47 protein-coding genes and 2 riboswitches (1 of these 49 running past the window's edge) are annotated in these 57671 nt (G+C 57.7%); of the genes, 4 read left to right on the forward strand and 43 right to left on the reverse strand.

Going from position 1 to position 57671, the window contains the following annotated elements; translation table 11 throughout:
• The 11 genes from GJT30_14895 to GJT30_14945 form a co-directional block, all read right to left on the reverse strand.
• The coding region (locus tag GJT30_14895; protein ID MSM40900.1) for a methyl-accepting chemotaxis protein at positions 1-1790 on the reverse strand (1790 nt) is incomplete at its 3' end.
• A 614-nt stretch (positions 1791-2404) separates the two neighbouring features.
• Complete coding sequence (locus tag GJT30_14900) at positions 2405-2890, reverse strand: chemotaxis protein CheW (protein ID MSM40901.1); 486 nt, start codon at positions 2888-2890, stop codon at positions 2405-2407.
• A gap of 91 nt (positions 2891-2981) precedes the next feature.
• Positions 2982-4670: a HAMP domain-containing protein gene (locus GJT30_14905; protein MSM40902.1), complete on the reverse strand. Its 1689-nt coding sequence runs from the start codon at positions 4668-4670 to the stop codon at positions 2982-2984.
• A gap of 183 nt (positions 4671-4853) precedes the next feature.
• Positions 4854-6959, reverse strand: a complete 2106-nt coding sequence (locus GJT30_14910; GenBank protein ID MSM40903.1) for a chemotaxis protein CheA — start codon at positions 6957-6959, stop codon at positions 4854-4856.
• Positions 6956-7321 carry a response regulator gene (locus tag GJT30_14915; GenBank protein ID MSM40904.1) on the reverse strand — a complete coding sequence of 122 codons (366 nt, stop codon included), beginning with the start codon at positions 7319-7321 and terminating at the stop codon, positions 6956-6958. The genes GJT30_14910 and GJT30_14915 overlap by 4 nt, the downstream gene beginning before the upstream one ends.
• The gene (locus GJT30_14920) at positions 7321-7674 is read right to left on the reverse strand and encodes an STAS domain-containing protein (protein ID MSM40905.1); all 354 of its coding nucleotides are present in this window, start codon (positions 7672-7674) and stop codon (positions 7321-7323) included. The genes GJT30_14915 and GJT30_14920 overlap by 1 nt, the downstream gene beginning before the upstream one ends.
• Positions 7675-7729: 55 nt before the next feature.
• Positions 7730-9592 (reverse strand): methyl-accepting chemotaxis protein, encoded by a 1863-nt coding sequence (locus GJT30_14925; GenBank protein MSM40906.1) that lies wholly within the window; start codon positions 9590-9592, stop codon positions 7730-7732.
• Positions 9593-9853: 261 nt separating this feature from the next.
• Positions 9854-10138 (reverse strand): hypothetical protein, encoded by a 285-nt coding sequence (locus GJT30_14930; GenBank protein MSM40907.1) that lies wholly within the window; start codon positions 10136-10138, stop codon positions 9854-9856.
• Between the two features lie 237 nt (positions 10139-10375).
• On the reverse strand, positions 10376-10852 hold the full coding sequence (locus GJT30_14935) for a cytochrome C (GenBank protein ID MSM40908.1): 477 nt from the start codon (positions 10850-10852) through the stop codon (positions 10376-10378).
• 110 nt (positions 10853-10962) lie between these two features.
• On the reverse strand, positions 10963-11319 hold the full coding sequence (locus tag GJT30_14940; protein MSM40909.1) for a hypothetical protein: 357 nt from the start codon (positions 11317-11319) through the stop codon (positions 10963-10965).
• Positions 11320-11346: 27 nt separating this feature from the next.
• Positions 11347-11784 carry a hypothetical protein gene (locus GJT30_14945; GenBank protein MSM40910.1) on the reverse strand — a complete coding sequence of 146 codons (438 nt, stop codon included), beginning with the start codon at positions 11782-11784 and terminating at the stop codon, positions 11347-11349.
• A gap of 417 nt (positions 11785-12201) precedes the next feature.
• Here GJT30_14945 and GJT30_14950 point away from each other — a divergent pair, with 417 nt between their 5' ends.
• Entirely contained in the window at positions 12202-12456 is a 255-nt protein-coding gene (locus tag GJT30_14950) for a hypothetical protein (protein ID MSM40911.1), read from the forward strand.
• Positions 12457-12486: 30 nt separating this feature from the next.
• On the opposite strand, the gene GJT30_14955 is transcribed toward GJT30_14950, so the two are convergent.
• The 16 genes from GJT30_14955 to GJT30_15030 all read right to left on the reverse strand — a co-directional run bounded on the left by GJT30_14955 (position 12487) and on the right by GJT30_15030 (position 36590).
• Entirely contained in the window at positions 12487-13821 is a 1335-nt protein-coding gene (locus GJT30_14955; protein MSM40912.1) for a cytochrome C, read from the reverse strand.
• A gap of 247 nt (positions 13822-14068) precedes the next feature.
• Positions 14069-15373 (reverse strand): cytochrome C, encoded by a 1305-nt coding sequence (locus tag GJT30_14960; protein ID MSM40913.1) that lies wholly within the window; start codon positions 15371-15373, stop codon positions 14069-14071.
• Between the two features lie 32 nt (positions 15374-15405).
• Positions 15406-16308, reverse strand: coding sequence for a hypothetical protein (locus tag GJT30_14965; protein ID MSM40914.1), 903 nt, complete (start codon positions 16306-16308; stop codon positions 15406-15408).
• A gap of 4 nt (positions 16309-16312) precedes the next feature.
• Complete coding sequence (locus GJT30_14970) at positions 16313-17590, reverse strand: cytochrome C (protein MSM40915.1); 1278 nt, start codon at positions 17588-17590, stop codon at positions 16313-16315.
• Between the two features lie 13 nt (positions 17591-17603).
• Positions 17604-19502: a cytochrome C gene (locus tag GJT30_14975; GenBank protein ID MSM40916.1), complete on the reverse strand. Its 1899-nt coding sequence runs from the start codon at positions 19500-19502 to the stop codon at positions 17604-17606.
• 87 nt (positions 19503-19589) lie between these two features.
• Entirely contained in the window at positions 19590-21341 is a 1752-nt protein-coding gene (locus tag GJT30_14980; GenBank protein ID MSM40917.1) for a hypothetical protein, read from the reverse strand.
• 50 nt (positions 21342-21391) lie between these two features.
• Positions 21392-22492 (reverse strand): hypothetical protein, encoded by a 1101-nt coding sequence (locus GJT30_14985; protein MSM40918.1) that lies wholly within the window; start codon positions 22490-22492, stop codon positions 21392-21394.
• The gene (locus tag GJT30_14990) at positions 22485-23087 is read right to left on the reverse strand and encodes a penicillin-binding protein activator LpoB (protein MSM40919.1); all 603 of its coding nucleotides are present in this window, start codon (positions 23085-23087) and stop codon (positions 22485-22487) included. The genes GJT30_14985 and GJT30_14990 overlap by 8 nt, the downstream gene beginning before the upstream one ends.
• Before the next feature lie 121 nt (positions 23088-23208).
• Positions 23209-25470 carry a hypothetical protein gene (locus GJT30_14995; protein ID MSM40920.1) on the reverse strand — a complete coding sequence of 754 codons (2262 nt, stop codon included), beginning with the start codon at positions 25468-25470 and terminating at the stop codon, positions 23209-23211.
• An 8-nt stretch (positions 25471-25478) separates the two neighbouring features.
• Positions 25479-26882, reverse strand: coding sequence for a hypothetical protein (locus GJT30_15000; protein MSM40921.1), 1404 nt, complete (start codon positions 26880-26882; stop codon positions 25479-25481).
• Positions 26883-26945: 63 nt separating this feature from the next.
• Positions 26946-28235, reverse strand: coding sequence for a cytochrome C (locus tag GJT30_15005; GenBank protein ID MSM40922.1), 1290 nt, complete (start codon positions 28233-28235; stop codon positions 26946-26948).
• Positions 28236-28332: 97 nt separating this feature from the next.
• Positions 28333-31419: a spermidine synthase gene (locus tag GJT30_15010; protein MSM40923.1), complete on the reverse strand. Its 3087-nt coding sequence runs from the start codon at positions 31417-31419 to the stop codon at positions 28333-28335.
• Between the two features lie 286 nt (positions 31420-31705).
• Positions 31706-33004, reverse strand: a complete 1299-nt coding sequence (locus GJT30_15015) for a cytochrome C (protein ID MSM40924.1) — start codon at positions 33002-33004, stop codon at positions 31706-31708.
• Between the two features lie 22 nt (positions 33005-33026).
• A riboswitch (cyclic di-GMP riboswitch) is annotated at positions 33027-33114 on the reverse strand.
• Between the two features lie 145 nt (positions 33115-33259).
• Entirely contained in the window at positions 33260-34168 is a 909-nt protein-coding gene (locus GJT30_15020) for a hypothetical protein (GenBank protein ID MSM40925.1), read from the reverse strand.
• Positions 34169-34500: 332 nt separating this feature from the next.
• A complete protein-coding gene (locus GJT30_15025; GenBank protein ID MSM40926.1) occupies positions 34501-35913 on the reverse strand; it encodes a heavy metal sensor histidine kinase in 1413 nt (470 codons plus the stop codon).
• Complete coding sequence (locus GJT30_15030; GenBank protein MSM40927.1) at positions 35913-36590, reverse strand: heavy metal response regulator transcription factor; 678 nt, start codon at positions 36588-36590, stop codon at positions 35913-35915. Before GJT30_15030 ends, GJT30_15025 begins: the two co-directional genes overlap by 1 nt.
• A gap of 244 nt (positions 36591-36834) precedes the next feature.
• Here GJT30_15030 and GJT30_15035 point away from each other — a divergent pair, with 244 nt between their 5' ends.
• Both GJT30_15035 and GJT30_15040 read left to right on the forward strand, forming a co-directional pair.
• On the forward strand, positions 36835-38673 hold the full coding sequence (locus GJT30_15035; GenBank protein MSM40928.1) for a hypothetical protein: 1839 nt from the start codon (positions 36835-36837) through the stop codon (positions 38671-38673).
• 41 nt (positions 38674-38714) lie between these two features.
• Positions 38715-39239 (forward strand): sel1 repeat family protein, encoded by a 525-nt coding sequence (locus GJT30_15040; protein MSM40929.1) that lies wholly within the window; start codon positions 38715-38717, stop codon positions 39237-39239.
• Positions 39240-39390: 151 nt separating this feature from the next.
• Here the strand turns inward: GJT30_15040 and GJT30_15045 are convergent, their stop codons facing one another.
• The 13 genes from GJT30_15045 to pal form a co-directional block, all read right to left on the reverse strand.
• A complete protein-coding gene (locus GJT30_15045) occupies positions 39391-40788 on the reverse strand; it encodes a HAMP domain-containing protein (protein MSM40930.1) in 1398 nt (465 codons plus the stop codon).
• Positions 40781-41479 (reverse strand): response regulator, encoded by a 699-nt coding sequence (locus GJT30_15050; GenBank protein MSM40931.1) that lies wholly within the window; start codon positions 41477-41479, stop codon positions 40781-40783. Before GJT30_15050 ends, GJT30_15045 begins: the two co-directional genes overlap by 8 nt.
• Before the next feature lie 9 nt (positions 41480-41488).
• A complete protein-coding gene (locus tag GJT30_15055; GenBank protein ID MSM40932.1) occupies positions 41489-42133 on the reverse strand; it encodes a transcriptional regulator in 645 nt (214 codons plus the stop codon).
• Positions 42134-42167: 34 nt separating this feature from the next.
• Entirely contained in the window at positions 42168-42347 is a 180-nt protein-coding gene (locus GJT30_15060) for a hypothetical protein (protein MSM40933.1), read from the reverse strand.
• Positions 42344-44332, reverse strand: a complete 1989-nt coding sequence (gene feoB / locus GJT30_15065) for a ferrous iron transport protein B (protein MSM40934.1) — start codon at positions 44330-44332, stop codon at positions 42344-42346. The genes GJT30_15060 and feoB overlap by 4 nt, the downstream gene beginning before the upstream one ends.
• Positions 44333-44396: 64 nt before the next feature.
• Complete coding sequence (locus tag GJT30_15070) at positions 44397-44828, reverse strand: transcriptional repressor (GenBank protein ID MSM40935.1); 432 nt, start codon at positions 44826-44828, stop codon at positions 44397-44399.
• Positions 44829-44971: 143 nt separating this feature from the next.
• A complete protein-coding gene (locus tag GJT30_15075; GenBank protein ID MSM40936.1) occupies positions 44972-45301 on the reverse strand; it encodes a hypothetical protein in 330 nt (109 codons plus the stop codon).
• A 135-nt stretch (positions 45302-45436) separates the two neighbouring features.
• Positions 45437-46288 (reverse strand): mechanosensitive ion channel, encoded by an 852-nt coding sequence (locus GJT30_15080; protein MSM40937.1) that lies wholly within the window; start codon positions 46286-46288, stop codon positions 45437-45439.
• A 15-nt stretch (positions 46289-46303) separates the two neighbouring features.
• On the reverse strand, positions 46304-48079 hold the full coding sequence (locus GJT30_15085; protein MSM40938.1) for a TRAP transporter large permease subunit: 1776 nt from the start codon (positions 48077-48079) through the stop codon (positions 46304-46306).
• 205 nt (positions 48080-48284) lie between these two features.
• Positions 48285-48650: a TSUP family transporter gene (locus GJT30_15090; protein MSM40939.1), complete on the reverse strand. Its 366-nt coding sequence runs from the start codon at positions 48648-48650 to the stop codon at positions 48285-48287.
• Positions 48651-48668: 18 nt separating this feature from the next.
• On the reverse strand, positions 48669-49148 hold the full coding sequence (locus GJT30_15095) for a tetratricopeptide repeat protein (protein MSM40940.1): 480 nt from the start codon (positions 49146-49148) through the stop codon (positions 48669-48671).
• Between the two features lie 55 nt (positions 49149-49203).
• Positions 49204-49605, reverse strand: coding sequence for a hypothetical protein (locus tag GJT30_15100; protein MSM40941.1), 402 nt, complete (start codon positions 49603-49605; stop codon positions 49204-49206).
• Between the two features lie 87 nt (positions 49606-49692).
• Positions 49693-50268: a peptidoglycan-associated lipoprotein Pal gene (gene pal, locus GJT30_15105; GenBank protein MSM40942.1), complete on the reverse strand. Its 576-nt coding sequence runs from the start codon at positions 50266-50268 to the stop codon at positions 49693-49695.
• Between the two features lie 678 nt (positions 50269-50946).
• Positions 50947-51021: riboswitch (cyclic di-GMP riboswitch) on the forward strand.
• A 101-nt stretch (positions 51022-51122) separates the two neighbouring features.
• Here pal and GJT30_15110 point away from each other — a divergent pair.
• On the forward strand, positions 51123-53318 hold the full coding sequence (locus tag GJT30_15110) for a hypothetical protein (protein ID MSM40943.1): 2196 nt from the start codon (positions 51123-51125) through the stop codon (positions 53316-53318).
• Between the two features lie 42 nt (positions 53319-53360).
• Here the strand turns inward: GJT30_15110 and GJT30_15115 are convergent, their stop codons facing one another.
• The 3 genes from GJT30_15115 to GJT30_15125 form a co-directional block, all read right to left on the reverse strand.
• Positions 53361-53687: a hypothetical protein gene (locus GJT30_15115; protein MSM40944.1), complete on the reverse strand. Its 327-nt coding sequence runs from the start codon at positions 53685-53687 to the stop codon at positions 53361-53363.
• 75 nt (positions 53688-53762) lie between these two features.
• Positions 53763-56426, reverse strand: a complete 2664-nt coding sequence (locus GJT30_15120) for a valine--tRNA ligase (GenBank protein MSM40945.1) — start codon at positions 56424-56426, stop codon at positions 53763-53765.
• An 84-nt stretch (positions 56427-56510) separates the two neighbouring features.
• On the reverse strand, positions 56511-57671 hold the 3' portion of the coding sequence (locus GJT30_15125) for a response regulator (GenBank protein ID MSM40946.1). The gene runs 30 nt beyond the window's last position; the window shows 1161 of its 1191 coding nt (coding positions 31-1191); its start codon lies beyond the right edge, outside the window — the gene reads right to left on this strand; it ends in the stop codon at positions 56511-56513.

A 57671-nucleotide genomic window follows, 5' to 3' on the forward strand; every position in this document is an offset into this window, starting at 1 on the left:
CTCATCTCGTTGCTGCCCTGGCTTACGTTGTCAGCAGCGAACTTGACTTCAGACACCACTGAAACCAGCTTGCCGACCATATCGGACAAGGCATGCATCAGCTCATCTTCCGGGCTGCGCTCCTTGAGTTCGACCATCAGGTTGCCTCCGGCAACCTCGCGCGCAGCCGAAGTGATCTTGTTGGTGGCCTCGATAAGCGTATTGAGGTTCTGCTTGATGAGATTGTACTGACCTTTATACTCAGCCGTAATGAGCGCTGGCATCTGTCCCTTGCTGATCCTGTCCACGTAGTCGGCTGTCACCATCAGCGGATTGACGATATTAGTAATGGTATCGTTGACCCCGGCCACCAGTCTGTTCCAGCCACCAACAAACAGTTCGGCGTTGGCCCGCTTGTCCAGTTCACCATCAGCTGCTGCTCTGATGATCACATCGGTTTCGGCCAGCAGTTCGTTCATCATCTTGACCATGGCATTGAGATTGTTCTTGATGACGTTGTACTGCCCCCGGTATTCCGCAGTTATGGTCGGAGGAATTACCCCTTTGGCGACCTTCTCCACATAGTCGGCGGTAACCATCAACGGATTGACGATATTGGTGACGATCTCGTTGACCCCGACCACCAGCTGCTTCCAGCCGCCAACAAAGAGTTCCGCATTGGCGCGCTTGTCCAGGTCGCCATCTGCCGCAGCCTTGATGACCTGGTTGGCCTCTGCGAGAAGATTGTTCATGATGTCGATACAGTTATTGAGGTTGTTCTTGATGGCATTGAAATCACCATTGTAATTGTCTGTAATCTTTGGCGGGATGTCCCCCTTGCTGATCTTATCCACATATTCGGCAGCCACGTTCAAGGGATCGATGACCGCATCCAGGGTCTCGTTCACCCCGGATACGATCTTCTGGAACTCCCCTTGATGCCGGGATGCATCGGCACGGGTGTCGAGCTTCCCATCGATGGCCGCTTTAGACAGCATGTTGGCATCAGTTACAAGCGCATTGATCGCTGTCACCATCTTGTGCATGGCCACCAGAAGGCTATCCGGCTTCTTACCGGTCAGGTCGATTTCCATGGAGATGTCCCCTGCTGCTACCCGGCCAGCGATTTCCTTCACCTCAGCCGGATCGGCACCAAGCTGCCCTTGGACAATCCGGGTGATGAATATCCCGAGACCGACCGCCAGCAGCACACCGAGGATCAGCAGGATTCCCACGGTTATGAATGCACTTTTGGCCATGGCTGAGTTACTGGTTGAGGTAAGCTTGGCCTGTTGAATCTTGGCTTCAACGAGCTTCTCGATCGCTTCCTGCTCAGCCATGGCCGCTTTTTTCATCTCTCCGTGCATGATTACTGTGGCAGCCTTGTCGTTGTTTGCCATTGCCAAGTCTATGACTTTATCCAAGCTCGCGCCATACACCTTGCGGGCTTCAACAAACTCCGCAAAGAGCTTTCGTCCTTCATCGGTGAGGATGGTTTTCTCAAATGCTGCCGCCTCTTTGTCAATCGTGCCGCGGAGTTCCTTGATATTCTCAATAAATTGCTTTTCCTCGGCAGGAGTGGTCGCTTCAACCAGATCCCGGACATTGATGCGCATCCTCTGGAATGCAACCGAAACGGTCTGCAACTGGGAAATGGGAACAGTGATCTTTTCATAGAGCTTCGTGTCCTCAGCATCCAGTTTCTTGATGTCCACAATGCCGATGCCACCAATAATCCCCGCAATGACTGCCACCAAAACGAACCCCGTCATCAGTTTCTTGCCCAGTTTCAGATCGTAGAACCAACGCATTTGGACCTCCCCTTTTCGATTAGTTGCACCTTGAACTCAACATGCTTAAATTATGGGAATATTCTTCTTTGCCCTGCACCTTCATTACAAAACCTGAGCTCTTTTTCCCGGTAAAGGGGACAGCCCTGGTAACGTTCGGTGCGGCAGAACCTCTCCACCTCATCTCGTTCAAGCTGGTATTCAGGGGAGGATGCCTTGCAAAGTGGCTCGCCGCCCCCATCCAAATAGACACAACGCATTACGCTCCTCTTTTCAGGAAACATCCTCCTGACTGCGCACAGTTATCACCAGATCATTGTTCAGATAATCACATTACTTGTATACACTGCTTGTCGGAAGTAACGTAAGCAGGTGTATCGGGTAATGCCCGATGGCTACAGAAGAAATGCCTTAACAACAACTCATTTTTAAGAGGATGGCGTAGGTAAATTAAGCAGATCTATCAGTCAATCGGGAGAGTTAAAGAGGTTAAAGGTAGTTGCAGAGTAATTGGGCACTGTTTTTACTGATCTCAGATCGGCTTCAGTCAACTGATACAGATCGAATTCAGCTTTAAATAAAAATGCCGCGGTAATCCGCGGCATTATCCCTAAGTTCATAAATGAGCCAGACGTTCAGGCAGCTATCCCTTCCTGCCCCCCCAACTCGTCCAGGGTAAAGACCTTGTCGATGTTCAGAATCATGATGAAGGTTTCGTTCTGCTTCCCCATCCCTACCAGGAAGTCCGTGTTCAGCTTGGTCCCGATCCGCGGCGCTGGTTCGATGTTCTCCGGCTCCAGCTCCAGCACTTCCTGAACCGAATCGGCCAGAGCCCCTACCACGGCTGTCTCGTTATCCAGCGTTATCTCCAGCACGATGATGCAGGTATCCACCGTCTTTTCTGTCTCACTCATGCCGAACTTCAGACGCATGTCAACCACCGGAACCACGCTCCCCCGCAGGTTGATCACCCCGCGCATGAAATCAGGCGTCTGCGGCACCTTTGTCACCGTACTGAAATCCAGGATCTCGCGAACCTTGGCAACGTCAACCGCAAAGGTTTCGTCGTCCAGCTTGAAGGTCAGGTACTGCACCGTCTCCGTTACCCCCGCTACGCTCATAGAACCTCCGTACATCGTGAACCGCGAGCTCTGGATCATGGACATCCGGGAGTGCCCCGCTCCACGATCCACATTTCACAATCAACAGTTCCTAAAATTTCTCGAACTCGCTGTCCAGTTTGTCGCTACCTTCACTCAATTCCAGACCGAATCCATCGGAGCCGACCGCCCGCTTCATCCCCTTGGCGTGCATTGCCGGATGCTTTTCTTTCTTGAGATGGGCTATCTGTGGGACCTTCGATTTACGAGGCGCTTCCGCTTTTGGTTCGATACGGGACCTGCCCCGTTCGTCGAGCCTGAAGAAGCTAATGGAAACCTGCAGTTGCTCTGCCTGGGAGTTCAACTCTTCCGCGGTGGAAGCCATCTCCTCACTGGCAGAGGCATTCTGCTGGATAACCTGGTCGAGCTGCTGGATCGCCTTGTTGATCTGCTCGGCGCCCGTATCCTGTTCCTTGCTGGCAGCTGAAATCTCCTGCACGAGTTCTGCAGTCCGCTGGATATCGGGAACCATCTTCATGAGCAAACCGCCGGCCCGTTCGGCCACTTCCACGCTCGAAGCTGACAGCTCACTGATCTCGGCTGCCGCCTTCTGCGAGCGCTCTGCTAGCTTACGGACTTCGGAAGCCACCACCGCAAATCCCTTGCCGTGTTCCCCGGCCCTTGCCGCCTCGATGGCCGCATTCAAGGCCAACAGATTGGTCTGTCTGGCGATTTCTTCGATGATGGAGATCTTGTCGGCAATCTCTTTCATTGCCTGGACCGTCTCTTCCACAGCCTTGCCACCGGCCTTGGCGTCATCTGCAGACTTGACGGCAATCTTCTCGGTCTGCAGAGCATTATCGGCATTTTGCTTGATGTTTGAAGACATCTCTTCCATGCTGGAGGAGGCCTCTTCTGCAGCGGCAGCCTGTTCGCTCGCCCCTTGGGACATCTCTTCCGACCCGGAAGAAAGCTGCTGGGAACCTGCTGCAACATTATCGGCAGCATTTTTCACGTCAGCAACGATCTCCTTCAGTTTTTCCAGCATATTCCCCATGGCACCGAGAAGTTGGCCGGTCTCATCGGTACTGTTCGCTTCGATCTGCACAGTGAGGTCCCCTTCAGCAAGCGTGTTGGAGACTGTAACGGCACGCTGAATCGGCACGGTTATGGATCGGGTGATAAAAAAGGCAATGAGACCGCCGGAAAGGATAGCGAATACCCCGAGACCGATGAGAACCTGAATCCCTTTCCCTGCACCGGTAACAACCTCGGTCGCATTAATGTTGGCCTCATCGAGCTGCAGTTTCTGCATTTTCTCGACTTTAGCCAAGAGCGGGGTCCGGGCCTTGTCGACCTCCTCCATCTGCCTGTTCCCCTCGACCACGCCTTTGTCGATGTAGACATGGACCATCCGTTCTCCGATTTCATAAAACTTTTTCACATCCGCCTCTATCTCTTCGGTTTCCTTCAAGAGAGCGGTATTGTTCTCCTTCCTGAACATCTCCTTGAATTTACCGAGGTCCTCCTCTACCTCCTTTACTTTTGCTTCGGCAATCTTCAGACTTTCCAGATTATGGGTTGCAGCAGCATCGGTTAACGCCTCTGAGATACCGGTGACATCCACATCGAGTTCATATGCCGTGACCAGGAAGGGCAACGCCTCTTCTTTCACCTGCGTGGATTCCGTGCTGATGCTCTTCAGCTCGAATCCCAGAATGAAGACAGCCACCATGAAGATACCGAGAACTACACCGAACCCCAAACCGAGACGCATGCCAATCTTCATGTTTTTCAGCATTGTTGTACCCCCTTATGAGCGAATCCCTGCTTGCCACTCTTGCGACTATGCTGTGTGATGTTACTCATCGGGATTAATATTATGCTCGCATGAACCTGTAAAACGCCGGCCATGGTCTGTATTCCAGGTATTGTCCTACTCGGCACGGCGTTTTTCCGGAGCATGCCGGCGAAAAGATTTTCCTTATGCAACCTTCTCGGCCAATTCCACCCCCCGCATCAACTGGGGAATGTCGAGAATCAGCGCCACATTGCCATCTCCCAGGATGGTGGCACCGGAAACAGCATCGACGTTTTTGTAGGCCCGCCCCAGAGATTTGATGACCGTCTGGTGTTCGCCGATAACATGATCCACCACAAAGCCGACCCGGTAACCATCCATATCGGTTATCACGATCTGCTGGATGGCAGGAGGCTCGCCGGATATGGCAAAACGCTCCCGCAACGGGACATACGGGACCAAGTGCCCCCGGACATTGGCCAGATTGCGGCCATGGGACTCTACAACCTGTTCGCGGGTCAGTTCGACGCATTCACTGACAATCGAAAGAGGGATGACGAAACAGTCTTCGCGGATCTTCACCAGCAGGCTCTCGATAATCGCCAGCGTAAGCGGTATCCTCACGGTTATCGTGGTCCCGACACCCCGTTGACTGGAAATATCAATAGTTCCGCGCAGGGCATCGATCGCCCGTTTCACCACATCCATCCCAACCCCGCGTCCTGAAACGCTGGTGACCTTTTTTGCCGTGGAAAACCCGGGGGCAAATATCTGGGCAAAGATCTCCTTATCCGGGAGTTCCGCCGTTGACTGGATCAGTCCCCGCTCAACGGCCTTGGTGCGGATCGCCTCACGGTCGAGTCCGGCTCCATCGTCCTTGATGGATATCAGCACGCTGTCACCGGAATGCACAGCGGCAAGGTGAACCGTTCCCCGGCGTTGTTTGCCGGCCGCTGCTCGTTCATCGGGATATTCGATGCCGTGGTCGATACTGTTGCGAATCAGGTGTACGAGGGGATCATTGAGTCTCTCGATAACCGTCTTGTCCAGTTCGGTCTCAGCCCCGTCTGTGGTCATCTCGATCTCTTTACCCAACTCGTTGGAAAGGTCGCGGACCAGTCGCTTGAACTTACTGAACGTCGTCCCGATGGGAAGCATCCTGATATTGAGGGCATTGTCGCGCAGTTCTGCTGAGAGCCGCTCCACCTCCTCCGCGATATTGACCAGTTCGGCATCCTTGCGGGATGTGGCAGTCTGGGTCAACCGGGCCTGCACCGTAACCAGCTCTCCAACCAGGTTCACCAGCAGATCCAGTTTATCAGCCGGCACCCTGATGCTGGTCATGGCCTCCTGGGCCTGCCGTTCCTGGCGTACCTCCTTGACATGCTGCTGTTCAGCCAGTGCTGCCTGCACACCTTCAGGGGATACCTTCCCGGCGGCAACAGCAAGTTCGCCGAACCGTTTTTGCAGGGACAGAATTTCATCCATTTCTGCCCGCGAGATATCGCCCTTCTCCACCAGAATTTCACCGAGCTTCTTGTAATCTCCCTCGGAAGCCTGTTCGGCATCGTCGATGAGTTCGATGGAGAGCTCACAGTCATCGGCAACGAAGATAAACACGTCCTCAATGGCATCTTTGCCGCGATTGGTGGTAAGGATGATGTCCCATAGAACATAGCAGAGTTCTGGCTGCAGGTCGTTGAGGCTGGGGATCTTCCCGATCTGTGCAACGGTCTTGTGCGAGCCTAACTGGGATAGCTCCGCTATAAGATTGAGCGGATTGGTGCCGTTCATGAATATTTCCGCTGCCGGTTTAAAGCGGATGCGATAGGTCGCATACTTCTGGACGACCGCTTGCGGCGCATCCGCCACCTTTTCCTCGACAGGAGTCGTCCCCCCCTCTTGATCTTCACGAGGCACGAGCTTCTTGAGCTCAGAGACAAGAGCAACTGCCGTCACATCATCAATGGGTCCGCCGCCGTCCGAGGCATCGAGCATCCCTTTGATCAGATCTCGCGCGGCCAGGGTAAGATTGATCAAATCCCTGGTCACCGCCAGCTTACCGTTGCGCACCAGATCAAAGACCGTTTCGACCTCGTGGGTAAACGCGGCAATCTCCTCGAACCCGAACATGGCACCTGAGCCTTTAATGGTATGCATCGCGCGGAAGACGCGACCAATGGTCTCAAGATCGTCCGGGGTTTCCTCAAGGGCCAGCAACGAGGTTTCCAGTTCGGAAAGGAGTTCGTACGCCTCTTCCTTGAATGCCTGTCTATGACTGTCGATCATCCGAGCACCTTTTTCACGACAGCGATGAGCTGTTCAGGTTTGAATGGTTTCACGATCCAGCCGGTTGCGCCTGCAGACTTGCCTTCACTCTTCTTTGATTCCTGCGATTCGGTTGTCAGCATGATGATAGGGATGAACTTGCAGGCAGGCAGAGCCCGTGCTCCCTTGATCAGTCCAATCCCATCGAGGTTCGGCATATTGAGGTCAGTAATGATCATGTCTACCTTGGTGCTGCCGAGTTTTTGCAGCGCATCTTTGCCATCGACCGCCTCAACCACTTCGTAGCCACTCTGTTTGAGCGTGAAACTCACCATCTGCCGGACACTTGCGGAATCGTCTGCCGTCATGATTATCTTTGCCATTACTTTTCACCTCCAACCCAAAGACAGGTCTTATTCACATCTTGCAGACAACCAACGTGGCGAAAAAACCCGGCCTCCTGCGCCACTGAGGGTACGGCATTCTCATGAAGGCCACAAACGGTCAAGGAGACCCCACTGTCAAGTGCCAAACGATGCGCGGCGCATAACAGTTGCAACCCTGACAGGTCAATCTCACTGATACGCTGCAGATCGCATGTCAGCTTTTCTGCACCTGCAAACGCTTCCATGAGGGCAGATTTGATCTCACCTGCATAATGAATCGTCAGCATACCGCTCAGTGCAAGGACCCGACTGCTCGCATCCCCAGACTGATGTGCCGTAAACTCTTCCATAAATCCTCCTCCAACGGTCCAATTCTCTTTTTACGATTTCCGGAAAGTCTTTCGGCTAAAAGAGCTCAATGTTATCGCCCAGTTCACCGCCACCTGAAACGATCTCGTGATCAACATGGCCTGTCTGGGCTATATCTGCATGCACCCTGCGTTCGCTGTGCATAGTGTAGCGACTGGCGAGTTCCTTGAGACGTTCTGCCCGGCCGACTACCGAATCAACGGGCACGAGTTCGCGGGACTGTGAAATCAGCCCTTCCAGGGCACCTACGATATTCTCCAGTCCACCCGTCATCTGATCATGAACCGTGACGGAACTGGTTGCCAAATCGATGTCCGCAGAGAGTCCATGTACTTCCCTCTCCAGCAAACCAAGATTGGCAATGAGACTTTCGTTCAATCCCTGCAGGGTCTGCAACAGTTCATGGAGATCTCTCACCATGACGTCCACTTCCTGTTCCAAGACCTTCGCTTCGGCATTGACTCCCCTGAAAAGTTTCTCGGTCGTCTCGGTAATGTCGCGCAAGGTATCCGAAACCGTTGTGGTCTGCTGCTGGGCTTCCACGGAAAGCCTCTGGATGGCTTCCGCCAACACCCCCAGGGCAGCCCCGTCCTTGCCGGTCCGAGCAGCCTTGATCTGAGCATTCAAAGCTATGAGTTCGATCTCTTCACCAATGTTTTCGATATCGCCGACAAAACTGACAATCTCGCCCACAGTCCCAGCTACCGTATTCATGGCCTGGGAGATCTCATGGTTTGCCTGCGCACTGTCAGCCAGAGAACTGGCCACCTGCTCAAGGTCGCGCTTCATATCGGTAAAAAATGAACTCCCGGCCTGATCGGCCACCCCAGCCATGACACGGGTCTCTTCGGCTGTATCCCCCTCTTTGCGAGCGATGGCTCGGAGGTTTTCGATGATGCTGGAAATGGCATTCCTGATTTCCTGGCTGGCTTGCCTGAGTTGCGCTGCCTGTAGTTCGCAGATATCCCCGGTCTCGACAACAAGATCGCGGCCTTCAGTGGCATTTGAATGGGCAGTAACGACAGCGACCCGTTCATGCAGCTCAACCAGGGCTATCTCCACATGCTCGATCTGCTGCCGGACAATGTCATGGAACTGCATTGAGGTTACAACTTCACTGATACTCCTGGACACTTCCGAGGATGAGGTGGCGACCACCGCAGCGAGTGCCGTGCAGCGGCTATTGATCTCCTTGAGTGACGCAAGACTCTCCCGCGTCTTGAGCAGGATGCTGCGCACCTGTGCCCGTTGCTCAACCTCAAAGTCCTCAACTCTCCCGAGAGTCGCCCTGATAGTTGTGCCCAGCTTTCCCTGCTGTTCGAGAATGGTCTGGGATTTGTCCACCACCTGCACCGAGAGATTGGCCACATCGGCAGCCAGGGTATCGAACCCGGCCGCGCTCTGGCCGAGACGTGCGCTCTCTATCTTGGTGGAAGTGCCCAGCATGCGCAGGACCTTATTGATTTTCTTGAATCCATCCAGAGGTTCCGACACATGGTCGAGCATGCCGAGAACGCTGGTCAGTGACTGGCAGTCTTTAGCTGAATCCCGTTCGGCTCCGTTCAGGTAGTCCTGCATCTGGTCCAGCAGCGTAGCGAGTCCATTGATTGCATCCTGCAACTCATGTCCCCCCACCTGATCGACAACACGGCTGGCGAGCTGACTGATACTCCCGCCCCTCTCGTAGAAATCGTGCAACTTGGATCCGATGGCGAGGAATTCACCCTCAGTGGAGCCAGCCAGCTGCCCCAATTCTCTGGACATCTTGATCAGTCCGTCACTCCACTCGGCAAACGGAAAATGGACTGCTGCGACATCACGGACGCTGTCAACTGCAGGCTCTTTTTCGTGGGACGGTGGTTTCCGTGACTTGAACAGACTTGCAAGGGAATATGTCACTCTCAACTCCAGGGGTAAACATCTGTCATGCTGACCATTGCGGTATTCCGGTATGGTCCTCTTTCTCACTTCATCGGATAATGGCAAACCAACCTTTAATTCCCGACAAATTTTCCATTATTATGTCCAATAAATAAGCACAATTTCGACTACTTAGATAGTGAATGAACATCTTCGAGGAACTTGCATGAAATGCGGTCTTTGCTATAAGAACGATCCTGTCGTTCTCTGCCAAATGGCAACATAGGGGCCTGCCTGGAGTCAGTTCATCTGCAGGTCAAAACCACGTACTCTCGGGTGAGCCAGTAGCTCAGACAACATATCCAAATGCTGCCGCGCCTTATCATGGTCGCCACGACGAAAGGACAGCTGAAAGCGGAATATCTCATCCGCTACTTCCTGGGACCTATCAAGCAGCATCAACCGCTTCAGTTGCAATGCATTCTGCTCAAGCAGTAGATCATCACGGCAATCAAGTGACTCCTTCAGGCCCTGGATCAGCCTGAAAGCCTCCTGCATCGGCAGATCATCCTTCAGTTCTGACATAACAACCTCCGCCTGTCCCCCGGAAGAAGCCAGCAAAGACCGGTATGCCTACCACTCCCAGACGGAACGTATTACTAGATGCAACACAGCCTGCCCACTGAAAACTTATCGGGGACGACCGGTCAATCTTGATCTATGTTTTGTTTGCATAAGAAACAAGGTCGGCAGAATATAAGTTCATCTGCCGACCTTGCAAGGAGGGGGCTTCGCGAGAGACGCGCAAAGAGAGTTGGGGTGTTATTTGAAGTCTGAATACTTCGAAATGACGAAATCAGTTGCTGCAGCATCCTTCAGATGGCACTCAAAGCAGGTTTTTACCGGGTCGAGGGTTGCGTTATGCTTCCCTTCAGGGGTAAACCCGGCAAACAGCCAGCCTCCGGTAGCCTTCTGCCTTTTGTCCTTCTTCATCAGGACCACCATGTTCTTCTTTCCCTTGGCAGGCTTGCCACCCTCGTTCTTGATATTGTAGAAAACCACCACAAACTGGCTTCCCTCAGGGTATTTGCCGCCGGCCTTGTAGGTCGTCATCGTCTTTTTGTCCAGATAAATGTAGTGAATCCCATAGAAGAGGGAATTCTTGTCGTTCACCATCTTCTCTTTGCTCTTCTCCCACTTCTCATACCCCTTGGGCAATGAGATCTTTTCAGCAGCGCCAGCCGGCAGCACCATTGCCGTCATGGCCAGGAATACAGCCCCTGCTATCAACTTTTTCATCCTGCTGCTCCTCCGTTGTTTTTCACGAAGAATACACCGATCGGAAACGGACTGTCACCACAAAAAAAGGCGCTCGATCAGGAACGCCTTCCTTCTGCAGTTCTCCGCCATCAGTATATCGATCGAATCCTGCCGCTCCTCTTGTCTATGATCACCCGGTCGACAACCTTGCCACGCGGGTTGATCACATCTGCCTCAAAGTAGGTCTCCCGTTCCGTAAGATTACCGACAGATACCCTGCTGCCGGCAAAGTATTCGCTGAGCAATGCCCTGGCTTCCTCTTCCGTTCGGACCTCCCGACGACTGCCATACCATCCCTGTCGCCTGTTACGGCAATAACCTCCATAGGGCCTGCATTCCGCGCCGCTTTCGCAACCCGTTTCACAGCGTCGCTCTGCAAGCGCATCCACCGGAATAATCCCCAGAGAGAAGGTGCAGACGGTCAGTAACAGAAAGATGATTCGCATGGCGTTCAATGACGTCGGCAAAGAGCCTTATTTTACCGGACAGTTGGCACAACCGACCGCCATCCGCCCCTGCCCCTGCCCCTGCCCCTGCCTCCCCTGTCTGCCACACCCTGCCTGCGGGCAATCCAGCGGGTCCTGGTCACACTGGGCGAGACAACCATCGGTCAACCCGAGTTTCAAGGCGGTCTGCTGAAGCTTTGTCCGGATGTCGATGATCTCCTGGCGGAGCACAGTCACCCGCGACTGGTCTGGCATTGCCTTGGCCTGCTCCTGGGAGAGCTCCAGCCGCTTGATCATCATGTCGTCACGGAGTGTCCCAGTCTCTTTCTGGAATGTACGCACCTTTTCCAGATTGGCATTCAGACCGAACATCCCCCCGCCGTTACATCCCCATCCGGCATAGACTGCTGTACCGGTAAGGACCGCCAGACCGAGGGCTATTACTATCATCATTCTTTTCGTCATCTGCGTATCCTCCCCGACTGAGAATTGTTATGCTGCCACTATACCGGAGAGTTGTGAAGCGATTATGCGGAGATTGTGAAAGATTGTGAAGGAGTGTCACACGCTCGGTCGTCCCTGGGATCAGATTCTCCTGCCATCGTCATTAAACGTCTGCCGCAGGGAAAATAGCCGTCCTCATTTGCAATTCTGTTGCGCCGGCATTTCATTTCCGAAACATTCCATTTCATGAAAAAAATATCATCACCTTCTTATCCATATATTACGGGTAATTCCACAAAAAACCGTTCCTCGAACCTGTTGAAGTTTCTCACCGGACTGTCGTTTCTGGAAAGATGTTTGCCAAGAAGGGTGCCACAACTCGTCAGATAATGGCATCAGTTGGCATTCAAAATGCTTTTCATCCCGCAGGAGGGTGCCATGAAAGACGACAGGCTGGTATACAGCGCTGAGCAGCAGATCAATGACGAACACTACTGTATTTCGGTTTATTGCAGATCGGATGGAAGGCATTACGCCAAAACCTTCCTGAGTGAGACCGATATCATTATCAACGACGGGTCATCCCTCGAAGAGGTACTGAGGATTCACCGGGATCTGCTCCCCCTCGCCGTAACGAGCCGTCGATCGCGAGAAATTTTGAGGAGCCCCCGGCAGGAACTGCAGGAGGCATAGACAGTGGGGGTACGCCCCGCTCCTGCAATCTTAATCCTTTACATGGCATTTATTGCAAAGACTGCGCTGATAACTGGCATAATCCGACGGCTTGCGGTCGTAAAACGTCTTGCTGACCTCAGCGGTCGTCCGACCCTGGGCAAACTCCGCAGAAGCAAACATATCGACACCGGGATATCTCCCATTATGGACGATGAATTCCGAATGGGTGTTCCAGCGTGTCATACCGTCCCATCCTGAAGCATGGGCTCGATGGCAGGTGAGACACATCACCTGCGGCGAGCCGCCGCCCTCAACCCCCCTGCGATACGAACCATCGCTGTTTGCCGCCGATTTGAGGACGGCATAGTCATCAGTCCCCATCTCGAAAGGAACCATGGACGTGTAGGCCTCTGCCGGAGCACCGTTTATATTGCCACTGCCTACATAGGCATTGTAGTTGGCGGCAATCTGGCCGGTCAACCGGGCTCCACGCCCCGTGGGGTGGCCGAGCCCGCTTCCGCTGCCATGAATTTGCTGGTGGCAGTTCAGGCACCACTCCGACATCCCGCTCCCGTACGCCACCCTGGTATCGGCAGCACGTTCCGAGCGATTGTAGGAAGCCGGCGCCACTGCAGCGGGTGGATCTGCCAGGAATTCCTGAACACCCGCGGCATCCTTCGGACGATACCCTTTGCCAGCCAGGAGCCGGTAGACTCCCACAGACCGCGTTGCCGTCGGAATCTGGCTGGTGTTGTAGGAACCGGAACCGGCCGCGGCATTTCCCCTTTCCACGACGATACCGTTCGGGAAACGCTTGTAATCGCCATGGGGGTCATGACAGCTCGTACAGGAGAGAGCCTGGGACGGGTATGTCCCTCCGGGTGCCACCGTGTTCCTCCCATCAGGCATGTAGCCAAATTCCAGGGCAACGATGTTGTGGCCATGCCGCTCCCCTGGGCTGCTTTCCTCCCACCGTTGGCCTTGCCACTCCGACGGCATCCAGCGATAGGTCTTCTTGAGCCAGCCGAAATCACCGGCTGGCGTCAATTGGCTCGGTGGCATACCCGGAGTCAACAGGGAACCGTTCGAGGCAACATAATGATCGCGCGGCTGATTGAGGCCTGCTGGCGCCTCATGGCAGATCAGACAGGTTGAACTGGCATCCGCCCCCTTCAGCATGAACGATGGCTGTCCAAAGGCCTCCGAGGCTTCATCGCCCACCTGCCCGGTACTGGCAGGCCTGCCGTGGCATCCTTCACATCTGCCGATGGAACCGTTATGGAAATTCTCCTGGGCAGCCGCATGTACGTGAATGGTCAATACGGCAAGAAAGGCCAGTACCGCTCCCCGTTGACGTCTCAGACCCCTGGATCGATTGTGCATAACCCCCTCCTGCTGAACCTGTACACGGTTCAGCAAAGAGGCGGCCAATCGCAACCACTTGATATCAGGCTATGTCATCAGATTTCCGGCCAGCCATGCTGGCACAGATTTGCACATGAGGCACCAGATGCGTTTCGTAACTCTTCAGCATGATTGTCGTTCCGCGAACAAGGGGAGTTTGGTAAAGGATTGAACAGGAGGGGGAAAAGACCGGACTACCGAGCAGGCCATGCCCAGTGGCCTGGCATCAGTCCTTTGCATGGCATTTGCTGCAAAGTCCACGCTGGTAAGTGGAAAACGAACGGGGTGGGCGGTCATAGAGCGCCCGTTGCGTCTCGAGCGATGTTCTCCCCTGGGAGAGCATGGGGGGCGAGTCGTTATCGACCCCGGGGAATTTTCCCTCGGAAAGGATCATCTCCGCTTTCATGTTCCACCGGGTCATATGATCCCACCCAGAGGCATGTGCGCGATGACAGCTCAGGCAAAAGACATTCGGCCTCTCTTTGGGGCCGTTTCGATCACTACCGTCGCTGTTGGCAGTCCTTTTCAAGGTGGCATACTCATCGGTTCCCATCTCGTAAGGGACCAGAGACGAGTATGACTCGGGAACCTTGCCGGTAGTGTTTCCGGAAGCAACATAGGTATTATAGATCCTGACCGTTTCCGTGGAAAACCTTGCGGTGTTGCCCGCCGGGTGCCCACCATTTTTGTGGGAACTGGTATGGCAGTTCTGGCACCATTCCGACATGCTTTTCCCATAGGCGACCCGGGTATCGGTCAATGTCTCGGACCGGTTGAAAAGTGCCGGTGAGACTGCTGCAGGGGGATCTGCCGTAAAGGCATAATCCCCCTGCAGGCTTTTCGGTTGATAGCCGCGACCTGCCAGCAGGCGGTAGGAACCGACGGTATGCTCCGTGTCGGGATCAGGGCTGTCCGCATACGAACCCGAGGACTTGATCGGAAAACCGGCGGAACGTGTGGCACCATCTGCCCCCCGCCGGTAATTGCCGTGGGGATCATGACAGCTGATGCAGCTAAACCCCTCTGCCGGATAGGTTCCGCCGGGAGCGATCGGATTGCTGGTATCTGCCGAATAACCATAATCCGCAGCAACGATGTTGTGCCCATGGCGCTCACCCGGGCTCGACTCCCCCTGGAATGCCGATGCGCCACCCTCCCTGGACCAGCGATAACTTTTTTTCAGCCAGCCGAAATCCCCTCCGGGGGTTAACTGCGTCGGAGGGATATTCCCCAGCAGATCCTCGTTCCCCGTGGCCACGAAATGACCCGAGGCCCGGTGCATATTGTTCGGTGTACCGTGGCAATTGAGACAGGTCGAGCCCGGATCGGAACCATTAAGCATGTATCCCGCTTGGGCAGCACCGGTCGCCGTGGTGGAATTCTGGAATCCACTGGTTGCCGACCCCTCTGCCCTGGACCGCGTATGGCATCCGTCACAGTTCCCGACACTGCCATTATGAAACAGCTCTGCCCCCCCGATTGCCGGCAAGGCCAGGACTGCCGCGGCCACTATGCACCATTGCAGCGACATGTGCCCTCCCGATCTGCAGAAAACGAAACCACTCACTGAATCTTGAATAGTTGCAGCCGGTTGTTGTTCCTGTCAGCTATGACGAAATCTCCCGATTCGGTCACGCATGCCTGGGACGGATAATAGAGTTGGCCCCCCTTCCACCCCATCCCCAGGTAACGACCCTGGAAGGAGCCGTCCTGGCCAAGGAGGATAACCGCATTGTCGTTCTGGTCCAGGAGGAAGATCCGCCCCTGGTTGTCCGTTTCAATACTGACGGAAAAATAGAGGTATGCCTGCAGACCCGTGGCAAGGGTCTGGAATGCCGCGGCATCCTTGGCAGCCTTGATGACCTCCCCCTTCACACTGTCAAGCACCAGGATATTTCCCCGCTGGTCGACATTGAGGTCGGAAAAGAATCCGTAGCCCTTGGGGAAAGGGATCTGACGCAGGAATTTTCCTGCGGGATCGAGGATGAGCACCCGTTCCCCGAGGATGTCCAGGAGGTAGAGGTTGTCCCCCTTGTCCGTTGCGAGGCTGCGAGCAACGAACGCCGAGGGTTCCGGGACGTTCTGGGGGTCAAGGTAGCCGAGGAAGGTGCCATCGGCGGCAAGACGGACAACCTTGCGGGTCTTGCCGTCCAGCACGAACAGCTCGCCTTTGGTATTGGCGGCCACGCGGATGGGATAGGAAATCTGGGCAGCCTTGATCTCGATCCCGTCCTTGAGTTCATCGTTGGTCAGCTGGTATTTGACCAGTCTGCCATTCCCTGAATCGGCAACGACAACCGAAGACTTGCCGGCACAGACCACCCCTTCGGGGGAATAGAGCGGCGCCCCCTTCACATCGAGGTAGACGGCATTGAGGAACTTGAATTTAATGGTGTCCGCTGCCCGGGCATGGGTGGCAACACCCATGACCAGGCAACAGAGGACGGCACTGACATATCGTTTCATGGAATCACCTCTTGAACTGTTCATGGCACTGGATGCACATTTCTGTCGTAGTCGGGAAATAGAGCATCTTCTTGAACTCGGTTCCATGGGAACGGTGGCAGCTGGCGCAGCCGATCCCCAGGTTCTTGTTGCGCGGATCGCGGGTCTTCTCGCCGATCGGGTGCGTGGAGTGCTTGCCCCAGTCATGACAGGTGACACAGAGATCATAGTCAGCCTTCTTCTTTGTCAGGAAGAGGAAATCCGAGGCATGGGGGTCGTGGCATGCAGTGCACCGCCCCTCAACGACCGGCTCGTGCTTGGAGATGATCTTCTGCTGGCGTTTCATGGTATCGGCATGGCATCCCCCGCACAACTGGGCCATCGGCGCCCGCAGGATGCCCTTCTGCTTGCCGGCATGGGGGTTATGGCAGGAAAGGCACCCCTTTTGCGTCATGAGCGGCCAATGAATCCGGTTCTTGGCAAAGGTGGTATTGAACATGTCGTTGTGACAGCCGCGGCAGAGATCGATGCCTGCCTTCTTTGTCTTGAGCGGAGTGGCAGATGTCGGCTCTTCGTGGCACTGGTTGCACATCCGGTTGGCAACCGGCTTGTGGACGTTGTCATAGAGTATCCCCGCCACGTTGGAACCATGGGGATCGTGACAGCCGGTACAGCGCGACGATGCCACCGGATAGCCCATGTGCTTCTTGATGAACAGCGGCTTGTCGGCCTTGTGACAGCCGAGACAGAGCGCCGTCACATCGTCCTTCAACAGAAAGGTCGCTTTGTCGGAGGCATGGGGCAGATGGCAGGTCAGGCACCCCTTGGCGACCGGACTGTGATGGAACTTGACCTTTGCCAGCGCCTCTCCCATGGCCTTGTGGCACGAAAAACAGAGCTGGCTCCCCTCCTTCACCAGGTTGTACTTGCTGCCTGCCGCATGGGGATCATGGCATTTCATGCATTCGCCGTCGGCAACCGGCTTATGCACGCTGAGCGGCTTGCTGCCGATGACCGGGCTGTGACAGGTTGCACAGATCCCTTTACCTTCGGCATCGAGAAGCTTGCCATGGTCCGACGTATGGGGGTTGTGACACCCGGTGCAGTCCCCCTTTTTCAAAGGCGTATGGACGAACGGCCGGGTGAGCTTCTCCTGGAAGGGTGTGTGGCATTTCAGGCAGAGCTTGCCGTTCGCTCCCGGCTTCAGCTTGAACTGCAGGTCATTGTCCTTGGCATGCAGGAGCGGCACCGACCAGGCCAGCATCACCCCTGTCAGCAGTAAAATAACTTTCGATAAACTCATATCCCTCTCCTCATCAAGGTTTGGCTATGGTGTGGCACTCGTCGCACGATCTGCCGGCGAACGGTGCGTGGACCGTGCTCTTGAAGAACTTGGGGTCCTTGGATGCATGGGGGTCGTGACACTTCATACAGGTCATGACCGCTGCCGGAATCGAGAGATGGGCCTTGTTGAACGCCGCACTGCCCGGTTCATGGCACTGGGCGCAGAGGTCCCGGACCGGCATGGCCTCAAGAGAAGGTTCCGCGCTGAAGTGCGGCTTGTGACAGGTCATGCAGTCTTTCTTTGCCGGGTCGTGCGGCTTCTCCTTCTCCAGTTTCTCCTTGGTCGCCTTGTGACAGATGTAGCAGAGATCCGGTCCCTGGGCCAGCATCAGTTTGGGCAGCTTCGCCTTGTGGGGGCTGTGGCACTTGGAACAGGAGCCATCCATGAAGGGCGCGTGTTTCGATCCGGCCTTTTCGATCCCTTTGGTGAGTGCCCCATGGCAGTCTGCACAGACCTGGGCCTGCGGCTTGACCAGCATGCCGGTGACGTTGCTGCCGTGGGAATCATGGCAGGTCAGGCACTCCCCGTCTTTGAACGGCATGTGCAGCGATCCGGCCGTCTCCTGCTTGAGAAGATCGGCATGGCAGGAGCTACAGAGCTTGGGAGCCGTCGCCTTCAGCAGCTTGGCTTCAGGAGCACCGTGGCCCATGTGGCAGGAGATGCATTCGCCGGTCAGTACCGGCTTATGGGTGAAGGTCTTCTTGAATTTGGGTTCCGAATCCGAATGGCAGCCGTAACAGACCGTATCGGTCCGGTCCTTGAACATCGCCGCAAAATTGGAACCGTGGGGATTGTGACAGCCGAGACACTCCCCCCCCTTGAACGGCTCATGCATGGATTTACTCTTCAGTGCATCCTTGGTCTTGGCATGGCAGGAATAGCAGAGATCCGCCTCTTTCAAAGAGAGAAGGCCCTTGACCGGTGCGGCATGAGGCTTGTGACAGGAGAGGCACCCCTTGCCGGCCCCCAGGGGAGCATGTTTGAACGCAACATTCTCGGCCTTGTCCTTGTGACAGGTAAAGCAGAGCTTATTGCCGTCTGCGACGAGCAGGGACGGGAATTCCGAGATATGGGGGTTGTGGCAGGAGAGGCACTCCCCGCTCTTGAAGGGGGCGTGCTCAACCATGCCGCCTGCCTTCAACTTGGCAAGGTCGTGGCATTGCAGGCAGAGCTCCGAACCTTTCAGGGAGACGCTGAACGGGTTCTGCGACGTTGCCGCAGCATGGCAGCCGTCGCACCCCTGGGTGGCCACCGGGTTGTGCATGCTCGTCTTCAACAGCTTGGGCTGCTCGGAAGAGTGGGGGTTGTGGCAGGGCGTACAACGTTTCCCCTGCACCGGGTAGTTGGCATGCGCCTTTTTGAACGAACCGCTGCCGCTGTCGTGGCATTCAAGACAGAGTGCCGGCTCGGTTTTGATCAGCAGGTTCGCCTCGTCGGAGCTGTGGGCAAGGTGGCAAGCCAGGCATCCCTTGTCGAGGATAACCTTGTGCACCACCTTTTTCTCGTAGAGCTCTTTCTTGTGGCAGGTGTAGCAGGCCTCCTTCCCCTCGGCCGAGAGCAGATGGGGGGAATTCGACCCGTGGGGGTTGTGGCAGATGGTGCATTTGCCCGAAACGAGCGGGGTATGGACCCGTTTCTTGGTGAGCCCCAGCTTGTCCTTGGCATGGCACTCATAACAGACCTGGTTGCCATCCTTCTTCAGCAGCATCTTGGGGATGATACCGTGCCGGATGTGGCACCCCTCGCACTTCTGTTCCTTGACAATGGTGTGCTGGTACTTCATGGAGAAGTACTTGTCAGCGAACTTGGTGTGGCAGTCCATGCACTCCTTGCGGGCAAATTTTTTCGCGGCATGGCTCTCAACCACCATACCGGGCAAAATCAGACCACACACGAGTAGCAGGAACCCGGTCACTACTCCGATCCGTCTTGTTGCAGTCATACGCATGGCATCTCCCTATTGTCCAAAATCGGCATATATGGTGACATCAGAGGCATTTCTCAACTTTTCCGCCCACGATTCCACATCCGCATTCAGCTTTTTGAAAAAGATCGCCTTGCGGATATCCCCTTCCACCACTGAGAACGGCAGGGTCTGCAGCGGGCTGACCTCCTGGACATACACGGCATAACTCTCGGTCGGCCCCGCAACAACCCGGTAATCCCCGGTTACGGCTCCGGTCAGCGTCTTCTGGAACGACTCCGGCATATCCGATGCGAGAACGAAATCGCCCTCGAACAGGTTATGCACTGCCTCGCTTTCCGTTATGTGCCCATCGGCATTGGCCTTGAACCACTTGAAATCCATCCCCTGACGGAGCTTTTCTACGGCAGCCTCCGCCTCTGCGGCCGTCTTGAAGGTAATGGCATCCAGCTTGTATTTTGCTTCGGAGGTGAACTCCTTGGCATGCTCACGATAGTAGGCCTGGAGTTCATCGTCGGTCAGCTTGATTTCAGGCTTGATGACCTTGTCCACGAAGGTGCCGAAGACGAGCGAATTCTCGTAGGACTTCACCTTTGCCCTGAGCGCTTCGTCCTTGTCCAGTTTGCGCTCCCTGGCTTCCTTTTCGATGACACGGGTCTCCAGGATCTGCAGGATCAGTTCTTCCTTGGACTTGTTCACCTTCTTCGATTTGGTCGCCTGCTCCACGCCATGGAAAAACTTGGCCTTGATCGCCTCGGCCAGATCGGCGACCGTTACCGGTGCCTCCCCTTTGATCTCCACAATTGCCCGCTTGTCCGTGAGGAAACTCTCGAAACCGGGCTTCTTTGCCTCGAAGTCCAGCTTGTCGATCAGCTTCTTGTTCTTTTTCGCATACTTCTTGATGAGCCCGTCGCGGAAATTTTCCAGGGTCTTCAACCGGGCCTTGGTAAGGAGGTCCTGGTGCACCTTTTCCTTCACGGCCGGATCATCCTTCGACTTCATCCCTTCGACCCTGAAGACCAGGAACCCCTTCTCCAGCGGCAGCACGTCGCTCACCTGGCCCTCTTTCATGGGGAGAAGCATCTTCAGCATGACCGGATGGATGTTTTCCCTGGTGATGAATTCGCTGGCCTTGCCCCCCTCCTTGGCAGACCCTGCCTTGATTGCCGCGTCGAACAGGGCGTCGAACTTCTTACCTCCCTTCAGCCCCTTTTCCATGGCTTTCGCATCGGCTTCCTTCTCGAAAATGATCGACTTCAGCTGCCACTCCCTGGTCTCCTCGCGATACGCCTTCTCCAGGTCTTTCTCCGGGACCTTCACATCCTTGACCTGCTCCTTCAGCAGGGTCTCACGCAAAAGCTTCTTCTGGAAGCTGCCCACCGCCTTCTTTACCTCTTCCAGCTGATCGAGCCCCATGTTGCGCCCTTCCTGGATGATCAGCTGGGAATTGATGAGACGCTTGAGCAGATCGGCAAAATCCTTCTTCCGCGCGGTCTTTCCTTCAGTCATATCCTCATGGACAGAGCCGAGAGACTTGGTCAGTTCCTCCAGGGTTATCTTCTCGTCATTCACCATTGCCACCGGGAACTGCGCAAACTGCGGCGAGAAAATCGGCACCTTCAGGTTGAGGGAGGGGGCCTCCAGGGCCGGAGTCGCTCCTTTGGCGGCAGCTTGTTGCTGCTCCGGCTTCTGCGCTGTCTTCGCGCCCTCCGCAGCGTGTGCAGATGCCAAACCGCAATAAACGACACCCGCAATGGCCAGCAATGACAGACTCTTCAGTTTCATGGGACCTCTCTTTCGCTATGGTTGTTGTATCGTGTCAACGAGTTCTTCATTCATCGTGCTGTCAGTTCCCGTACCAGGGTGCGGGTCATCAGGCCGGTAAGGGCACTGGCCGTGTTGACCCTGCCCCAATCATAAAAGTATACTCCATCGTCTCCCCTGTTCCAGCTGCTGGAAGTCCAGACTACCTTCCTGGTCGCCTTCTCGATCACCTGCGCCGAAAAATCGACCTTCGGGCTGTCGCCGCCGCCACTCACATCCTGATACTCGAACACCTTCCCCGTCAGCAGATAATCGATGCCCAGCGCATTGACGAGCAGATCGACGTACGGGATGGAGATGCCGTTCTGCATGATGATCCGCATGTTGAGCATCTTCTCGCGCAGTATTCCCGGCTCCATCACGCTAAAGGCTCCGGTACGGACTAGCTCCCGGACGAAATGCAGCACCGCGATTTCGCCTGCATGCTTGCGGGTGCTTTCGTTGAAAAACGGCACAACGGCAATGGTCGGCCTCTCTCCCTGCGGCAGCGCCAGGGACTTGAAATGAAAGCGCGGGCCGTAGCGGTCGGCAACCGTGCCATGTGCCCCTTTGCGATTGGCAGGATCGGCGAGAAAGCGCTCCAGGGAGCTGCTGAGTATCCCCAGGGCCTTCATGCGCAGCTTGCCCGGATCCTCGATCAGCCCCAGGCCAAGGATGCCGGGAGAATCGTTGCCGGTCAGCCCGACGGAATCCATCCAGAGGATCTCGGGGGCCGGACCGGTCGTGACGAGCCGGGAGATATAGGCAAACTTCGGCGGATAGGTCTCGTCGTACAGCTCCAGGTTGGTGATCAGCACCGCATCGGCGCCGGTTTCCGTCCAGAGGGCTTGGGCATCCGTGGTATCGATACCGCCGCTGTACCTGATCCAGTGCTTGGCCATGAACCGGTCCACCTCACCGGCGTCAACGATCCGCAACCCCACCGTGAGCATCTCTTTTTCCAGGTCGGTCCGGATCTGCTTCAACGGCGCCGGTACCCCGCTCAGGTTTTCGAGGGGGAAGACCGCAATCCGCCATTCCTTTTCCGGAGCCACGGCCTCAAGCTGCAGAGGAAGCCGGGGAGCGGCGCAGCCTGCCAGAAGGATCAAGAACAGCAGGGCAAGACTATTCAAAAAGCTTCGTAATAAGCTCATTGACCGCCTTCTCGGTAACGTCGTTGATCGGCCTGCCGCCACCGCCGAACAGGCGGTCGGCGACGCTGATCCCCCCCTGGGTTGTGCTGGCCGACCAGACGATCCTGCCGGTCTGGCCTTCCACCATCTGCAGGCTCAGGGATATGACATCCGCAGAGGCAGTGCCCGACCGGACATCGCCGTACTCCCGCAGGACCCCGAGGATGACCGCATCGACCTTGATCATCTTGGCCAGCTTCATCACCTCTTCCGGCGTCGGGGCTGTCGGGTTGGCAATCGCCGCACTGGTGATCCCGCGGGCCACCTCGCCCGACGGCACGGAATAGAGCGCCCCGGTCGCCAGCAGCATGGTATTGAAGACATCCCTGACCCGTTCCCCGGCCAACTGGTCCTTGGAAAGGTTGGCAAAGGGCATCACCGCCACCGAACGGATCGAGCCGAAGTCCATGTTCCCGTCGCGGTACACGTCCACATTGGCTGCACACCCCCCCAGCATCACAGCCATCGCCAGGAGCACGGCATAGAGGGATCTGCGCCAAAAGCCCCCTTGCATCGATCTTCGCACTGCTGTCATCATACGTTCCTCACTGTGTACTCCCGATTCAGCGTCCCGGTGCCGGCCGACGGCCAATCCGCCATCTCCGCCACTCGGACAGCTCCCTGTCAAATATGGTCACGTCTAGATAAACGTTCCCTCAGTAACTCAGTCGCAATGAAGTACTGAAGGTCCTCGCATCGTTTATCTGCGAAATCGAGCTGTCCTTGGTGATCAGATAGGAGACATCCAGATACGATCCGCTCCGGATATTCCACCGCAGACTGCTGACAAACGCCCGGTTGGTCTCTTCGCTGGCCGTGGCAACGCTCTCGCGATAGGAGAGGTTCAAGAGCAGCGCCCCATCCTTGAAGGGGGACCAGGAGCCCCCCAGGTTGCGGGTATACTCGGTCTTCTTGTCGTTCTGGGCGATGAACGAGAAACCGCCGAACAGATAGACGCTTCGCAGCGGATTGAAGGTACTGGAGATGTCGCCCAGCTGTGTGTAGATGTACTGGTCTGGCTTGCCCCCCCCGGTCAGCCATTGCCGCGAATCGGAGAAACTGAGGTTGATGCTCAGGGCCCGGTGCGGCTGCAGGCTTGCCCCCGCCGTAATGAGCAGGCTCTTTTGGTCAACCCCCACTTCGTCGCGCCCCATGCTGCCGCCGGCGGAAAGGTTGACGTTCACCCCCCGGTACAGCTCGGCCGAGTTGGTCAGAAAGAGCGAATTCTGCACCTTGCTGGCACCGTTGTCCTCCTCGACCCGGCCGCTGTAGACCAGAGAATGGGTCAGGGTCGGCAAGGGAGTGGCCGCCAGGGCAAGACTCAAGGTGTTGGAAGAGCGGGTCCGCTCCGGGTCGATCGAATCCTCCCTGGCCAAACGGGCACTGCCGGTCAGCTTCGTATTGAAGCGGTGGTTCATGCTGAGCCCGTTCAGCACCAGATAGCGCTGCGATGATATCGTATCGTTGCTGGAATGATCCAGGGTGAAGGTCATGTCGTAGAACAGGGAAGGCTCCTCCAGCAGCTTGACTTTCAGGTTCAGGTCGTAGAGGCCCGAGAGTGTGTGCGTGGTCTTTGTCTGACCAGGCTGCAGGAATTCGACGAAATACGGCTCGACGTTGTACACGGATATGTTGGCGGGAGAAATCCCGCCGTAATTGGCATCGGTAATCTCCTGGGCAACGGTGACCACCTGGATGTAGCGCTTGTTGGCAATCGTCGGGAACGACAGGTCGAACCCATGCCTGATTTCATTGCCGATCGTATTCCGCAAATTGTTGAACGTGGACGTCACCGGTCCGACCTCGGTCCAGGTCAGGCCATCGTCGCTGGAATACACCTTCCAGTTGAATCTCGACGTGAATATGGCCGGGATATCGTTGTCGCTGTTATCGACCGTCACGAATACCCTGATCTCGTTGATCGACACGTTGAAGGCCGATTCGAGAATCATCACCACATTGCTGTTCGGGCGGAAATTGCTCTTGGTTGCCAGTGTTACCTGTGCCCCTTTATCCAGCAGGTTGGGGTTTACGTTCGCCGTAGTAACCAAAGTGTATCTGTCGGGATTGTACACCAGATCTTCTATCGTTGTCGAATATCCTCTGTTCGGACGCAGATAGGTCCGGACCTCCCCCGAACCTCCGGGCGTGACGTCATTGACCCGTGTCGAGATGTTGTAGCTCGTGGCCAGTGACACCCGGTCGCTGAAGAACTGGTCACCATAGGCAAAGCGCATGCTGTTGGTAAGAGACTGGACCTCCAGCCCGGTCAAGTTGTCATTCAGGGTGTTGAGGCTCCCCTGGTAGCTGAGATCAAGCGTCTGTACCGGCTTGTAACGGGAATTCAGGTTGATGGTGTCGGAAACGATATCCTGGGAGACGTGGTTCGCATCGTAAGAGTTCAGCCGCGACATGAGCAGGTCCAGGGAGGGGAGTCCCTCCGGTTTCCACCCAAACTTGGCATTGTAGTTCTCCACAATGGTGGTTGCCGATGCCCCACCCTCGGTCGAGAGGGTCTCTTCTCTGCGGCTGAAGCCGAGCCCTGACGAAATGACCTGGTTGGAGAGATTCAGGTCGGCATAGGGGTTGAACTTGCTCAGGGTGCTGTTCGTAGACTGCCCCGAGTTGTCGAAATCCGTCTCGGTCCGCTCCAGATAGCCGCCGGCAGAAAACCTCAGATTGGGGTAGATCATCTTATCCATGGACAGGCTGTAACGCTGCTGCAGCGACGTGCTGTTGGTGGTCGTGGGGGTGCCGCTGCTGTCGCGCTGCTCTCCGTTCGATTTGGAGAAATTGTACTCCAGATAGCCGCCAAGCCCCTCGGCGACTGCACGCTCCGGAGCGGCAGCCACCAGACAGAAAACCCCGATCAGACAGACCTGACTCAGGATGGCGCCTATCCTGGCCGAAAACCTCACAAACATCCTTACCTTTCACCAAAAACTGCAACCCAGAAAGGTCCTTCGCCGGTATCCAGCACTGCCTGTTCCTTCTTGCCCACCAGGTTCACCATGCGTAGCGCCCTGCTCCGTGGAGTCAGCACCAACAGGTTGTTCTCCTCACCATCGATGGTCAGGTAGGTCACCCCGCCGTTGACCGTCAGGAAATCGCCGGGGATGAAGGAGAACGGGTCATAGATGTCGATGACCCCACCGAACTGCTTGCCGAGATAGATCTGATCGGTAAAGGTATTCACCTTCAGGGCGCTCGACCCGGAGCCGGCGTTCACCCGCTTCAACACCGTCTGACTGACCGGATCGATGACCAGTAGATAGGGTGACAACTCGTGGAAGACGTACAGTCGGTCCCCCTTCCGGTTGAACTGTCCGTAGAGCGGCCCTGCCTCGGTGGCGATGGTCCATGCCAGCTGCCGCGCCTCGATGTCGATCACCGAGATCGTATTGGAAAGGCGGTTGAAGACGTAAGCCCGCTTGCCGTTCCGGTCGAGGATGACGTATTCGGGGCTGTTCCCCACCGGGATCCGCGCCACCTCCAACTGGGAGAGGGCATCCAGGATGCTCGCCGTATTGGAGCCGGTATTGGCCGTGACAAGGTATTTCCCGTCCGGGGTAATGACCAGGGAACGGGGGGCATCGCCGGGATTCAGCCTGATGCGCGCCATGATCTCGTGCTCAGCCGCATCGATCACGTCCACGGCATCTTCACCGGAAATCACCACGTAGCCACGTCTGCGCACCTGGTCCAGCACAACCCCGGCCGGCCCCTTCCCGGTTTCGATGACCCTGCCGATACGGGCCGAGCGCTTGTCAAAGACCATGATCGTGTTGGAACCGGAATTGGTGAGGTACCCGGTCAGACCCGGCAACGGCGAGGTGGCGAACAACGCGTTGAACGCAGGGACAAACCGTATCCCGCCGGCAGTGGACTCGCGGTAGTTGAGGCTCAGGTTCAGGATGGTCGCCTTCCTGCTGTTGACCGTGAAGTTCACGGCATTGGCATGGGGCTGTTCCGGGACCAGCAGCGCCCCCTCGCCATCCTCCCCCATCATGGCCGCGTTCCTGATCTTGTAGCGCAGGCCGACGTACGTGCCGTGGGGAAGAATCCCCGAGGCGCAGAACCGCTGGCGGGACATGGTGGAACTCCTGAATTCGCCGAGTTCCACGGTCAGGGGAAACTCAATGCCATCGTCCCTGAGCGCCGAGATACCGGCAATGGAAAACCGTAGCCTGCTCGCCTCCGGCGGGAACGGTTCGCAGTAGAGATACAGCTCTCCTTCGTCGATCAGCGGCCGGCGAATAGCCTGTTGGGGGCCCAGGCATCCGGCGATCAGACAGGCAAGGCAAACGGTCAGAATAAGTCGCTTCAACACTACACACTCCTCGATCCCCTGGCACTGGGCAGGGGAGATGGATCATACACCGCCCACACCTGGTCAGGGAGGGACTGTTGCATGGCACTTCTGGCAGAGCGGTTGCTGATCAGTCGCAAAGCGGGAAGCCGGGATGTCGTAATTGGCGCGCAGGGCCTCCTGCTCGGTCCTCCCCTGGCCGTACGGCTGGAATGTCTGTCCTTCCTGCGCATAGGTACCGCTGTTGACGATCAGGGACGACTTGTTGTTCCAGCGCATGCTGCCGTCCCAGCCGCTGGCATGGGCACGATGGCAGGAGAGGCACATCACGGCCGGGTTACCGTCGGCAGTGGACGGCCCCTTGGTCGGGAAGGCCGTCACGATCGACTTGAGGAGCGGGTAATTGGTCGTGCCGACCTCAAAGGGGACCAGCGACAGATAGGACGTTGCTTCCATGCCGGTAAGATCGCCGGTCATCACATACTGGTTGTAATAGGCTGCGATCGTCGAGCCCAGGGTGCCGCTGCTGCCGGTCGGATGCGTAAGCGGCGTCGGAGCGCTGTCCGTATGGATATTGGGATGGCAGTTGCGGCACCATTCCGACATCCCGCTGCCATACCCCACCCTGGTCTGGGAAACACTCTCCGAGCGGTTGTAGATATCAGGGGCTACGGCCAGGGGCGGATTCGCGGAAAAGGGGTTTGCCCCCCCCAGCGATTTGGGGTTGTAGCCGATCCCCCCCAGCATCCGGTAGACGCCGACGGCAAAGGTTGTGTCGGGATCGGCGCTGCCTGCCAGAGAACCGGAGCCCTTGATCGGCTTGCCGTCGGTTGCGATGCTGCCGTCGACATTCCTGCGATATCTGCCGTGGGGGTCGTGACAGCTGATGCAAGTCATCGAAGCGGCCGGATAGGTCCCACCGGGGGCGGAGAGTTTTGTTGCATCCTGCAGGTAGCCGTAATCCTGGGCCACGATATTGTGGCCGTGGCTGTCGCCACTGCTGGTGAGCATGGACGCGCCCAGGCTCGGCATCCAGAGATAGTTCTTCTTCAGCCAGCCGAAATCGCCACCCGGCGTCAACTGGCGCGGCGGGGCACCGATCGGCATGTCCACCTCGGCCGTGCTGACATGGTAGGAGGTGGGACCGGTGTCGCCAGCCTGCTGATGGCAGTTCAGGCAGACCGAACCCTGGTCGCTCGCCTTGAGCAGATAGCGGTTGCCGCTTCCGGGAGGGGCATTGGCTGTCATGGGAGCCCCCTCGAAGGAGTTGTGGATGGAATGGCACCCTTCGCACTCCCCTGCCCCCCCTTCGTGAAAGGCAACAGCCGGACCGCTCCCCCACCCGGCAAGGATGAAGAGCCCCAGAGAAATCATCCCGAATGTCGTACCAGCTCTCTTCACAACCACCCCGCTGGCTCCCTTGCAGACAACCTGCACATGCTCCGAAAACCGCAACCGCAGCGGCACGGCATCAGTTTGCCGGTGTCGCCCCTGCTGCCTCTGCCCGATAGACATTGACCTGACGGGCAACGATCATCCTCACCCGCTCGGTCATGCTGCCCATGCCCGGCAACTGCCGCCTCTCCCCTCTGGCATCATTCCGCTCCTGCAGATAAGCCTTCTGGACTTCAGCCAGGGTGTCGGAGGCAAAACGCTTCATGAAACCGTCGCGATCGGCACCCTGGACCGTAAGCTGCCCGAAGATGACCCGCGCGTTGTTGTCGACGATCATCACTTCGGCAATTCCGGGCGAGACGGGCGCCTTTACCGCAGACACCTCCATCCGCACCGGCAGGCCCCGTTCGTTCATCACCTGCAGCGGAATCAAGGCCAAAAGCGACGGCGACATCGCTACTTCTTTAGAATACTCCTTTTCGAGAAAACGCCAAGGAGCATAGTCGGGATACTGTCGGTTGAACGCCTGCGCCGCCTCCCGGAAGCTCGGGGTATCGTACTCCCCGGCAAGGAACTCGGCATGAAGAACGCCGGCCTCCATCCCTGCCCGGTCGAGCTTGTACCAGCGTCTGAGCTGCTCATCCCTGGCAGCCTTTTCCGCAGGCTTGTGCAGATAGGGCTGGATGCTCTCGCGGAAGCGAAGGAGCGTTGCCACGTTCTCGGCCATGAGGCGGGACTTGCCGATGGATCGGGGGGCTGAGAACTCAAGGAACAGGTTGTCGTCGGTATTGATCAACCCTCCCCGGGCATAGGCAGCGCTTCCTACCGGTCCTGCCACGAAGTAGCTGAGCAGGTCGGTGGCACTCCCCATGTTGACCATCTTCAGGTCGCGGCTCACCTCTGGCACGGCGATCCGCCGCGCCAGCTCCTCTTCGTCGATGACAATCGGCTCATTGCTGCCGATCAGTTCGGCGTCGTCGTGGGTCATCCAGATCATGGTGTAGCGGAAATGCTCGCGTAGCGTCTTGACCACGGTCATCAGATCCTGGCGGGACAGTTCGTAGAGTGGCAGCCACTGGCAGATGATGCCGCCGGGGCGGAGATGCTGTGCCGCCAGCCTGAAATACTCATCGGTATAGAGATAGCCGGCGCCGCTGAACCAGGGGTGAATCGGGTCTGCGGTAATGACGTCGAACTTCTCGTCGCTGGTCAAAAGGAAATTACGGCCGTCGTTGAAGACGACCTGCAGCTTCGGGTTGTCCAGCACGGCATGGTTGTACTCGGCAAAGGTCCGCGCCACCCCCAGGACCTTGGGCTCGATCTCGGCCAGCACGATCCGCTGAACCGTGGGGTGCACCGATACGGCACCCAGGGTCATGCCGCTCCCTGTCCCGAGCACGAAGACCTTTTCCGGATTCTTGTGCAGGAGCATCGGCAGATGCCCCAGGGTGTACTGGCACTGCAGCCCCTCACCATGGGTAGTGGCCTCCACCCGGCCATTGGTGATGAACGCCTGATATCCGCCCCCCTTGATCCTGATGGAACTGACAATGGACGACACCCCTTCGCCGTAATAGAGCACTTCCGTGTTCTGCAACGCCTCCTGCACCTGCTCGGGCGTGGCAAAGGCCTCGGGCTGGTTGGCCCGGTAAATGGCGAAGTAGTCCCGGTTCCAGACCCGCAGGGCAGTGTCGTTCACTGCCAGAAAGACGATGCAGCCGAGCGGCACCACAGCTGCCAGCCAGATGAACGCCCTCTTGCGCAACAGGCTTGCGAGCAGCACCAGACCGAAGCCGATATTGACCAGGGTGAGCATCTGCAGCGATCGCTCGATCCCGAACAGATAGACCAGCAGAAAGCCGCTCAACGCCGAGCCGAGGATGGCGCCGACCGTGTTCCAGGTCAGCACTTCGCCGACCGCGTGCCCCACCAGCCGGCGATAGCGTAGGTGGATCTTGCCGGCCAGCGGGAAGGCCACACCCATGAAAAACGCCGGGACCAGCATGTAGGAAAAGGCGAGCAACAGGCTGAAAAACTGCCGTGCCGCAAAGGAATCCATGCCGGTGAAGAGGGTCCGGTTCTGGAACAGGAGAGCCACCGACGGCAGGTGCCGGATGAAAAAGGTCACTGCCAGAGCTGCCAGGCCGATGACGATCTGCACCACCCCGAAACCTGCCACGGTCCGCAGCCCGGCGTCCCTTTTGCCAGGACGGTTCTCCAGGATGCCGTAGCAGGAGCTCCCCAGCGCTATCCCCACCAGGAACGCTGAGAGCATGATGGTGAAGCCGTAGACACTGGCACCGATGACGATGCTGAGAATCCTGGTCCAGAGGATCTCGTAGCCCAAGGCGCAGAAGCCGCTGACACCAATCCCCCAGAGCACCAGGCGAAACGGCAGGGGATCGTCTGCGACCCGCTCCTGCACCAGCTCGATGTCGGGCTCTCCATCAGCATCGGCACTGGCAGCCATTGAAAGCGGCAGCCGCCCCTGCAGAAAGATGGCCAGGGAGCCCACTGCCAGGTTGATGGCGATGGCGATCACCAGGGTGGTGGATACCGAAAGGGTGGGAAGGAAATAGAAGCCGGCCACGCTTGCCCCGGCAACCGCGCCAAAGGTGTTGAAGGCGTAGAGGAACGGGAGCGCATCGCGCTGCGTTCCCTTGTGCTGCGCGATGAATGCCGAGAGGATCGGCAGGGTGCCCCCCATCAGGGTGGTCGGCACGATCAGGGCGATGCAGCAGAAAAGGACGCGGATGAGGGAGAGGTAGAGGGGAGAATTGTCCGCCAGGGTTGCCAGCGGGACGTAGATCTTGGGATAAGCCATCATCAGGAAAGCAACCACGACCGCGGAAAGGGCTATCCCGATCTCCAGCATGCCATAGAGACGCAGGAGCGAGGACCGGTCCTCGGCGCGCCTGCCGAGCAGCCGGCTCCCCAGGGCGAGACCTGCCATGAAGACCGCCAGCACGGTGGTTACTGCCAGATGGGAACCGCCGAACACCAGGCTTAAGGAGCGAACCCAGACCACCTGATAGATGAGGGCGGCAGCCCCCGAACAGAAAAACATGACATAGACGAGGAGAGCGAAGGACAACGGCACAGCTTGTTCCTTTCTCGCGGGCAAAGGGGAGGATACCGGCGCTCCATCGCCTGGGCGCTTCATTGCGCCAGCGGTATCCACTCTCCTGCCACGGGGACATGCGCCGCATTCTCCGGACCGCCGCCTGGGCGGAAGTCCGATACGGGCATGGTTTGCTTACAGAATTCTAACCAGCCCCCCCGCAAAATAACAAGGCTGGCAGATGCCAGCCATCACAGAACAGACTAGACACCACCCTATCAACCGGTGGCGTGGCGGTGTCGCGGCCGTACCCCCCCCGTGCCTGCAGAAGGTTAAAAACGGGGTCGGCGCATGGCCGACCCCGTTCCGAGCCACAACGGTCAGAGAATTAATCTTTGGCGTGGCACTTGTTGCACAGGAGGCGCTGGTAAGGAGCGAACTTGGTTGCATCGCGTCCGTAGTAGGCAGCCTGCTGCTCAGCGGCGGTGAGGCCCTGGGAAACGGCGGAGGTGGTGCTGTTCGGATCGTAGATGGAGTTCCCGCTGGCGTCAGCAATGGTCATGAACTCGTTCTCGTGAGCGTAGCGGAGCATGCTGGCAAAGCCGGAAGCATGGGCGCGGTGGCAGGAGAGGCAGTTCACGTTGGAGTTGGAATCGGCGCCACCAAGCTGAGCGTCGGTGTTGAGTGCCACGGCCTTCATGGCGGTGTAGTCGGTCGAACCCATTTCGAACGGTACGAGGGAGTTGTAGGAGTTGGCAGACGTGCCGCTCATGTCGCCCGACTTCACGTAGGCATTGTAGTTGGCAAGAATGGTAGCGCCGAGCTTGGCGCCGTTGCCGGCCGGGTGGGTCAGCCCGCCCATGCCGGAGGTGTAGGAGCCGCGCAGGAGGCCGGTGTGGCAGTTGGCGCACCATTCCGACATGTTGTTACCGTAAGCTACGCGGGTCTGGGTGGTTGCTTCAGAGCGGTTGTAGGTGGACGGAGCAACGGCTGCCGGAACCTGCTGGGTGAAGCCGAAGGAACCTGCCAGCGACTTGGGCTGGTAGCCGATGCCGCCGAGGATGCGGTAAACGCCGACTGCGCCCCAGGTGGTCGGATCAGCGCTGGTGTTGTAGGAACCGGAGTTCTTGATCGGCAGGCCGGTAGTAGCGATGGCGCCGGTCGCGTCACGGCGATACTTGCCGTGGGGATCGTGGCAGCTGGAGCATGCCAGGTTGGCGGCGGGGTAGCTGCCACCGGGGGCTACGGTCAGCGTGGCATCGGCAACGTAGCCGTAATCGCCGGCTACGATGTTGTGGCCGTGGCGCTCACCGGGGTTGGTCGCTGCACTGCCGCGAACGGTGAAGGTGTAGCTCTTCTTCAACCAGCCGAAGTCGCCACCGGGGGTCATCTGCAGCGGAGCGGTACCGGCAGGCATGTCGGCATCGGCGGTGGAGATGTGGTAGCTGCCTGCGCTACCCTGGTGACAGTTGAGACATGCAGAACTGGCGTCGTTCCCCTGGAGGAGGTACGGGCCGGCCTGGAACTGCGGGGTTGCCGACGTCATAGCGGCGCCGTCCAGGGAGTTGTGCATGGTGTGGCACCCTTCGCACTCGGCAACACCGCCTGAGTGGAATGCAAATGCTGCCGGTGCGCTGATGAGAAGGGATGCTGCTACTGCGAGACTTACCTGTGTTGCTTTCTTCATGTCTATCCTCCATAAGGTTTTCTCTGGCGGCCCAGCCATCCGGTTCGTCGCTGAACTGAGGATCTGTGGCTTTGTGTCCCCACCTTACGATGGGTTTACCCCTAGCAGAGGATGTTGCGAGGCTTATCGCCCCTTTGAAACTGCGAGCTGTTTCATTCCGAAAATAATTCCTTGCTTCCTTTTCAATCGCATCCTTTTCGTATCCCTCCCCATTCACCCCTTTCCCGGGCAGGATGCAGAGCCCTCATCATTCGATCAGCTCAGGGAAAGCTGGAAAACACTGACCCCTCTCTTGCGGAGCTGGCTGACATAAACCCTGTCCTCGCTGTCCACGGCGATATCGCCGGGACCGACGAGGTTGCCGGGCTTGATGCCGCGCGCCCCGAACTCCTTGACGAAGTTGAAATCCTTGTCAAACACCAGCACCACGCAACGGAGGGTGTCGGCAACCAGTACGTTGCCCGCCTTGTCGGCCGCGATCCCGGAGATAACCCCGAAGCGTCCGGGTGCACTCCCCCGCTTGCCGACCGACTTGACGGTCCCATCGCCGAGCAGGCGATAGGCACGGGCAATGGCAGGCACCGTGAAGAGGAAGTTGCCGTCCCGATCCAGTTCGAAACCGCCGAGACCGCTGTTGACCCGTTCCTTTTCGGTAAACTCCAGCGAGTGTGCCAGGTCGTATCCTTTACGCACCGTGCCGTCTGGTGAAGCCACCAGGACCTGCATCCCTGCCATGCTCACCAGGTAGAGGCTGCCGTTGCGGAGCAGGATCCGGTTTGGGGCAAAGGAGGCAAACCCTTCGGGCACACCGTGCAGTTCGATGGGCGCCACCGGCTCAGCGCGGAAGTTGCAGCGGACCAGCCTGAACTTTGCCCCCTGCTGGGCCAGGACGATGATGTCGCCGCTCTCCTCCACCGCCACATCCACGACAACCCCCAGGGTGGGGTCATAGTCGAAGCGGTAGACCTCCATGCCGCTACTGTTGAACACCGATACCGATTCACCGGCCATGGCATATATTTCATTCTTCACCGGAGCCAGGGTGATCTTTGCCGAGCTGAACGGTTTGGACCCGGTAAAGTCGGAGAGGTTATAGAGATAGGAGGCCTTCACCTCGGCAGCGAAAACCGGAGCGGTCAGCCCGATCGCCAGCACTCCCGTCATCCCTATGCACAACCCCTTGAGTCCCATCCGCCTGTTTCCCTTTTCTGACAATTTCGTAAGTATTCCAGTCTGTTTCTGAATCACTACAAAGCATCGGCAATGCCATCGTCGTTGCCGGCACTTCATTTTTTCGTAAGCACTCTTAATCAGGAGAAAAAATGACACAAAAAAAAGGCCCCCGAAGTCGGAGGCCTTGCATGATTTCTTTCTGTCCGGAAGGAGAAACGTAAAATCCCGTCATCTTTCCCGAATTAGCCGAGCGTTGCGCTCGTAAACCTTTCATTAAACTGACAGGGTTGTCATTTTCGACTCATTGAGCAAAAATAATCCGGTTAGTCTGCCGCCGGGAAGGTCAGGGTGACCTTTGTTCCTTTGCCCGGCTCGCTGGAAATTGCCACTGCGCCGCCATGCAGCTCCATGATCGACTTGACGATGGCGAGGCCGAGTCCAGCCCCCCGGTGGTCCAGCGACTTTGCCTCCGGAACCCGGTAGAACCGTTCGAACAGGCGTTCCAGATTCTCCGGAGTAATGCCGATCCCCTGGTCGGCGACCGTCACCTCCACAAAGCCGTCGGACCGCTCTGCCTGAAGCGTGATCATCCCACCCGCAGGACTATACTTAATGGCATTCATGATGAGATTGCTCAAGGCCCGGCGAAACAGGGTCACGTCCGCCCGCACGGTCATGTCCGGATCGCACAGGATCAGGAATGCCCTCCCCTGGGCAGATACCTCGTAGTAGTCCTCAAGGTTATGGATCTCCTCCTTGACCCTGACCTCCTCCAACTTGAGCCTGACCTCCTGGGAGTCGGCCTTGGCGAGGAAGAGCAGGCTGTCGATGGTGCGCGACAGCCGTTGATACTCCTCCAGGCTCGACTCGATGACCCGCTCGTATTCGGCGCTATCCCGGCTCTGGGTCAGCACCACCTCGGCCTCACCCATCAGGTTGGCGATGGGGGTGCGCAGCTCGTGGGCCAGGTTGGCGGCGTAACTCTTCAGCCGCTCGAAAGAATGCTGCAGGCGGTCCAGCATGTCGTCCAGTTCCAACGTCAGTTCATGCATCTCCACCGGCCAGTTGTCGGGCTCGAACCGTTCCCCCAGGTTGCTGGAGGTTATCTGCCGGCTCTTGGCAGCGATCTGGTCGAGTGGACGCAATCCCCTGTGGGTGATGTAACGACCCACGAGGCTGGACGCCAGGAGCCCCACCAGCATCACTGCGACCAGCCAGCCCTGGAATACGTCGAGAATCCGCTCGAAGGAAGAGACATCCAGCGCCATATGGACAATCCTCGGCGCACCCAGCACATGGAGCCACATCGATTCCACCAGGAAGACCTTGCCGTTGACATGGTACTGCTTGAAACCTTCCGACTTCAGGCTCTCCAGGGCTACCGGCTCGTGGAAGAAGGGGGGGGGCAGTAGTTGGTCCATCTCCGGTGTCTGAGTGATCTCGCGGTTGTCCTGGTCCAGAATGCGGATATAGAGTTTCGCGAACTCCTTTTCCTGGGATGTCTTGATTTTGCGCTGCAATGCCCGGGGGTCGCCGGAATTCAGGATCGTCTGCAGCACCATGATCTCGTCTTTCATGTGCTTGACGGCCTGCTGTTTTATGGCTGCGACCAGCGCCCAGTAGATGAGACCGATGACGCAGACGAGGATGATGAAATACGACACCACATAATGGGTGGTCAGTTCGTTCTTGATGGAAACGGACGGTTTCCTTTTCGGTTGCAGCGGCACGAACATCAGCCACGGTCCTCAAGCACATAACCGACACCACGGACCGTGTGGATCAGCTTCTTTTCAAAGGGGTCGTCTATCTTGGCGCGCAACCGGCGCATATGGACGTCGACAACGTTGGTATCGTGGAAATCGTCCAGGTTCCAGATCCTTTCGGCGATCCGGGTCCTGGTGAGGACATCCCCCTGGTAACGCATGAGCAGCGCGAGCAGGGTATACTCCTTGGGTGTCAGATCGATCCTGGCCCCCTGGCGCACGACCCGGTGGGCGGCAAGGTCCAGTTCCAGGTCCCCGACCCGGTAGAGCTCGCCGCCGGTCTTGGCCTGGCCCCGCCGCAGGACCGTGTGGATCCTGGCAACGAGCTCGGAAAAGGCAAACGGCTTGACGATATAATCGTCCGCCCCGAGCTTCAGGCCGCGGAGGCGGTCTTCCAGCCCATCCAGCGCGGTCAAGAAGATCACCGGCGTCATGTTCCCCTTTTCCCGCAGGCGATGCATCACCTCCCAGCCGTCAATGCCGGGGATCATCACATCGAGCACAATGATGTCGTATTCGTGGGAAAGGGCCAGCTTGAGCGCGTCAGTCCCATAGTGGGCGACATCGACGCGAAAACCGTTTTCATGCAGCCCTTTCTTAATGAAATCGACCGTTTTGTACTCGTCCTCTACCAGCAGCACATTCATAAGGATCTCCCAATTCAAGATTCTGATTGCATTATATAATATATACAAAGTTCATGCCTCGCAACAGTGCCTATCGTCACGGCATTCATTAAAGAGGGATCGACGCTCAGGTTTGGTGGAGATATTGCACGGTAATCGGTGGTTTGGCCGGTAGTCCGCAGACTCCTCTCTTCTTTGGCACCAGAACGGGGTGCTGTTGGCTGCCACAAACACCGCAACCGGCCGGGGTGAGGCCGGAGATCAGATGAATCGAGGGGAAACGGCAATGCAACATCGATTGATTCGCAGAGGGATTCTGCTGCTGGTGCTGATCGCCGCAACAGGCGCCACGGTCTGCAAGGCCGACACGGCTGCCCTTGTGTCGGCGGTCAGTGAATTGGCAGTCCGCGCCGAGGCAGGAGATCCGTCGGCCCAGTACGACCTCGGCATGCGCTACGGAAAGGGAGAAGGCGTCCCGCGGGACGACCGGCAGGCCCTCTTCTGGCTGAAGAAAGGAGCCCTGCAGAACCACCCCGGCTCATGGCTCGCCCTGGGGCTCCTCCTGCTGGAGGGGGAGGGGATCGAACGGGACGAGCGCGCCGCCGCGGGGTGGCTCCGCCTCGCCGCTGTTCAGGGGTCCCCCGAGGCGCAATACCGACTGGCCATGCTCCTGCAAGAAGGACGCGGCGTTGGTCGCAACATGGAGCAGGCGGCACGATGGTTCGGCTATGCCGCCGACAGCGGCAACGCCGCTGCCCAGTACCGGCTGGGGTACCTTACGGAAGAGGGGATCGGCGTTGCCAAAAACGAGCCTGAGGCGGCACGGCTCTATCGCCAGGCCGCTGAAACCGGGATTCACGGGGCAGAGTACCGCCTCGGTCGCATGCTCGAAGAAGGGCGCGGGGTCAAGGCCGATGCGGCCGAGGCTGTTGCCTGGTACCGCAAGGCTGCAGCCGGGGGAGATCTCTACGCAGCCGGCCGCCTGGCCATTATGCTGGAAGAAGGGCGCGGCGCGGACCGGAACGACAACGAGGCGATCCGCTGGAACCGGACTGCCGCCGAAGGAAATATCCCCGAGGCCCAGTACCGGCTCGCTCTGATGCTGAATGAAGGACGCGGCGGGCCGAAGGACGAGGCACTGGCGCGCACCTGGTCGCGCAAAGCCGCCGATAACGGTATTGCCGCTGCCCAGAACCATCTCGGGCTGATGCTGCTCAAGGGGCGGGGTGGCGAGAAAAACGAGGCCGAGGCAGCGACCTGGTTCAGCAGGGCCGCAGACCAGGGAATTGCGGAATCCCAATACCAGCTCGGTCTGATGTGCGAGACCGGCACCGGCATGGCAAAAGAGATGACAGCGGCTGCCGCATGGTACGCCAAGGCCGCCCAGCAAGGGATTCCCGATGCCGAATATCGCCTGGCCCTCATGCTGGAGGAGGGACGCGGCGCGAAACGGAATGATGCCGAAGCAGCAGCCTGGTTCAGGAAGGCAGCAGGCCGGGGTATCGTCGATGCCCAGTACCGTCTGGCGGTCATGCTGGAAGAAGGGCGCGGCGTGCGCAGGGACGAAAGCGAGGCAGCAGGCTGGCTGGCAAAGGCGAGCGAGAAAGGGGTGATCGATGCCTCGTACCGCCTCGGTTCGCTCTATCGCACAGGCAGAGGGGTGCAGCGCAACGAGGAACAGGGGATCGCGCTCATCGACCGGGCCGCCCGGTCAGGACACGCGGAAGCAGCGTTCACGCTCGGGTTCCTGTACGAGAAGGGGCGCGGCGTCGTCCGCAATGAGCGGACAGCGGTGCGCTGGTACACGCAGGCAGCGGAAAACGGCTCTGCCGATGCGCAGTTCAACCTGGGCAATCTCTACGCACGGGGCGCAGGGGTGCCGCAATCGTTCTCCAGCGCCCTTTCCTGGTATACCAGGGCAGCCGAGCAGGGTCATGGGCTGGCATCGTTCAATATCGCGACCCTTTATCAGAACGGTCTCGGCGTGACAAAGGACCGCGAAAAGGCACTGGAGTGGTTCAGGCTCTCGTCACGCCAGGGGAACGCCGATGCGGACCGGATGGCCGGCACGCTCCAGAAGGAACAGGCACAGGGAAGCTGGTAACTCCCCCACATCACCACCACACAACGGACATGGAGGTCCCTATGAAATGCACGAACAGAACGATCATCGTCATCCTCTCACTGCTGCTTGCGGCAACTCCCTGCCTGGCCAGCTTCGACAGCGGGCTGAAGGCTTACAAGAAAAAGGACTTCAGCCGGGCCATGAAGGATTTCAAGGCCGATGGCGGCAAGAACTCCTGCTACAACATCGGCATCATGTATTACAAGGGGGAAGGGGTAAAACAGGACCGGCGCGAAGCGGTGCAATGGTTCCGCAAGGCCGCGGATCTGGGAGACGTGAATGCCCAGTTCACAATGGGGATGCTGTACGACAAGGGAGAGGACCTGGCGCTCGACCAGGGAGAGGCATACCGCTGGTATCGCAAGGCAGCGGAACAGGGGCACCGGCAGGCGCAGTTTAACATCGGTTACATGTACACCATGGGCGAAGGGGTGAAAAAAGACCCGAAGGAAGCGGTGATCTGGTTGAAGAAAGCGGCCAAGCAGGGACATCCCGAGGCAAAGAAGATCCTGGGAGTCATGGGTGAAAAGGACGGCTCCATCTGACAGGTTGTTGAAACACAGCCATCTCGCCGCCGTCCTCGAAAGCCGCCTTGTGCGGCGTGGCGCTGCCACGCCTCCGCGGGCCTTTCTGCGGGTGCGACGATCTGACTATGTTTGAACAACCTGAGTTTTTCAACTACCGGCTGAAGCGGATTCACAACCGGCCGGCTCTCTGCGGGTTCCCGTCCTGAAGATCGGGATGGGAGCCTGCAGGGATGAGGACGGTGAACCTGCTCCCCTCCCCCACCCTGCTTTCGACCTCGATACGGCCGCCATGCGCCTCGACCAGCTCCTTCACGATGGCAAGTCCAAGCCCCATCCCACCGCCGGCTCCGCGGTAGAATCGTTCGAAGATGCGCGGTAGCGCATCGGCAGCAATGCCGCAGCCGGTATCCGTGACACTGATGGCAGTCCCGCCTGTGACCGGCTCGCTCTTCACCGTAACCGTCCCCCCTGCCGGCGTCGCCCTGAGCGCATTCCCCAAAAGGTTCACCACGATGCGGGAAAGCAGCTCCGGATCGGCATCTACCCTGTCGTCATCGGCAGCGGCAGACAGCAGCGCAACCCCTTTTTCGTCGAAGAGTGCCTGGTAGCGTTCCATGATCCCCGCCAGAAAGGGGCCGAGCTGCACTGACTGCCGCTGAAGGTTGAGGGAACTGGCCTCAGCAGATGACAGATCTTCCATGCCGGCTAAGAGCGAGGTCAGGCGGGTGGTCTCGTCGTGCAACGACTGGAGCTGCTCGCGGGACGAGGGGATCAGGCCGTCCATCATCCCCTCAAGCTCGCAACGGATGGCTGTCAGCGGGGTCCGCAGTTCGTGGGCGGCATTGGCAAAGAGGGTGCGCCGCAGCCGCTCCTGCAGTTGAAGCTCCTCAGCCATCCGGTTGAAGGTCTGGCCGAGACGGCCGATCTCGTCCCTGGCATGGGCCGGGACGCGGCTGGTCAGATCCCCCTTGCCGATCCCCTCGGCAGCAGCGGTGAGGAGCACCAGCGGCCTGCTCAACCTCCGGGCGGCCGCAATACCGACGAGGATGGCAATCCCCCCGATCAGCAGTGACGACCAGAAGAGGAAACGGCTCGCCCGCTCTTCGAAGATCGCCGGCCGCCACCGGGGAACGAAGCGGACCCCCAGGGTGCCGATCTCCTTGCCGTCGAGAAAGAGCGGATAAGGGGTATAGCTCCCCTGTGCCGTTGCCGGCAGATAGCCCGAAACAGCCAGGACCCGTTCACGGTCGGCAGCAGGGAGCAGCGACAGTGCCTGTGCCGTATCCATCACCACCCGTCCCGCGTGGTCGGTGAGCCGCACCTCCATCCCCAGGAGCAGGGCCCAGGCGCTGTGATCGGCCAGGGCCGGGGCTGCCCAGCCCCGCTGTTCCCGATACGCCCCTTCCAACCGGGCAGTGACCCAGTAGACCCGGTCCTCCAGCTCCCCTTCCCGGTAGCTGCGGAAATCGTCGATGATGAGCTGGCGGAAGATGAAGGCAGAGGAGAGCGCTACTGAGGTCGTGAAGAGGAGCAGGACCAGGATCTTGACGGCAAGGGGTCTACGCATCTTTCCTGCCGATGAAGCGGTAGCCGACGCCGTACATGGTCTGGATGTAAGTAGGGGAGCGGGGATCGTCCATGAGCTTTTGGCGGATATTCTTCACATGGGCGTCGATGCTCCGCTCATACCCTTCAAACTGATAGCCGAGCGCCTTCTCCACCAGCTCCTCGCGGCTGAAGACTTTCTGCGGGGTCGCAGCAAGGGTCAGGAGCAGCTTGAACTCGGTGGGGGTGAGATTCACCTGCTCCCCCCGGCGGAACGCGGCAAAGCTCTGGCCGTCGAGGCAGAGGTCGCCGCCATTGAAACGGAGCTGTTCCGCCCCGCCCAGCTCCTGACGCTGTGCACGTTTCAGCACGGCCCTGACCCTGGAGACCAGTTCGCGGGGGGAAAAGGGCTTGACCACATAGTCGTCGGCCCCCAGGGCGAAGCCGACCAGGCGCTCCTCCTCGGAGGCCTTGGAGGTGAGCATGATGATGGGAAACTCCCCCAGCTCCTTCAGCTCCTGGCAGACCTCTTCCCCTGCCATGTCCGGAAAGGTCAGGTCCAGGATCACCAGGAGCGGCAGCTCCTCGCCGGCAGCGCGAATGGCGTCCCTGCCGGTCTCGGCCAGGACGACCCGGTACCCTGCCTCCTGCAGGTACGCCCTGACCACGTTGGCAATCTTGCGGTCGTCTTCGGCAACGAGTATGGGAAACATGGGATTCTCTTACTTTCTGACGATGATCTCCCTGGCCATGGCAGTATCGACGGCAAATTCAGAAAACCCGACCCGAAAGATATACGAAGGGAACGTCTGCAAGAGCCGGATGCGATTCCCCGGCAGGACTCCGAGGGCCATCAGTTTCTGCATCTTCTTGTCGTCGCCGCTCTGTAGATAGGCAATATCCCCTTCTTCCCCCGATTTCAGCTCGGTCAGGGGGACCACTCCTAAGTCACCGGTCTGGCGCGCCGCTTCGCAGCAGTCGCCCGGTGGGATCGGCTTGCCATGGGGGCAGGTCGAAGGATGGTTCAGCATGGTGCAGAGCTTGGTATCGACCCCCTGATCCAGGAGGTGTTCGAACTGGCAGGCCTTGTCCTCGCCCGAATCGCCACGGATGTCCAACACGTCCATAATCAGCCGCTCGGCCAGACGGTGGCGGCGGATGGTCTCCCTGCCGGCCTCCCGCCCTTCCGGGCGATAGTAGATCCTTCCCTCCCTGATCTCCACCATCGCCAGGGAGGTCAGTTCCCGGTACGCCGGGTCGTCGGCAGGGACCGACAAGCTGTCGATCTCGACGAATCCCTTCCCTTCCTCTTCGATGGCGATCCACATCGCCTCCAGTATCTCTTCAGCCTTTTCGGTCAGTTTCATCTGCCCATTCTCCTTGTGCATGTGCCGTTTCGCTTTATTTCTGTGAGCCGAAAACCTTCTTGATCTTCTTGATGACCTGCGGTTCCGGCAGATTCTCGTACAGGCAACGGGGGCACCTGACCATCCGGCAGCTTCCCGGTTTCCCGCATCTCCCGCAAGAACGGATTCCTTCCTCTTCGGGGAACTCGTGTCCGCAATACCCGCAACGGATCATACCAGCCTCGTCACCAGCAGGAACTGGTTCAACAGATAACCGCTGCCGAACGCGAGTCCGCTGACAAAGAAGCCTATCCCGAGCGACACCTTCCACCCCCGCTCCCGCTTCATGACCAGGAACTGGGCCACGCAGGGGATGAACAGGGTCAGCGTCACCGCTGCAACCGTCAGCTGCCTGGGGTCAAGTATACCCTTGGTTTGCAGGTCGTAAAGACCGGCAGCGCCATAGTCGCGGCGGAAGAAACCGAAGATGAAGGCAACCGCCACCTCCTTCGGCAACCCCAACAGATGCATGGCAGGGGTCGACCAGTCAACCAGCTTGGCAAAGAAATCGGTGATCTTGCCGAGCCAGAGCAGGAAGGAGGCCAGGATGAACAGCGGCAGGATCTCCAGGAAATACCACTGCATCCGGGTGTAGGTCTTGGTGAGGATATTGGAAAGCTGCGGCATCCTCATAGGGGGCAGCTCCATGTAGAACATGGGGGTCTCACCCGGCATCAGGCGCGCAGCGAGAAAACCGATCACCAGGAAAATCAGCAGGAGACAGGCCCCCCAGACAAGGAGCGTCCCCGGCGTCTTGGAGAGCAGGGCAAGGATCACCCCCAGCTGCGCCGAGCAGGGGATGGCCAGTGCCAAGAGCAGGGTGGCAATGATCCGTTCGCGGACCGTCTCCAGGGTGCGGGTCACCATGGTCGCCATGGTATCGCAGCCGAAACCGAGCACCATGGGGATCACCGCCCGGCCGGTCAGGCCGATCTTCTTGAAGACCCGGTCCACCAGAAGGGCGAGCCGTGGGAAATAGCCACTGTCCTCAAGCAGGGAGAAGAAGAGGAAAAAGGTGGCGACAATCGGGAGGATGATCCCCACCGCATAGCGCAGCCCCAAGGTGATCACCCCGTACTCCCCCACCAGGAGCTCCTGGATCGCCCACCAGGGGATGAAGTCTTTGACGAGGCCGCTGATCCAGGGGTTAAAGATCCCCTCGAACAGGGTCCCCTCCAGGAAATCGACCAGGGTGCCGGCGCCGAAATCGCCAACGAACCGGTAGAGCCCGAAATAGAGGACGATGAGGAGCAACGGCACCCCGGTAAGCGGTCGCACCGCCAAATTGGAGATCCGCTCTCCCATGGTGACCCGCCGTTTGTCGGGCAACTGCAGGACACCCTGCAACAGGGCCGTGACGATCGCCTTGCGTTCCATGGAGAGGTCCAGGTGAAAGGTCTCGCGCCGGGAGAACGTGACCTCCCTGACCAGCTCCTCGATGGCCGGGTAGGTATCCCCTTCGGTCCTTCTCACCAGGGCCGCCACCTCCTCATCACGTTGCAACAAAAGCAGCGCGAGGGAACGGTTCGAGAGAGGATATTCCCCCTGGAGCATGCGGGCTATCTGTTCGATATCCCCTTCCAGGCGGCGGCTGTAGCCGAAAACGGCGTGACTCCCCAACCGGTAGCCGCGAATGGCCCTTCTGATATCGTCGACTCCCCTTTTCTTGGCGGTTGCGGCAGCAATGACCGGCACACCGAGCTTCTCGCTCAACAGCGGGAAATCGAATGTCAATCCCAGCCGCTCCGCCTCATCCATGATGTTGACCACCAGGATCACCGGCAGCGCGGCATCGATGAGCTGCAGGGTCATCGGCAGCATCCGTTCCAGGTTGCGGCCGTCCACCACGTGCAGCACCACGTCGGGACGCTCGGTGAGGAGGATCTCCCGGGCCACCCGTTCTTCCTCGGTGATCGGGAGCAGCGCGTACATGCCCGGTGTATCGATGACTTCGCACGGTTCGCCCTCGATCAGGGCCGAGCCACGCGAAACCTCCACCGAGGTGCCGGGATAATTGGAGACCGTGACATAGGCACCGGTCAGGGCATTGAACAAGGCGCTCTTCCCCACGTTGGGGTTCCCCACCAGGGCAACCTTCTTCTTCCGCAGGCTGGCATCTGCTGCTGCGTGACTGCTTGGCTTCCGTTTAAACAGGGACATCCGAATCACTTCCTCCCGGCGTGTTGCTTTTGAAAATCACTTTCATTTATTGCACATAAAAAAACTACTTCTGACAGAGGGAACAGACACCATAGAGTTCCAGCTTATGGTTCTCGATGAGGAACCCGTGGCTCTTTGCCACCTCCTGCTGAAGCTGTTCGATGGTCTCGTTTTCGAACTCGATGATCTTGCCGCAACGGGTGCAGACCAGATGGTCGTGATGCTCCCCTTCGGTGGCATGTTCGTAGCGGGTCTGCCCGTCGCCGAACTGGATCTCGCGGGCGATCCCCGATTCGGCAAAGAGCTTCAGGGTACGATAGACGGTGGCATAGCCGATATTGGGGTTTTTTGCACGGAGCTTGAGGTAGAGCTCCTCGATACTGATGTGACGGGCAGAAGCAAGGAAACAATCGAGAATGACGTCACGCTGGCGGGTAGACTTAAGCCCCTTCTGGGTGATGAAATCGCGAAATGCCTTCTTTTTGGCCTGTTTCACTCAGCTATCCTTATTGAAAGTGATTTTCATCTTACGTATCGTTTCCGAGATCGTCAAGCAAATTCTTTACCTTTGCGATAGAAAATCGCAGGTGCTGTGTTTGCTGCCTGTGGGCAATGGGGTGAAGCCACGAACATCTTTGCCTAAATCAACTCGTAGACGATGAAGATGCAGATGAGCGCCATGAATGTCAACGCGACAAAGAAGAGTTCCTCTGCCAACCGTTCGATGCGATGTTGGCGTTCCTTCCGCCTCAATCTCAAGGCTGCATAGGAAAGCACGCATGCACCGAGAAACATCAGGGCATCAAACGCGAGCAATTCCTCACCGATACTCCTGACACTGGACAGGCGGCGATTGATGATGAAAAGGCTGATGACCGTCAGGCAAACACCGACCAGTGTGGCAGAGACGGAAAATACATGTATGGTGATGTCTATTTCAATCGATTCCGGGGAATGATCTTTTAACATACGGTGCTCCGTGGATTTATCTCAGGGTCGTGCCTACTGTCATGTAAACAGCATCTTGATCGCCATATTCATTAGGATGGCTCAAACATAGTGTGTTCACGCTCAGTACTCACTCGTCGTCATAGCCACAACTCCTCACCTGATACGAACATCGCGCTGAGGGAAGGGTATCTCAACACCGTTCGCAGTGAACTTGTCATAGATCGCAAAATTGAGTGCGCTGATGAGAAGCCCCTTGCGATGTGCTAGGCTGGTGCTCCAGGCCCGAAGTTCGAAAGCAAGTCCGCTTTCGCCGAATTCCATCAGACGAACTCCTGGGGCGGGCTTCTCCAGAACATCGGGGTTTTCGGCCGCAGCCTCCAGAAGTAGCCGCTCCACCAGCCGCACATCGCTTCCATAAGCTACGGAGACGGGAATCCGGAACCGGACCTTGGGATCGCCATGACTCCAGTTGACCACGTTCTCAGTAACGAACTTCGAATTGGGGACGATGATGGCGATGTTATCGTTGGTCACCACCGTCGTACTCCTACCGCTGATCTGCACCACGTCACCCTCCACGTTCCCGACCACGACCCGGTCCCCTACCTTGATGGGCCTTTCAAAAAGGATGATCAGTCCGCAGAAGAAGTTGTTGATGATGTTCTGCAGGCCGAAGCCGAGTCCAATGCCGACAGCGCCGGCCAGGACATTGAGGGCGGTGAGGTCGATCCCCGCGGTCTGGAGGATGATGACGAAGCCGACGGCGATGATGAAGTAGCGGATGATGGAACCGGTTGCCTGCCGGGCGCCAACCTCCATTCGGGTCTTGACCAGAGCCCGCTCCACGATCCATCTCCGGAGCTTGCCGGAAAGGTAGAAGAGAAGAACCATGAGGATAATGAGGTAGATGACCGTCCAAAGGGTAATCTGGGTAACCCCGATGGTGAAAAGCTGGACCCCGAGGTACTCCTTCATGCGTGCGAGCCAGAATGTGAGTGTTGCCATGTATGCCTCCATTGCCTAAAACGGCCAGAACCAGGGAATCATAATAGTGGCCAGCAGCCAGAATAAGAGATTGAGCGGTGTGCCGACCCGGAGAAAGTCAACATAGCGGTAATGGCCCAGACTGTAAATGAGTGTATTCGTCTGATAACCGACCGGGGTCATGAAAGCGGCCGAAGCTGCATAGGTAACTGCCATGAGAAAGGGACGCGCATCGACGCCATACGATTCGGCAACGGCGATGGCAATGGGGGTGAGAAGAGCGGCGGTGGCGTTGTTCGACATGAGCTCCGTCATGAGAGATGTCATGATGTAGAAGGCGGAGACGAGTGCCCGGGGTCCAAGAGCACCAACCGTATCCACGAGGGTGTTGGCAATGAGCAGCGCCGCGCCGCTCGTTTCCATCGCCTTTCCCAGGGCGAGAACCCCTCCCAGCAGGAAGATGACCTTCCACTGGATAGCCCCATATGCCTCCTCCAGAGTGAGACAGCGGGAAAGCACCATGAGGACACAGCCGAGGGTGGCGCTCGCCAGGATCGGGAGGAGCCCTGTGGCAGCGCTCCCGACGACGAAAGCGATAATGGCGACAGCAATGACCATTCTTCTCTTGCGGAAGGTAGGAAACTCCGCCTCAGAGACGAGGACAAAGGTTTTGTCCTCCCTGAGCTGGTCCAGGTGATGCTTATCCATCTCGAAGAGAAGGACATCGCCGGCACGCAGCTCCATCTCCTCCAAGTGTTCCCGCATTACTAACCCCCGGTGGCGGACAGCCAACGCGGTAAGACCGTAGCGAGATCTGAAGCGGGCTTGTTTGAGGGAGCGACCGTCGAGGGTGGAACCGCCGGCAATGACCGCCTCCACCAGGACCGTCTCCTCCTCTTTTCCCCCTTCTCCCGCTTCCACCTCTTGCCTCAGAACGATCCCTTTGCGTTCCTGAAGCTTGCGGAAGTTTTCCAAGTCGCAGCGCACCTTGAGGTGGTCTCCGGCCTTAAGTACGAGCCGGTCGGAGGGTTCCTCTACCCGCCTGCCGTCGCGATAGACATCAAAGCTCCTGATGGCAAGGTCCCGCAAGAGCGGTGAGTCGGCCAACACAGTGCCGACCGAGAGCGCCTCGGACTCCAGCACGATTTCAACAAGGTAGTCGCCGATGCCGAACTGCTTGCGAAGATCCTCTTCTACTTTCCCTTCGGGAATGAGACGAACGCCGATAAGGAGCATGTAGAGGCTGCCGACGACCAGGATGACGACACCGAACGAAGTGAACTCGAACATGCCGAAGGGAGGCTGGCCGTGTTTGACGGCAATTGAGCTGACGAGGATATTGGTTGAAGTGCCGATGAGGGTGCATACCCCGCCAAAGAGGGCACTGAAGGACAGGGGCATGAGGAGCTTGCCGGGACTGATTTTGAGCTCTTGGGCAAGTCCAAGTACGACCGGGATGAGGATGGCAACCACGGCAGTATCGTTGATGAAGGCAGAGAAGGTGCCTGCGGTGAGCATAAGCAGTATGAGAGCGAGCCAGAAGTTCCTCTTGCCGACTTGCACGAGCTTCGCACCGACGAAGTTTACCGCTCCAGTGCGGTAGAGGCCGGCGGAAAGGATGAACATTGAGCCAACCGTCACCGTCGCCGGGTGGCTGAAGCCGCCGATCCCTTCCTCGGGAGTGATGACCCCGGAAATAAGGAGACCCACCATGACCATGATCGAAACGAGGTCGATAGGCAGTTTCTCCGTGGCGAAGAGAATGACTGCCGCTACGACGAAGGCCAGGACAATCGCGATTTCGACGGTCATGGGTCTCCTTTCAGTGCCATTTCTTTGTTCTCATCATTTTTCCGGCCCCGATGGTGATCAACGATATTCCGCTGGAGAGCAGCGCCTCAATCTTGGCATCCTCCTGTAGAATCGGATCGACGAGCCAGGTCGGCAATGAAGAGTAATCAGGTTCTATCAGATCCAGGGAACTGCATGTGTGTCTTCTCCTCAGAGTCGTTCTTGTCTAATGTCGCGCCATCAACATCTTGATCGCAATGATCAGGAGCACGGTACCGAATACCTTTTCCAGTACTACGCTCGACAGGCTGGTGGCTATCTTGGCCCCGAGCAACCCCCCCAGCAGAAAGCCGGCACAGACAAGGGTAGCTATCTTCAGGTCGACGTAGCCTTGGCGGTAATAAGTCCAGGCGGCGAGTATCCCGATGGGAGGGACCATCAGGGCCGTGGTGGTACCTTGCGCCTTCAACTGCGAGAGGCCAAAGACCAGCACCAGAGCCGGTACGATGATAACTCCCCCGCCAATCCCCACCAGGCCGCTTAGTATGCCGGCTGCCGCCCCCAATACCACGAATGAAATGTTGGTTCCCATATCGCCCCCATTTTCCGGTTATTTACGCTTCGTCTTTACCTTTTTTCTGCGACTTTTCTTGTATTTCTTTTTATAGTGTGCTTTTCCCGCCGAAAGGTCCTCCCGGATGGTATTGAGGAGCATTCTCGGCTCTGCCAGCCTCGGATCTGCCTTTTTTGCCGCCTCCAGGGATACTCTGGCTTCGGCCATCCGACCGGTCTTCAGGAAAAGCCTGCCAAGGGCATTGTGCCCTTTGGCGTGCAAAGGCTGCAATTCGACCGTTTTCCGGTACTCTTCGATTGCAGCGGGAAGGTTCTTCCTGAACTCATATACGATCCCCAACCGATAGTGACTGTTTGCATCATCGGGAAAGAGTCGCGTCCCCTCTTCCAACAATTCTGTCAAACCCTGATAGTCTTTCATTTTCACATACAGCGAGATAAGCGCAAGCCGTGCATCCATTTCATCCTGCTTGAGGCGGAGGACTTCACGATATTGGCCGACTGCCTTGTCGAGCATCCGCTGTTTGCCGTAGAGAACCGCCAGCTCCCGATGCCCTTCGAGGTTATCTGGATCAAGACCGCGGATCAGCCTTTCCCATAAGCCCTTTGGTCAGTTCTATGGCTGCTTCAGCCGCCTTGCCGCTGCCTAGCAACAGAAGTCCGAGATTCCCATGGGCTTCGGGCAGAGAACCGTCTAGGGAAATGGCTTCCCGATACGTGGTCAATGCACCTGCGGAGTCGCCATTGCGCTCCATCTGCAGTCCCCGGACAAAAAACGCAGATCCGCCTTCGGGGCAGAGCGCAATGATCCGTTTCTCCTCTGCTGCCCGCAGGTCATCCTCTTTCGTGCTTGACAACTCATGCACGGCATTTTTTGACTCAGCACAACGATCCACTGCACCAAATCCCCAGGCAAACCCGCAGGAAACAAGCATAAAAAGCGATAACTGCAGCACTTTAAAGACTCTTCTCATCCCTGCGCCCTCATAGTCTGCCAGGCCGCAGGAAGAGATTGCGATCTCCCCCTGCGACCCGGCTCTGCATAGATGGTTGCTCTGCAGTTAGTTGCTGTTGATGCTGAATTCATCGCGCCGGTTCTTGGCCCACGCAGTTTCGTCATGACCGGGATCTGCGGGTTTTTCTTCACCATAACTGATCGTTGCCAGCCGCTTAGCCGGTATGCCCAGGCTTATCAGGTATTTTTGGGCTGCCAGCGCACGTTTTTCTCCGAGCGCAAGATTGTACTCGGCAGAGCCTCGTTCGTCGCAATGCCCTGCAATGGTGATCATCCCCCCCGGCTTTGCAGTAAGGAGTTTCGCATTCTGCGCCAGAACGGCACGCGCAGTAGAGGAAATACTCGGCGAGTCAAACGAGAAATAGATGTTCTCCAGTGCTGATGCGCTCAAGCGATCAATCGGCTGACCGGTTGCAGATTGCACCGTCCCGGCATAAGGGGTTTTCCCGGCTGTCTGCACCGTGGCATCATGTGCCGTGTGCCCCGAAGCAGGGTTGTTCACCTGAGCCGCTTCCCCGGAAGTTGATGCAGGCAATGGGTTATCCTTTTTGATCAACTCCTGCTTGGCGCAGCCAGTCATGAAGAGAACCGCAACAGCAGCACCACACAGAAGATAGCACATAGGCCTGTTTATCATGTCTTTGCCTCCTTATTGCGAAATATTGAAAAGAATGATGAATAACCACGCAAAGGATTCACGTATGGACAGAAGGCCGGAAAAAACAGTTGGCCGGTTCCGGACGCATCCCTTCCTGCGACGCGGTCATTGCGAGAATATGGTGCAAAAGGATTGTCTCAGACAATCAAACGGGGTGGGGCTCGGCTGAAAATACAGGAAACTGCAACGGCTGGAGAAGGTGGGTGGGAGTAATGGACGGATAACGTACTGACTTGGGGAAATACCAGCGTGAGGGCATTGCAGACGAACTCACCGGAAACTAGATCTTTGCAAACCGACTGGTTAACGCTTTTTGCTGAGAATTCCACCACTGCACGGTGGGTAGGTTTTGGTACCTGGGGAGGTGAAAGATTGGGGGGCCTCATCCCTAAAAAGGCAAGACATGTGGCAACCACGGCAATGATCACCAGACCCTGCCAATTATGTGAACTCTTCCGTCGCATAGTTCTCATCGACCAGAAAATACTCCAAATTCGGGATATTGACAAGAGCGAGTATAATGGCTTGCCAAGGCAGCTCCCGCCTCCCCTCTCATATGAGAATATGGTGACATTCATCACCTCCCCATCCCGCTTTCTGAACGATACTTTCACTACAATTCAACTGAGTCTTTCCTCTGATAAACGATAAGACTAAACCGTCAGCAATGGCGGGACGGAGAGCCCAAGGGTCTCACGCAGACAGCCGGGTGCCGAACTATCAGATGTTGATACGTTCGCGCCCGGCTTTTTGTTGTGCTCACACGTTGTGAGAATCGCTTGAGGGCATTTCCCGAATGCAGTTTATTGGAGGCACCCGTGAACTTTCGACTCGACCCATCCCTTTCCCATGTTGCAATCGAAGAGCCCTTTCTCTACGAGGCATACCGCTCGGTAAAGTCTGTCGCACCTCTGGACAAAGAGATCAGCCCCAATGAATGCGAAGCATACATCTGCTCCTCCAAGGAAAATGGGAAACAGATGCTCTACATCGCCTTCTGGGAGGTGCCCAAGAAGACAAGCCATGTCTTCATACCGGGAAAGCAGCCCTGCAGCACAGCCGAATACCAGAAATGCTTCGAGCAGGCACAACTCTTTGTCACAAGCCAGGGATTTGCCCTCGAACAGATAAAACTCGATTACAGCACTGCCATGCGTCAGGTTATCTGGGGAACCATCAAGGTCCTCAAGGCCCCGAAAGAGGGAGCCAAGAGTTCTGTTGCTCCTGCGCCGCATCGCCCGGCACTCGAAGTCGTCAAACCTGCAGTGAAACCTTCTTCACCCTCTTCCGATACACAGACCGTCCAACAGGTTTCTGCCCACACTTCAGCAGCCGTAAGCGTGTCGAAAGTCATCGATCTCCCTGCCCCGGCAAAGGCCTCGTCCGGAAACACCGATTCAGTTTTGGACACTGCCACTGCTCCTGGGGCAGAAAAGCAGGAAGCCGTTTGTGACAAACACCAGCTTCCGAATGAGCAACTCGCCCCCCTGCAACAACGAATCACGTTTCTTGAAACCGAGTTGGCCGACAGCCGTTCTAACGTAACGAGCCTCAACGAACGGATCAAAACCCTGCAAAGTCAATACGAAGCAGATCTGAACGCACGGGACGAAGAGAAGGGCTTGCTGCAATCTCAACTGCTGCTCAGCTCAGAAAAACTCGACTCGATTCACCGTCAACACGAGGAGAAACTCTCCTGCGAATCAACGGAATTGGGGCAGCGGATTGACGCGTTGACCGACGAACTCGCCGAACTGCGAGATCAACTTGCCGCAAAGGCAGCGGAAACCATTTGCGCAGAGAAGATGCGGGAACAGGTCCAGCGGACCCTCGATGCAACACAGGAGGAATATCAGCTTTTCCAGGCGTCACATGCCGAAGAAATTGCCATCATGACGGAAGAACTGGCCCTGTTGCAGGAAAAGGTTGCCGAACTCGAAGGGGCAGCATCCCAGGAGCGAGAAGTTGCCGAACGCTCATCCATGGAATTGGAACAGACCATGGACGCTGTCCGCCAGATGAGGATCGATGCGGAAAAGGAACTAGAACAAGCGAGAATCGATAAAGAACAGGTGGAGCGGGTAGCAGCCGCAGCGCTCAACTCGGCACGTGCCGAGCGAAAAGAGCTCATGACAATGATCGAAGAGCTGGAACAGGAAAACAATCGGCTCAAGGAAGAATTGGAAACGGAAATTTCCGCTGCAGGCATTCGGGAAGAGCAAGCCCTTGCAGAAGTTGCACGGCTTCGGCACGAAATGCTGGTCAGAGAAGAGGTTACCACACTGGAGTTTGCCGGACTGCGGACAGAACTGCGGCGACTCGTCGAAGAGCGCGCTTCAAATGGAACGGGATGCCCGATGGTCGAGACATACTCCGTACCGCGGGAAGAGGAAGCGATTCTCAGGGAGAATTCCGACTCTTCAGAGGAAATCAGTTATTCCGTGGTACTGGATACGTGCGAATCGATAACCATCCTTCCCCCTGAAGAGGAAGATTCGGCAGCGATCTTCGAACCGATTCCGGAAGTTGGCAGCGAACTGTTCCCGGAACTTGACAATGTCATCTTTCCGGAAATGGGCGCCTCTGCCAACTCCGAATTTTACGGCAGCGACGGTCAGTCCGCCACCGAGTTCCGCCCCGACAGATCCCTCTCCGCCGTACCCTGCCCGGCACCGGAAGCCATAATCGCCTTGTACGAATCCGCCAACAAGATCCAGACCGTACCGGACGGGTTCAGCATCCAGAAAAGCGGCGGGTTCATCTACGCCATCATGCGCAACGGCAAGGCCGAGGTCTACCTCGTCTGGCAGATGCTGGAAAGCAATCAGGCACTGATCTATACCCCGCTTCAGCAGCCCATGGATGAAGAAGGATTCCAGAAGGTCCTGCAGGATGCCCTTTTTTACTTTGAGAGTGTCGGGTTCATGATGGCACCCGTGGATCTGAGTGCGCCGAAGTCCCGCACCAGCGCTCTGATAAGATCACCATTCCTCAACCACGCAGTGGGATTCTGAAAGGAGCGACATCCCTGTGCAGGAAAACCGGCCCGACCGCGATCACTTGTGTCGGTTCATCCTGTACCGCAACACCAGTTGTGTCACGATGTCCAGTAGCACGACCCCGGTAATGATCACCAGCAGAATATTGTTCCCGCGGAAAAAGGCCAGGCAGTTGAAAAACATGTAGAGCGTCACCATCAGGGTGAGCAGCCTGCGGATCATCTGCACCGTTCTGGGAGACGGCTCGGTATCCACCGCACCAAAACGGGCGAGGAGCGGCGAAACCAGATAACCGATTGCCGCATCAACGATGATCAACAGCCAGTTCAATATAAAAAGCTGCAGCAGGTACGGCTCAAGCACGACAGCACCCTTCCTTCCCATACGACTCATGGAAGAATAAAAGGGACAGAGTTCCCAGACTCCTGTCCCTTTCCGTTTTGCCACCCCCAGCTATAGCTACTTGAGACGCCTGATCTTCTCCAGGCTTTCCTCCAGCACCTTTTTCTTTGAGGTGACTTCAGCCAGCTTCTCCCGTTCCTTGACAACGATCTCGGCAGGGGCACGATCGACAAAGCTCGGGTTTTCAAGCTTTTTGGAGAAGAGATCAATCTCCTTCTCTATCTTGGCGATCTCCTTGAGCAGGCGCTTTTCCTCCTCCTCCACATCCACCAGACCCTTGAGCGGTACGATGATCTCCACGTCACGGGCCACCTGCAGGGATGCATCGTTCGGACGGTCGACCCCCTGGCCGATGGCCAGATCGGATAAACGGGCGAGGCTCATGATGTAGACCTCGTTCTGCCTGAGCAGGTTCAGGCTCTCCGCAGACCCACAGTCGAGGATCGCGGCGATTTCGCGCGAAGGAGCCACCTCCATCTCGCCGCGAATGTTGCGGATCCCCCGGATCACCTCCATGACCAGCTCCATCTCGTTCGCTCCGGCGCGGAAGGCATCGCGCTCGCTGCTCGGCTGCGGATAGGGGGCCTGCATGATGCTGGGGCACTCCTTTTCGCCCGGCAGAGCCTGCCAGATCTCCTCGGTGATGAACGGCATGAAGGGGTGCAGCATCCGCAGCAGCTCCTCCAGGACCTGCCAGAGGATATAGCGGGCGGTCTGGCGGCGTTCCGGCTCGCCCCGGTAGAGATCGTCCTTGACCAGTTCAATGTACCAGTCACAGAATTCGCTCCAGGTAAAGCGGTAGAGCGTACTGGCCGCATCGTTGTAGCGGTACTCGGCCAGGGAGGCATTCACCTCCCGCGCTGCCTCGTTGAGTCGGTAGCAGATCCAGCGGTCGGCATTGCTGTAAATCAGACTGCCGGCATCGACCGCAGCGGGATCGAACCCTTCCAGGTTCATCAGGGCAAAGCGGGCGGCATTCCAGAGCTTGTTGGCAAAATTCCGGTACCCCGCAATCCGCTCTTCGGCCAGCTTGATGTCGCGCCCCTGGGCGGCAAAAGCGGCCAGGGTGAAACGGAAGGCATCGGTGCCGTAGGCATCGATCACCGTCAGGGGATCGATGACGTTCCCCTTGGACTTGCTCATCTTCTGCCCCTGGGCATCGCGCACCAAGGCATGAATGTAGACCTCGCGGAACGGCACATCCCCCATGAAATGCAGCCCCATCATCATCATCCGTGCCACCCAGAAGAAGAGGATGTCGAAGCCGGTGACCAGGCAGGCCGTGGGGTAGAAGGTCTTGAGCTCGGGGGTCTGATCCGGCCATCCCATGGTGGAAAAGGGCCAGAGCGCCGAAGAGAACCAGGTATCGAGGACATCGGTCTCCTGTCTGATGTTGGTCGAACCGCAGTGCGAACATGCCGCGGCATCGGCCCGACTCACCGTAATCCCTTCGCAGTCGTCGCAATACCAGGCGGGAATCCGGTGACCCCACCAGATCTGGCGTGAGATGCACCAGTCCTTGATGTTCTCCAGCCAGTCGAAATAGGTGTTTTCCCACTGCTGGGGGACGATCCGGGTCCGGCCGTCCTTTACCGCAGCGAGTGCCTGATCAGCCAGCGGGCCGACCTTGACATACCACTGCAGCGACAGATAGGGTTCCACAACGGTTTTGCAGCGGTAGCAACCGCCGAGCGCAAGGTTATGATCGTCGATTTTTGCCAAAAGCCCCTGCGCGTCCAGGTCCTCGACGATCCGCTTTCGGGCGGCAAAGCGTTCCGTGCCGCGGTACGGGCCGCCGTTTTCGTTGATGAAACCGGACTCGTCAAAGACATTCACCAGTTCGAGGCCATGGCGACGGCCGACCTCGAAATCGTTGAAATCGTGGGCAGGGGTGATCTTGACCACCCCGGTACCGAACTCCCGGTCCACGTATTCGTCGGCAATGATGGGGATCTCACGGTTGACCAGCGGCAGCAGGACCATTTTCCCCACCAGGTCGGCATAGCGCTCGTCCTCGGGATGGACCGCGACCGCGGTATCGCCGAGCATGGTCTCGGGGCGGGTAGTGGCCACCACCAGGTGCCGGTCGGTGCCGATGACCGGATAGCGGAGATGCCAGAGATGGCCCGCCTTCTCCTCGTGCTCGACCTCGATGTCCGACAGGGCGGTATGACAGCGGGGACACCAGTTGATCAGCCGGTTGTCGCGATAGATCAGCCCCTGCTCATAGAGAGAGACGAACACCTCGCGGACCGCGCGGGACAGCCCCTCGTCCATGGTGAACCGCTCCCGCTCCCAGTCGCAAGATGCGCCGAGCCGCTTCAACTGGCCGATGATCTGCCCGCCCGACTCGGCCTTCCAATGCCAGACCCGCTCGATGAATGCCTCGCGCCCCAGGTTGTGCCGGTCGGTCCCCTGTGCGGCAAGCTGCCGCTCCACCACGTTCTGGGTGGCAATCCCCGCATGGTCGGTGCCCGGCATCCAGAGGACGTTGCAGCCGCTCATCCTCTTCCAGCGGCAGAGGATATCCTGCAGGGTGTTATTGAGGGCATGCCCCATATGCAGGGCGCCGGTAACATTGGGCGGCGGGATGACAATACTGTACGGCTGCCCGCCTGAAGCCGCCTCGGCGTGAAAATAACCTTTACTTTCCCATTCCCGGTACCACGTCTCTTCTACCGCCTTCGGTTCATAAACCTTGGCCAGTTCCCTCTCCGCCATAATCCAACCTCATTGATCGATATCGAATAAAAAAGGGGATTTACATCCCCTGTGTTACGCGTTGTACAGCGCCGGTTCAGCTCCCTATTGCGCCACCCGCTCCTTCAGTTTGCGGATCTCTTCCTTGATCAGGGTCTCGGCCAGATCGGGCACCACCTCCCAGACAACCTTCTCGATGACTTCACGGGAAAGCTGGGAGAGGATCATCCTGAGTTGGGCTTCGCCAAAAGGTGCAGCCGCTGCTGCAGGTTCGTCGACCGTCGCGGGCTCAATGCAGGAAGCTGTTACCGGTACCGGCTCTTCCGGAACCGGCTCCGCGAAGACGTCAGGCTCGGCAAATCGGGCCGGCTCTTCTGCCAGATTGGCGAGCGGTTCGCCCATTCCAACGGTAAAGGTTTCACCCGCCGGCGTCGGCTCCTCGTCCTGGAACTGATACATCTCCTCTTCAACCGGCTCCCATTTGGCATCGAAACCCTGGCTGGCAAACGAGGGCTCCTCGGCAGGTTGCTCAGGCTCCGGCTCCTCGTCGGCAAAGGCGAAGCCCGCTGGTTCCTCCGGAAGCGCCGGGGCGCTTTCCACTTCTGCGACAGGCAGTGCAGCCGGCTCCTCATCGAGATCGGTCAGGTCGAAAACCCCCCACGGATCGTCTTCAGGTGCAGCTTCCACCACTTCGACGGCAAAATCCTCGGGCGGGGCAGGAGCTGCCTGAAACGCCGGCATGATCTCCGCTTCAGACGCAAGGAGTGTGTCGTCGAACATCTCCGGGATGGGTTCGAACGAAAGAGGCGGCTCAGGAGCCGCAAATTCCCAGGGCTCGGCGACCGGCGGGACAAAAATCGGTGCCGGTTCGGCGATCGGGGCTGCCGGTTCGGCGGGTGGGGGCACCTGGGCCTTTGCCCGTTGCCGGCCGAGTTCAACCAGCTTTGTAACCTTCTCCACCAACTGCTGGGATTCAAAAGGCTTGGAGATGAAATCGTCAGCGCCGCACTGCTGCGCCCTGGTTTCGTCAAATGGTTCGAAGGCCCCGGTCATCAGCAACAGGGGCACATGCTGCAGCCGGCTTTCGGCGCGTATCTCCTGGCAGACCTCATAGCCGTTCCTGCCCGGCATCAGGGCATCGACGAGCATGACATCGGGCACAATCTCCCGGGCTTTTTCCAGGGCAGCCACGCCGTTATCCACCACCGTGAGATCGTAATCCTCATTGGCGAAGATGATTCCGACCACCTTCTGGATGGTGATGCT

It is taken from the genome of Geobacter sp., from assembly GCA_009684525.1.
GTDB lineage: Bacteria > Desulfobacterota > Desulfuromonadia > Geobacterales > DSM-12255 > Geoanaerobacter.

Bases quoted from the DNA above. Each gene is read 5' to 3' on its own strand.
- GJT30_14900 (MSM40901.1), bottom strand. From the start codon at position 2,890: ATGAGCGTAGCGGGGGTAACGGAGACGGTGCAGTACCTGACCTTCAAG.
- GJT30_14905 (MSM40902.1), bottom strand. From the start codon at position 4,670: ATGCTGAAAAACATGAAGATTGGCATGCGTCTCGGTTTGGGGTTCGGT.
- GJT30_14910 (MSM40903.1), bottom strand. From the start codon at position 6,959: ATGATCGACAGTCATAGACAGGCATTCAAGGAAGAGGCGTACGAACTC.
- GJT30_14915 (MSM40904.1), bottom strand. From the start codon at position 7,321: ATGGCAAAGATAATCATGACGGCAGACGATTCCGCAAGTGTCCGGCAG.
- GJT30_14920 (MSM40905.1), bottom strand. From the start codon at position 7,674: ATGGAAGAGTTTACGGCACATCAGTCTGGGGATGCGAGCAGTCGGGTC.
- GJT30_14930 (MSM40907.1), bottom strand. From the start codon at position 10,138: ATGTCAGAACTGAAGGATGATCTGCCGATGCAGGAGGCTTTCAGGCTG.
- GJT30_14935 (MSM40908.1), bottom strand. From the start codon at position 10,852: ATGAAAAAGTTGATAGCAGGGGCTGTATTCCTGGCCATGACGGCAATG.
- GJT30_14940 (MSM40909.1), bottom strand. From the start codon at position 11,319: ATGCGAATCATCTTTCTGTTACTGACCGTCTGCACCTTCTCTCTGGGG.
- GJT30_14945 (MSM40910.1), bottom strand. From the start codon at position 11,784: ATGACGAAAAGAATGATGATAGTAATAGCCCTCGGTCTGGCGGTCCTT.
- GJT30_14950 (MSM40911.1), top strand. From the start codon at position 12,202: ATGAAAGACGACAGGCTGGTATACAGCGCTGAGCAGCAGATCAATGAC.
- GJT30_14955 (MSM40912.1), bottom strand. From the start codon at position 13,821: ATGCACAATCGATCCAGGGGTCTGAGACGTCAACGGGGAGCGGTACTG.
- GJT30_14960 (MSM40913.1), bottom strand. From the start codon at position 15,373: ATGTCGCTGCAATGGTGCATAGTGGCCGCGGCAGTCCTGGCCTTGCCG.
- GJT30_14965 (MSM40914.1), bottom strand. From the start codon at position 16,308: ATGAAACGATATGTCAGTGCCGTCCTCTGTTGCCTGGTCATGGGTGTT.
- GJT30_14970 (MSM40915.1), bottom strand. From the start codon at position 17,590: ATGAGTTTATCGAAAGTTATTTTACTGCTGACAGGGGTGATGCTGGCC.
- GJT30_14975 (MSM40916.1), bottom strand. From the start codon at position 19,502: ATGGTGGTTGAGAGCCATGCCGCGAAAAAATTTGCCCGCAAGGAGTGC.
- GJT30_14980 (MSM40917.1), bottom strand. From the start codon at position 21,341: ATGAAACTGAAGAGTCTGTCATTGCTGGCCATTGCGGGTGTCGTTTAT.
- GJT30_14990 (MSM40919.1), bottom strand. From the start codon at position 23,087: ATGACAGCAGTGCGAAGATCGATGCAAGGGGGCTTTTGGCGCAGATCC.
- GJT30_15005 (MSM40922.1), bottom strand. From the start codon at position 28,235: ATGATTTCTCTGGGGCTCTTCATCCTTGCCGGGTGGGGGAGCGGTCCG.
- GJT30_15010 (MSM40923.1), bottom strand. From the start codon at position 31,419: ATGAAGCGCCCAGGCGATGGAGCGCCGGTATCCTCCCCTTTGCCCGCG.
- GJT30_15015 (MSM40924.1), bottom strand. From the start codon at position 33,004: ATGAAGAAAGCAACACAGGTAAGTCTCGCAGTAGCAGCATCCCTTCTC.
- GJT30_15020 (MSM40925.1), bottom strand. From the start codon at position 34,168: ATGACGGGAGTGCTGGCGATCGGGCTGACCGCTCCGGTTTTCGCTGCC.
- GJT30_15025 (MSM40926.1), bottom strand. From the start codon at position 35,913: ATGTTCGTGCCGCTGCAACCGAAAAGGAAACCGTCCGTTTCCATCAAG.
- GJT30_15030 (MSM40927.1), bottom strand. From the start codon at position 36,590: ATGAATGTGCTGCTGGTAGAGGACGAGTACAAAACGGTCGATTTCATT.
- GJT30_15035 (MSM40928.1), top strand. From the start codon at position 36,835: ATGAATCGAGGGGAAACGGCAATGCAACATCGATTGATTCGCAGAGGG.
- GJT30_15040 (MSM40929.1), top strand. From the start codon at position 38,715: ATGAAATGCACGAACAGAACGATCATCGTCATCCTCTCACTGCTGCTT.
- GJT30_15045 (MSM40930.1), bottom strand. From the start codon at position 40,788: ATGCGTAGACCCCTTGCCGTCAAGATCCTGGTCCTGCTCCTCTTCACG.
- GJT30_15050 (MSM40931.1), bottom strand. From the start codon at position 41,479: ATGTTTCCCATACTCGTTGCCGAAGACGACCGCAAGATTGCCAACGTG.
- GJT30_15055 (MSM40932.1), bottom strand. From the start codon at position 42,133: ATGAAACTGACCGAAAAGGCTGAAGAGATACTGGAGGCGATGTGGATC.
- GJT30_15060 (MSM40933.1), bottom strand. From the start codon at position 42,347: ATGATCCGTTGCGGGTATTGCGGACACGAGTTCCCCGAAGAGGAAGGA.
- feoB (MSM40934.1), bottom strand. From the start codon at position 44,332: ATGTCCCTGTTTAAACGGAAGCCAAGCAGTCACGCAGCAGCAGATGCC.
- GJT30_15075 (MSM40936.1), bottom strand. From the start codon at position 45,301: ATGTTAAAAGATCATTCCCCGGAATCGATTGAAATAGACATCACCATA.
- GJT30_15080 (MSM40937.1), bottom strand. From the start codon at position 46,288: ATGGCAACACTCACATTCTGGCTCGCACGCATGAAGGAGTACCTCGGG.
- GJT30_15085 (MSM40938.1), bottom strand. From the start codon at position 48,079: ATGACCGTCGAAATCGCGATTGTCCTGGCCTTCGTCGTAGCGGCAGTC.
- GJT30_15090 (MSM40939.1), bottom strand. From the start codon at position 48,650: ATGGGAACCAACATTTCATTCGTGGTATTGGGGGCGGCAGCCGGCATA.
- GJT30_15095 (MSM40940.1), bottom strand. From the start codon at position 49,148: ATGCTCGACAAGGCAGTCGGCCAATATCGTGAAGTCCTCCGCCTCAAG.
- GJT30_15100 (MSM40941.1), bottom strand. From the start codon at position 49,605: ATGAGAAGAGTCTTTAAAGTGCTGCAGTTATCGCTTTTTATGCTTGTT.
- pal (MSM40942.1), bottom strand. From the start codon at position 50,268: ATGTGCTATCTTCTGTGTGGTGCTGCTGTTGCGGTTCTCTTCATGACT.
- GJT30_15115 (MSM40944.1), bottom strand. From the start codon at position 53,687: ATGGGAAGGAAGGGTGCTGTCGTGCTTGAGCCGTACCTGCTGCAGCTT.
- GJT30_15120 (MSM40945.1), bottom strand. From the start codon at position 56,426: ATGGCGGAGAGGGAACTGGCCAAGGTTTATGAACCGAAGGCGGTAGAA.